44 protein-coding genes and 1 pseudogene are annotated in these 54,091 nt (G+C 56.1%); 25 read left to right on the forward strand and 20 right to left on the reverse strand.

The window, feature by feature from the left end:
* Position 1 precedes the first annotated feature (1 nt).
* From AC5S16_RS22165 to menC, 4 genes are all read left to right on the forward strand, one after another.
* Positions 2–1,651 (forward strand): AsmA family protein, encoded by a 1,650-nt coding sequence (locus AC5S16_RS22165; RefSeq protein ID WP_493932304.1) that lies wholly within the window; start codon positions 2–4, stop codon positions 1,649–1,651.
* An 85-nt stretch (positions 1,652–1,736) separates the two neighbouring features.
* On the forward strand, positions 1,737–2,582 hold the full coding sequence (mazG, locus tag AC5S16_RS22170) for a nucleoside triphosphate pyrophosphohydrolase (RefSeq protein WP_493932305.1): 846 nt from the start codon (positions 1,737–1,739) through the stop codon (positions 2,580–2,582).
* A 61-nt stretch (positions 2,583–2,643) separates the two neighbouring features.
* Positions 2,644–3,519 carry a GNAT family N-acetyltransferase gene (locus AC5S16_RS22175; protein WP_493932306.1) on the forward strand — a complete coding sequence of 292 codons (876 nt, stop codon included), beginning with the start codon at positions 2,644–2,646 and terminating at the stop codon, positions 3,517–3,519.
* The gene (gene menC / locus AC5S16_RS22180) at positions 3,516–4,637 is read left to right on the forward strand and encodes an o-succinylbenzoate synthase (RefSeq protein WP_493932307.1); all 1,122 of its coding nucleotides are present in this window, start codon (positions 3,516–3,518) and stop codon (positions 4,635–4,637) included. Before AC5S16_RS22175 ends, menC begins: the two co-directional genes overlap by 4 nt.
* Positions 4,638–4,644: 7 nt before the next feature.
* On the opposite strand, the gene AC5S16_RS22185 is transcribed toward menC, so the two are convergent.
* Entirely contained in the window at positions 4,645–5,097 is a 453-nt protein-coding gene (locus tag AC5S16_RS22185) for a DUF1810 domain-containing protein (RefSeq protein ID WP_493932308.1), read from the reverse strand.
* A gap of 41 nt (positions 5,098–5,138) precedes the next feature.
* On the opposite strand from AC5S16_RS22185, the gene AC5S16_RS22190 reads away from it, so the two are divergent.
* Both AC5S16_RS22190 and AC5S16_RS22195 read left to right on the forward strand, forming a co-directional pair.
* Complete coding sequence (locus AC5S16_RS22190; protein ID WP_493932309.1) at positions 5,139–5,852, forward strand: hypothetical protein; 714 nt, start codon at positions 5,139–5,141, stop codon at positions 5,850–5,852.
* A gap of 102 nt (positions 5,853–5,954) precedes the next feature.
* A complete protein-coding gene (locus tag AC5S16_RS22195) occupies positions 5,955–6,719 on the forward strand; it encodes a DUF2076 domain-containing protein (protein ID WP_493932310.1) in 765 nt (254 codons plus the stop codon).
* 8 nt (positions 6,720–6,727) lie between these two features.
* Here AC5S16_RS22195 and AC5S16_RS22200 read toward each other — a convergent pair whose 3' ends face one another.
* Positions 6,728–7,639 carry a hypothetical protein gene (locus AC5S16_RS22200; RefSeq protein ID WP_493932311.1) on the reverse strand — a complete coding sequence of 304 codons (912 nt, stop codon included), beginning with the start codon at positions 7,637–7,639 and terminating at the stop codon, positions 6,728–6,730.
* Between the two features lie 174 nt (positions 7,640–7,813).
* Between AC5S16_RS22200 and AC5S16_RS22205 the strand changes: the two genes are divergently transcribed.
* Together AC5S16_RS22205 and AC5S16_RS22210 are read left to right on the forward strand one after the other, a co-directional pair.
* Entirely contained in the window at positions 7,814–8,218 is a 405-nt protein-coding gene (locus AC5S16_RS22205) for a bactofilin family protein (RefSeq protein ID WP_493932312.1), read from the forward strand.
* Positions 8,219–8,357: 139 nt separating this feature from the next.
* On the forward strand, positions 8,358–9,017 hold the full coding sequence (locus tag AC5S16_RS22210; protein ID WP_493932313.1) for a methyltransferase domain-containing protein: 660 nt from the start codon (positions 8,358–8,360) through the stop codon (positions 9,015–9,017).
* Between the two features lie 153 nt (positions 9,018–9,170).
* Here AC5S16_RS22210 and AC5S16_RS22215 read toward each other — a convergent pair whose 3' ends face one another.
* Positions 9,171–10,226, reverse strand: coding sequence for an SPL family radical SAM protein (locus AC5S16_RS22215; protein WP_493932314.1), 1,056 nt, complete (start codon positions 10,224–10,226; stop codon positions 9,171–9,173).
* 160 nt (positions 10,227–10,386) lie between these two features.
* Between AC5S16_RS22215 and AC5S16_RS22220 the strand changes: the two genes are divergently transcribed.
* Positions 10,387–11,097 carry a metal-dependent hydrolase gene (locus AC5S16_RS22220; protein WP_493932315.1) on the forward strand — a complete coding sequence of 237 codons (711 nt, stop codon included), beginning with the start codon at positions 10,387–10,389 and terminating at the stop codon, positions 11,095–11,097.
* A 73-nt stretch (positions 11,098–11,170) separates the two neighbouring features.
* Here AC5S16_RS22220 and AC5S16_RS22225 read toward each other — a convergent pair whose 3' ends face one another.
* Both AC5S16_RS22225 and AC5S16_RS22230 read right to left on the reverse strand, forming a co-directional pair.
* Positions 11,171–11,374, reverse strand: coding sequence for a hypothetical protein (locus AC5S16_RS22225; protein WP_493932316.1), 204 nt, complete (start codon positions 11,372–11,374; stop codon positions 11,171–11,173).
* A 259-nt stretch (positions 11,375–11,633) separates the two neighbouring features.
* Positions 11,634–13,943 (reverse strand): APC family permease, encoded by a 2,310-nt coding sequence (locus AC5S16_RS22230; protein ID WP_493932317.1) that lies wholly within the window; start codon positions 13,941–13,943, stop codon positions 11,634–11,636.
* 383 nt (positions 13,944–14,326) lie between these two features.
* Between AC5S16_RS22230 and lnt the strand changes: the two genes are divergently transcribed.
* Positions 14,327–15,967, forward strand: coding sequence for an apolipoprotein N-acyltransferase (gene lnt, locus AC5S16_RS22235; RefSeq protein WP_493932318.1), 1,641 nt, complete (start codon positions 14,327–14,329; stop codon positions 15,965–15,967).
* A 127-nt stretch (positions 15,968–16,094) separates the two neighbouring features.
* Positions 16,095–17,229, forward strand: a protein-coding gene (gene prfB / locus AC5S16_RS22240; protein ID WP_493932319.1) for a peptide chain release factor 2 whose coding sequence is annotated in 2 segments (ribosomal slippage) — positions 16,095–16,163 and positions 16,165–17,229 — 1,134 coding nt in all. Because the reading frame shifts where the segments join, the coding sequence is not laid out codon by codon here.
* A gap of 72 nt (positions 17,230–17,301) precedes the next feature.
* Here prfB and AC5S16_RS22245 read toward each other — a convergent pair.
* Positions 17,302–17,865, reverse strand: coding sequence for a transposase (locus AC5S16_RS22245; RefSeq protein ID WP_493932320.1), 564 nt, complete (start codon positions 17,863–17,865; stop codon positions 17,302–17,304).
* A 2-nt stretch (positions 17,866–17,867) separates the two neighbouring features.
* Between AC5S16_RS22245 and AC5S16_RS22250 the strand changes: the two genes are divergently transcribed.
* The 3 genes from AC5S16_RS22250 to polA all read left to right on the forward strand — a co-directional run bounded on the left by AC5S16_RS22250 (position 17,868) and on the right by polA (position 24,097).
* On the forward strand, positions 17,868–18,449 hold the full coding sequence (locus AC5S16_RS22250) for a CoA-binding protein (RefSeq protein WP_493932321.1): 582 nt from the start codon (positions 17,868–17,870) through the stop codon (positions 18,447–18,449).
* Between the two features lie 637 nt (positions 18,450–19,086).
* A complete protein-coding gene (locus AC5S16_RS22255; RefSeq protein WP_493932322.1) occupies positions 19,087–21,201 on the forward strand; it encodes a protein-disulfide reductase DsbD family protein in 2,115 nt (704 codons plus the stop codon).
* Between the two features lie 139 nt (positions 21,202–21,340).
* Positions 21,341–24,097, forward strand: coding sequence for a DNA polymerase I (polA, locus tag AC5S16_RS22260; protein WP_493932323.1), 2,757 nt, complete (start codon positions 21,341–21,343; stop codon positions 24,095–24,097).
* 4 nt (positions 24,098–24,101) lie between these two features.
* Here polA and glmM read toward each other — a convergent pair whose 3' ends face one another.
* The 4 genes from glmM to AC5S16_RS22280 form a co-directional block, all read right to left on the reverse strand.
* Positions 24,102–25,451 (reverse strand): phosphoglucosamine mutase, encoded by a 1,350-nt coding sequence (gene glmM, locus AC5S16_RS22265; protein ID WP_493932324.1) that lies wholly within the window; start codon positions 25,449–25,451, stop codon positions 24,102–24,104.
* Positions 25,452–25,453: 2 nt separating this feature from the next.
* Positions 25,454–26,860, reverse strand: coding sequence for an exodeoxyribonuclease VII large subunit (gene xseA / locus AC5S16_RS22270; RefSeq protein WP_493932325.1), 1,407 nt, complete (start codon positions 26,858–26,860; stop codon positions 25,454–25,456).
* A gap of 11 nt (positions 26,861–26,871) precedes the next feature.
* Positions 26,872–27,096 (reverse strand): DUF2905 family protein, encoded by a 225-nt coding sequence (locus AC5S16_RS22275; RefSeq protein WP_493932326.1) that lies wholly within the window; start codon positions 27,094–27,096, stop codon positions 26,872–26,874.
* A gap of 501 nt (positions 27,097–27,597) precedes the next feature.
* Positions 27,598–28,659, reverse strand: coding sequence for a 1,9-bis(guanidino)-5-aza-nonane synthase (locus AC5S16_RS22280; protein ID WP_493932327.1), 1,062 nt, complete (start codon positions 28,657–28,659; stop codon positions 27,598–27,600).
* A 255-nt stretch (positions 28,660–28,914) separates the two neighbouring features.
* On the opposite strand from AC5S16_RS22280, the gene AC5S16_RS22285 reads away from it, so the two are divergent.
* The 3 genes from AC5S16_RS22285 (at position 28,915) to AC5S16_RS22295 (ending at position 33,099) form a co-directional block, all read left to right on the forward strand.
* Complete coding sequence (locus tag AC5S16_RS22285) at positions 28,915–29,256, forward strand: PadR family transcriptional regulator (RefSeq protein ID WP_493932328.1); 342 nt, start codon at positions 28,915–28,917, stop codon at positions 29,254–29,256.
* A gap of 14 nt (positions 29,257–29,270) precedes the next feature.
* The gene (locus AC5S16_RS22290; protein WP_493932329.1) at positions 29,271–31,961 is read left to right on the forward strand and encodes an ABC transporter permease; all 2,691 of its coding nucleotides are present in this window, start codon (positions 29,271–29,273) and stop codon (positions 31,959–31,961) included.
* Between the two features lie 196 nt (positions 31,962–32,157).
* Positions 32,158–33,099: a S1/P1 nuclease gene (locus AC5S16_RS22295; protein WP_493932330.1), complete on the forward strand. Its 942-nt coding sequence runs from the start codon at positions 32,158–32,160 to the stop codon at positions 33,097–33,099.
* A gap of 8 nt (positions 33,100–33,107) precedes the next feature.
* On the opposite strand, the gene udk is transcribed toward AC5S16_RS22295, so the two are convergent.
* Positions 33,108–33,761, reverse strand: coding sequence for a uridine kinase (gene udk, locus AC5S16_RS22300; RefSeq protein ID WP_493932331.1), 654 nt, complete (start codon positions 33,759–33,761; stop codon positions 33,108–33,110).
* A complete protein-coding gene (locus AC5S16_RS22305) occupies positions 33,758–34,606 on the reverse strand; it encodes a purine-nucleoside phosphorylase (protein WP_493932332.1) in 849 nt (282 codons plus the stop codon). Before AC5S16_RS22305 ends, udk begins: the two co-directional genes overlap by 4 nt.
* Positions 34,607–34,750: 144 nt before the next feature.
* Between AC5S16_RS22305 and AC5S16_RS22310 the strand changes: the two genes are divergently transcribed.
* A complete protein-coding gene (locus AC5S16_RS22310; protein WP_493932333.1) occupies positions 34,751–35,650 on the forward strand; it encodes a LysR substrate-binding domain-containing protein in 900 nt (299 codons plus the stop codon).
* Positions 35,651–35,694: 44 nt separating this feature from the next.
* Entirely contained in the window at positions 35,695–36,201 is a 507-nt protein-coding gene (locus tag AC5S16_RS22315) for a lipocalin-like domain-containing protein (protein WP_493932334.1), read from the forward strand.
* 12 nt (positions 36,202–36,213) lie between these two features.
* On the opposite strand, the gene AC5S16_RS22320 is transcribed toward AC5S16_RS22315, so the two are convergent.
* From AC5S16_RS22320 to AC5S16_RS22330, 3 genes are read right to left on the reverse strand one after another with little or no spacing between them, the layout of a single operon-like run.
* Positions 36,214–37,452, reverse strand: coding sequence for a NupC/NupG family nucleoside CNT transporter (locus AC5S16_RS22320; RefSeq protein WP_493932335.1), 1,239 nt, complete (start codon positions 37,450–37,452; stop codon positions 36,214–36,216).
* Positions 37,453–37,476: 24 nt separating this feature from the next.
* On the reverse strand, positions 37,477–38,832 hold the full coding sequence (locus AC5S16_RS22325; RefSeq protein WP_493932336.1) for a thymidine phosphorylase: 1,356 nt from the start codon (positions 38,830–38,832) through the stop codon (positions 37,477–37,479).
* On the reverse strand, positions 38,819–39,247 hold the full coding sequence (locus tag AC5S16_RS22330; protein ID WP_493932337.1) for a cytidine deaminase: 429 nt from the start codon (positions 39,245–39,247) through the stop codon (positions 38,819–38,821). The genes AC5S16_RS22325 and AC5S16_RS22330 overlap by 14 nt, the downstream gene beginning before the upstream one ends.
* A 96-nt stretch (positions 39,248–39,343) precedes the next feature.
* Between AC5S16_RS22330 and AC5S16_RS22335 the strand changes: the two genes are divergently transcribed.
* From AC5S16_RS22335 to AC5S16_RS22360, 6 genes are read left to right on the forward strand one after another with little or no spacing between them, the layout of a single operon-like run.
* The gene (locus tag AC5S16_RS22335; protein ID WP_493932338.1) at positions 39,344–41,533 is read left to right on the forward strand and encodes a chemotaxis protein CheW; all 2,190 of its coding nucleotides are present in this window, start codon (positions 39,344–39,346) and stop codon (positions 41,531–41,533) included.
* Entirely contained in the window at positions 41,530–41,985 is a 456-nt protein-coding gene (locus tag AC5S16_RS22340; RefSeq protein ID WP_493932339.1) for a chemotaxis protein CheW, read from the forward strand. Before AC5S16_RS22335 ends, AC5S16_RS22340 begins: the two co-directional genes overlap by 4 nt.
* A 7-nt stretch (positions 41,986–41,992) precedes the next feature.
* Positions 41,993–42,361, forward strand: coding sequence for a response regulator (locus tag AC5S16_RS22345; protein ID WP_493932340.1), 369 nt, complete (start codon positions 41,993–41,995; stop codon positions 42,359–42,361).
* Positions 42,362–42,368: 7 nt separating this feature from the next.
* A complete protein-coding gene (locus AC5S16_RS22350) occupies positions 42,369–43,466 on the forward strand; it encodes a protein-glutamate methylesterase/protein-glutamine glutaminase (protein ID WP_493932341.1) in 1,098 nt (365 codons plus the stop codon).
* Positions 43,453–44,268 (forward strand): CheR family methyltransferase, encoded by an 816-nt coding sequence (locus AC5S16_RS22355; RefSeq protein WP_493932342.1) that lies wholly within the window; start codon positions 43,453–43,455, stop codon positions 44,266–44,268. The genes AC5S16_RS22350 and AC5S16_RS22355 overlap by 14 nt, the downstream gene beginning before the upstream one ends.
* A gap of 32 nt (positions 44,269–44,300) precedes the next feature.
* Positions 44,301–48,884: a DNA glycosylase AlkZ-like family protein gene (locus AC5S16_RS22360; RefSeq protein ID WP_493932343.1), complete on the forward strand. Its 4,584-nt coding sequence runs from the start codon at positions 44,301–44,303 to the stop codon at positions 48,882–48,884.
* A gap of 807 nt (positions 48,885–49,691) precedes the next feature.
* Here AC5S16_RS22360 and AC5S16_RS22365 read toward each other — a convergent pair.
* From AC5S16_RS22365 to AC5S16_RS22385, 5 genes and pseudogenes are all read right to left on the reverse strand, one after another.
* Entirely contained in the window at positions 49,692–50,036 is a 345-nt protein-coding gene (locus AC5S16_RS22365; protein WP_493932344.1) for a hypothetical protein, read from the reverse strand.
* Positions 50,037–50,109: 73 nt separating this feature from the next.
* Complete coding sequence (locus AC5S16_RS22370) at positions 50,110–51,033, reverse strand: ankyrin repeat domain-containing protein (protein WP_493932345.1); 924 nt, start codon at positions 51,031–51,033, stop codon at positions 50,110–50,112.
* 39 nt (positions 51,034–51,072) lie between these two features.
* A complete protein-coding gene (locus AC5S16_RS22375; protein WP_493932346.1) occupies positions 51,073–52,035 on the reverse strand; it encodes a type VI immunity family protein in 963 nt (320 codons plus the stop codon).
* 47 nt (positions 52,036–52,082) lie between these two features.
* Positions 52,083–53,036, reverse strand: coding sequence for a type VI immunity family protein (locus AC5S16_RS22380; RefSeq protein ID WP_493932347.1), 954 nt, complete (start codon positions 53,034–53,036; stop codon positions 52,083–52,085).
* Positions 53,037–53,052: 16 nt separating this feature from the next.
* Positions 53,053–54,091: pseudogene (locus AC5S16_RS22385) on the reverse strand (hypothetical protein); the annotation flags it as partial.

Genomic DNA, 54,091 nt, shown 5'->3' on the forward strand with positions numbered 1-54,091 from the left:
AATGGCAAAAATCAAACGTAGCTGGACCATTCTGGCGGTAGTTGTGGCCGTCCTGCTGATCGGGTTCTTCGTCGTGCAGCATCTGCTGGATGCAGATACTTACCGTAGCCGTATTGAAACCTCCATTTCAGATTCTTTGGGCAGGCAGGTGACGTTGGGGCATCTGGACTTCTCACTTTTTTCAGGAAGCCTGGTAGCCGAAGCTCTATCGATTGCCGACGATCCTGCATTCAGCAATCAGCCATTTCTCACCGCAAAAGATGTGCATATCGGTGTTGAGATGGGGCCGCTGCTCTTTCACCGCGAGTTGCACGTTACAGGCTTTACCATTGACCAGCCAAAGATCACATTGCTGCGGGCTGAAAATGGCACCTGGAACTACTCGAGCATTGGCGGAGAAGGGAAGCGCAAGGCTCCGACCTCTGAAACCAACGACCTGATCCCCAATTTGACAGTCAAGCGGATTGATATCAAGGGTGGTGCCGTTACCGTTGGCACGTTACCTCAGAAGGGCAGTCCGCATGTCTATAGTGATTTGAATGTAAGCGTGCAGAATTTTTCTTTCGCCAACGCATTCCCATTTACCGTGGATGGCAAGCTGCCACAAGGCGGAAGCCTGAGTGTCAGCGGCACTGCCGGCCCCATCAACCAGCATGATGCCTCGCTCACGCCAGTGACCGCGCAGGTATCGTTGAAACACGCTGACCTGGTGGCGGCGGGATTCGCCGATCCGAGCCAGGGCGTCTCTGGCATTACCGACCTCGATACGAAGGTCGTGTCCAACGGACAGGCAGCGCAGGCTGATGGCAAATTGCATATCACCCAGCTGAAATTAGCGAAAAACGGCTCTCCTGCTTCGCAGCCTGTAGACATGCAGTTCTCCATCAACCAGGATCTGCAGTCACTTTCAGGAAAAATACAGAGCGCAAACCTGCAGATCGGGAAAGCGGCGTTGGCGATCACCGGAACGTATCAGACGCGCGGAAACGCAACAACAACGCAGATTGCTGTAAATGGCCAGAGCGTGCCCATCGATGACCTTGTTGCCTTCCTGCCTTCGTTAGGCGTGCAGCTGCCCTCCGGCTCCCGTCTGCATGGCGGCACACTCACAACTACTCTCAACATAAGCGGCCCGACGACAGCCCCGGTCATCAGCGGGCCGGTCCACGTAGCAAATACCCAGCTCGCAGGGTTTGATCTCGGGCAGAAGCTTGCCAGTATTCAGTCCCTGACCGGTGCAAAGACAGGCTCAAACACAACGATCCAGTCTTTAAGCACAAATCTGCGCTATGGGCCGGATGGCACGCATACCGACAATCTGGCTGTCGTGGTCGCAGGCATGGGTTCCGCCTCCGGAAGTGGATCCATCAGCCCAGGCGGGGCCTTGAACTATCAGTTGCTGGTGAAGCCTGATGCGAACGGCATTGGCGGACTCGCAACCCAGGCGATGAGCCTGCTTCCCGGGGTCTTCGGATCTGCCGTAAGCCAGACCACGAAAAACGGCATTCCGGTTACGATTAGCGGCACCACATCGAATCCAACCTTCACGCCTGACATGAGCAAGCTGGCAGGCGGAGCGATACAGCAGCAAAAGAAAGGAACACAAAACAATCCTCTTGGCAAAGCGCTTGGTGGATTGTTCAAGCACTGACGACAAAAGGCGTGCGAAGCGCGCGGCTGCCTGGACGGCCAGTCCCGATTGCCTGGACGGCTAGTTCCTCATTTAAAGTAGAGATATGCCACCAGAGCAGGATGCAGGCGGTCTGTTTACTGAAGCGACCGCGATCATGGCCCGGCTGCGCGCACCGGACGGATGTCCGTGGGACCGCGAGCAGACCTTTGATTCCATCCGCAAGTACACGCTGGAGGAAACCTATGAGGTTCTGGACGCGATCGAGCGGCGCGACTGGGGCCATCTGAAGGAAGAGCTGGGCGACCTGCTGCTGCAGGTGCTTTTCTATTCTGAAATGGCCTCCGAAGCCGGATACTTCAGCATCTCTGACGTCATCGTCGAACTGAACCGCAAGCTGATCCGGCGGCATCCACATGTCTTTGGTGACGAAGCGTCGGCCGCAGCAGGCAATACTGCGCAGGGGCTCGAAACGGAGGGCATCGATGCAAAGCAGGTCCTGCGCAATTGGGAAGAAATCAAACAGCTCGAAAAATCCTCAAAGCAGAAAGATGAAAAGTCACAGGGACGTCTGGATGGCATTCCGCGTGCCCTTCCAGCGTTGCTTGAGGCGGGTAAGCTCGGATCGAAAGCGGCAAAATCGGGCTTTGACTGGCCGGATGTACGCGGACTTTTCGATAAATTAGAGGAAGAGATTCAGGAACTTGAGGCAGAACTGAAGCGTACAGATCAGCAGCAGAAAGCGATTGCCTCTGAGCTTGGTGATCTATTGTTTACAGCGGTAAACCTGGCGCGCCACTTGAAGGTTGATCCGGAGATGGCACTGCGCGAGACTAACATGAAATTCCGCCGCCGCTTTGCCATGATGGAAGCGGCAAGTGCGATACCGCTGGAGGAGCTTCCTCCCGAGTCTCTCGAAAATCTCTGGAATCAGGCCAAAGAGCGGGAGTGAAACCGCCAAAGCGCCGCAAACAGCTCTTTTTCCACAGCAGAGGTCAGTGAGAACGCAAGGGATGATAGCAACAGAGGACAACAAAACCTATACGACGCCTCAGGGCCGGACTGTCCTGATACGCCACTGCCGAGGTTTTGAGGAGCTCGATGCCTGCGTGCAGCTGCAGATCGATGTATGGGGTTACTCGGATGGCGACGTGATCCCGCGCCGGGTCTTTACCGTGACCCGGAAGATTGGCGGCCAGGTGATCGGAGCCTTCGATATAACTGACGGAAAACCAGATACTTACGAAAGTTTGATTGGTTTTGCCATGGCCCTTCCGGCAGCACTCGAAACGGGCAAGCAACCCCCTCTGGAGCCATATCTGCATTCGCACATGCTGGCGGTGAACCCTGAATATCGCAATTCTGGGATCGGGCGCAGGCTGAAGCTGGCTCAGAGGGAAGACGCCATTGTCAGGGGATTCCGGCTAATGGAATGGACCTTCGACCCGCTGGAGATCAAGAACTCTTTCCTCAATATCCACAGGCTGGGGGCCATCGTTCGGAGGTATACACCGGACTTTTATGGTGTATCCTCTTCTCGTCTGCAAGGAGGATTGCCTACAGACCGTTTGCACGCCGAGTGGTGGATGCAGTCGGAGCGCGTTGAGGCAATCGTTTCCGGCGCCGCCGCATCCAAGGTTCAGCACACCCCTGAGGCAATCAAAGAAACGATCATGGTCCCGCAGGCGATCAGCAAATGGAAGTCTTCCGCTGCGGACCAGGTGAGGGCTCTGGAAGTACAGACAAGGAACCGCCAGCATTTCCTCGATGCATTTGCGCGTGGATTGGCGGTCATAGGTTTTCGCACCGATAAGGACGGCAACGGAATATTTGAACTAGGAGAGTGGCGGGAACCTGCTGCTCCCGAAACAAGTGAGACGGACGCATGAAAATTGACTCCATCATTCTTCGCGAAATACGCATGCCCCTGGTGCAGCCCTTCCAGACCAGTTTTGGCACCACAACCGACCGGCGCATCATGCTGGTTGAGATCAGGTCCGAAGGCTTGACCGGGTGGGGGGAGTGCGTTGCAGGGGAGCATCCTTATTTCAGCGATGAGACGATTGACACAGCATGGCTGGTAGCGATACAGGAGCTGGCTCCGGCACTCGCGAGCGCCGATCCTGAACATGGCGGCAAGTGCCCCGGAATCTTCCGGCAGGTGCGCGGCCATCGCATGGCCAAGGCCGCGCTTGAGAATGCCGTGTGGGACCTGGAAGCCCAGATGCGCGGCATCCCGCTGGCGGAGCTGCTGGGCGGCACACGCGAAGTGATTGTGTGCGGCGTTTCCATTGGTATTCAGCCAACCCTCGAAAAACAGCTCGCCGAGATTGAGAAGGAGCTCGCCGCCGGCTACCAGCGCATCAAGCTGAAATGCAAGCCTGGCTGGGACGTGAAGATGTTCGAGGCAGTGCGCACGCGCTGGCCCGATATTCTGTTGAGCTGCGATGCCAACTCCGCCTACCGGATGAACGATATTGAGCACCTGGTGAGCTTCGATGACTTCGATCTGCTAATGATCGAGCAGCCGCTCTGGGCTGACGATTTCTACTTCCACTCCATGCTGCAGAAGCGGATCAACACGGCGATCTGTCTCGACGAGTCAATTCGCAATCGCCGCGACGCGCTGGCCGCGATTGAGATGGAATCCTGCCGCATCATCAATATCAAGAATGGGCGTGTCGGTGGCTTCTCCGAAGCCATCGCCGTGCATAACGCCGCGCAGGAGCGCGGCATTCCCGTATGGTGTGGAGGCATGCTTGAGAGCGGCATCGGGCGTTCACACAACATCGCGCTCTCGTCGCTGGAGAATTTCTCGCTGCCGGGCGATGTTTCCGCCTCGAAGCGCTACTGGAAGGAAGAAATCATCGAGCCCGCGGTCGAAGTTTCCTCCAAAGGTGAGATTCGTGTGCCAACCACACCCGGCCGCGGCTTCGAGGTGCGCGCCGATTTCATCGAAAAGCTTACCGTCAGGAAAGAAGAAGTGCGCGCTCTGGCTTTTGCCTGAGCGCTGCTTAACTCGATGAGCTGGTTTCCCGCAGTAGTTCGAGAGTCCGGTCATCAGGCTTGCCGTCAAAGTACTTCTGCAGAAGATCCTTAAATATCCGGTTATCCAAAGTTCTTGTATTGGCAAACAATGTCATGGATGACCGGAACTTGAGATCATCCGGACTGCCGAAAATCTGGCTTACCGAACGCCCTTCCATCCCATACACCAGTTCAGAGCATTGCCTGAGCCGAGGCTCCAAAACCGGATGCTGCAAATACGCTTCGGCCTCGTTCAAAGACGAAATCGCAAACCATACAGCCATATCGCTGCGCCCCAGGCCTTTGATCTGCGGGAAAACGAACCACATCCAGTGGCTTCGTTTCTGCCCGGCGCGCAGCTCGGCGCAAACCTGATCGAAGACCGGATTCTGGGCTTCCACAAAACGCTGCAGGTTGTAAGGATCGTTCTTCTGTGTCATTTCATTTAGGATGATGCTTTCTCCGAGGGTGCAGCTTGTTCATGACCGACGATAGACGGCGATGCCATGTCGCTGGACTTTGCATTCTTGCTTTCATACTGGCGCAGACCTTTCAGGAACTGGCCTCCCGCTTCTGGATTCCCGAGTCACACAGCCCGAAAGATGACCTGCTTACCTATCTGCTTCCTGTTGATCATGTCAGGGCACTGCTCATCATGGGCACGATTCTTCTGCTGATGGTGCCCTTTGTAGTGATCACCCTCCGCTATATCCGGATTGCGCCCGTCACTTCCGTGCTGGGCCTGCTCTTTGGCGCGGCATTTGTAGGCTTTGAGCTGACACATCGCAGCATGGACTTCTTCATCATCGGGATGAAATGGGCGCATCAGTTCGCCAGCGGCTCGCCGGACAAGCAAGCCATAATCCTGAACCGGTTTTCGTTATGGAATGAAATGGTCGAGGGCTGGTATTTCCCGTTGATGCTGAGCTATCTGCTGGCATCGTGCTGCTTTGCAGCCATTACATGGAAGGAGCAGAACGGATGGCGCTGGCTGGCCCCAATTGCCTATGGATTGAACGCTCTGCGTCTTCTTGGACGCATCCTGAGCACCTTCGCAGGGCAGCAATGGCTTTCCGGCCTGAATGACAAGCTTTATTTCCCAGTGGTTTTCGTGATCAATGTTCTCCTGATGCTGTGGTTCTTCTCGCTGGCCAGAAGCCCTGAAACAGCATCCTTAAGGAACTCTGGCGAATAGGAATACGTATAGAAAAATGGCGGATAAGTCCGCCACTTTTGTGTCCGGACGTGTCTAAATGACTGGGACGCTCATCCAAGTAAGTAGTCGAGGTGTATCGAAATGACTCCGCAGGAAAGCACGATGCTTGAGGACCTTGTTCGCAAGGTCCAGGAAACAAAGTTAACCGAGAAAGACCCGGAAGCCGAGCAGCTGCTGCTCGAAGGGCTGGGACGCGATCCTGATGCGATCTACAAGTTAGCGCAGACGGTCTTGGTGCAGAATTTCGCCATCGAACAGGCGCGCGCGCAGATTCAGCAGTTGCAGCAGCAACAGCAGCAGGCTCCGCCGCAGCCGGCGCGGGCGACAAGCTTTCTTGGTGGACTGCTGGGGCGTCGCGATCCCGTTCCTTCCGCTCCTCCGCCTCAACCCCAGTATCAGCAGGTTCCTTACCAGCAGCAGGTGCCTGTGTATGAAGCTCCGCCGCAGTATGTGCCTTATGGTTCTCCCGCGTCAGGCCCAAGCCCTGCAGGCAGCTTCCTGCGCAGCGCCGCCACAACTGCAGCCGGCGTAGCAGCCGGCGCACTGGCCTTCGAAGGAATCGAATCCATGATGCATGGTTTCGGCCATGGCGGCGGCTATGGAATGGGGGGCTTCGGAGGCGGCGCTCCAGTGGAAGAGACGGTCATCAACAACTACTATGACGAGCCGCGCGATGAAGGCCGCTTCGAAGAGCACCGCGAACACGAGGCGTCATTTGACGACCGTCCCGAACATCACTCAGGCTTGGAGGACGCGAGCTACGAGTCCGACACGAATTATTCGTCGAATGATGACTTCGGGAGCGGCGACGATTACGACAGCAGCGACGACACCAATTTCTCGTAAGAGAAAACCTATCGCTGAGCGCGCATGGAGCCTTGAGCCACTTGCGCGCTGGCGTTATCGCTCAGCAGCATCTTGATGGCGTTCTGGTAGCCCGTCTCTGGCGGCACAGCCTCGAAGTGGCTTGCATCTTCCGTAGTCTGGAAGCTGAGCGGTTTGATCATCAGCGCTTTACCGGTAAGGCCCAGTTTCAGGTGTGTTGTCTCCCAGTGATGGTCGCCAACATCGGCCTGTTCCACAAGAATGCTGCCGCCCTTATATAGCCTGCCCAGGATGCCCCATCCGAAATTCACATCGGCAATCAGGTGAGCATCGAGGCGCACCATGCGCTCCTGTGCCTTATCCACCCACAGTTCGCCTGCCATTCCTGCAAAGACTTGTGATTCGTGGTCGGGCGGATTGAAATTCGGATTTGGCTGAAAGCTGAAGCGGTAGCATGGGCCGTTCGGGCCGTCTTTCATACCTTCATATTTGTAAAGAAATGCATCCGGCAACAGGCGGACCATCTTGTTCGCGCGATCGCTGTCTTCCTGCTCTCTCTTGCGGCGGTGTTCCTGCATCTCCGGGTGTGCCGCCAGGTTGTTCAGCCGGTCAACTTCGGCCTTCTGCGCATCAGCCTCAAGCGGCTTGTCGTTGATGGCAATCAGCCGGGCGACATCGCCATCCTTGGTTTCGATGATTTCTTTTGTCGTGATCTTTCCGTCGTCGATCTTGTGCAGCTGATAGCGGAAGGGATGATTTCCATTCGACGCGCTCAGCTCATTGTGCGAAGCTCTGCGGACGATGGCTGCTGGATCGACGGAGGCATCGGTTTGCGCTGACGCGTGGAGAAGAGGAGCGAGGAAGAACGCACAGCACGAGATCCTGAGAAGCAGGAGAAAAATTTTGCCCCATCTTCGAGCCGGTATGTTCTGATCTTTCATACTCCCGCTGTGCTTCTTAGACGCCTCCATGATGGAGGAAGTTTTCCCGAATCAGGTTGTTGAGGCTCATTTTAGTCCAAACCAGGCGCGAGCACGATCTCTTGGGTTGCAGCGTTCCCCGTCGTTGCGTATATTCGTGGCAACGCTCAAGAAAGGCAATTTCAGGAGACATACATGGCGGGTGCAGGCGAGGGCACAACAGCGGCAATCGGCAAGTCAGTTCAGATTCGTGGTGAAGTGAAGGGAAGCGAAGATCTTTTGGTGGACGGGCTTGTGGAAGGTACGATTACGCTGAGCGACAGCCGCTTGACAATCGGTGCAAATGCGCGCGTACAGGCCAATGTTGCCGCGCGTGACGTGATCGTGCTGGGCACGCTGGACGGCAACATCAGTGCCACCGGTCGCGTCGAGCTGCGTGCCGGATGCCGCGCGATAGGAGACCTGCAGGCGAGCCGCCTTTCCATTGAGGAAAATGCCATCTTCAAGGGCAAAGTAGATCTCGTACAACCGTCAGCGGGTGAGCGTGCAACTGCATCTACTCCGGAAAAGGCCGGCGCGCTTTTCGGCGCGACGAAATAAGAGCCCTCTAAGAAGCTGGATTTGCATAATGGCGGTAAAATTGCCGTATGGGGATGTGTTTCCCCGCGGCTTGCGCCGCATTTCATGAGGCTACGCCTTCAAAGAACAAACTTGAGCTGAGGTTCCTTAAGTATCTGGAATGAGCGTGCTGCGTACTTTATTTAACCGTGGTCAAGGCGAGACCCGGCAGGACAAGCCGACAATCCTTACGGGACCGCGTGTGCCGCGGCACTCGAGCGGCTGGTCTGCGCTGCAGAAATATCTCAAGACTGAGCAGTCGCTGCGGATTCTCGATATCGGCCCCACCTCTCCTTCGAACATCAACTATCTCACCAGTCTTGGCCACAGCGTGTGGATGGCCGATCTTGTCCACGAATCGCTCAAGGGCGGTTGGGAGATTCCAGCCGAAGACGGCGGTAAGCCCGGCTTTGACGTCGAGGGGTTCTTCGAGCAGAACCTGAAGTTCGGCGGCCGCGAATTTGATGTTGTGCTGCTGTGGACAACGCTCGATTACGTTCCCGAAGGTCTGGTGGCCCCGCTTGTGGAGAAGCTCTACCATGCTCTGCACCCCGGCGGGCGCATTCTCGCCCTCTTTCATTCGAAGAAAGAAGGGCCGGAAACCACCTTCTGCCGCTACCATCTGTCGGAAGGCGAGACCATCGATATGCAGGAGAGCGAAGCCTTCCCGGTGCAGCGTGTCTACACCAACCGCAATATCGAAAAGCTGTTTTCGGCTTACGGCAATTACCGCTTCTTCCTCGCGAAAGACAATCTCTACGAAGTGATGATCACGCGCTGAACTTTAATGAATTGTCATCCCGACCGAAGCGTAGCGTAGTGGAGGACCTGCAGTTCATATCGGTAGCCACTCCATGGGTGCCCCAGGTTCGCGGAGCGAAGCGCAGCTAACCTGGGAGTTTTGCAAACCGAATGTTCGCAGAGTCAAATGCCACTAGCCTGGGTCTAAGTCAGGCCATAACGATCTCTGTGCCGTCTCATACTTGACTGTCTCCCGCTCACGAATCGGCACCGCACCATCACGCCTTCTGCCCAGGTCATACTTCTTCACGACAGCGGCGAGTAAATCCTCGATGCGTTTTCGATAGGCCTTGGAGACGAATGCATCTTCTCCATAACGCTTCTCATAGCTGGCTTCAAGAGCAGGGAAGTGCTCGCGCACGAATTCAAGAAATGTTCCTTTGGAGCAGGGCTTGAGATAGAGCGGATTGGCTGCGAGAAAGCTCGCGTCCACATCTCTCGCGCGCTTTGCCATGGCCTCGAACGCTGCCGGAGTATCGTTGATCCCGGGCATGATGGGGCAGCATAGAATGCCGGTGCGAATCCCTGCCTGGCGCAGTCTCGCCACGGTTTGAAAGCGCAGATCGGGCCGCGGCGCGCGTGGCTCCAGGATGCGCGCCAGTTTCGCATCTGGCGTCGTAATGCTGACGTGCACCGTGAGCCGGTTGCGTTCCGCGAACTTCCGCAGCAGATCGATGTCGCGAACCACAATTGTTGATTTCGTCACGATCCCAAGACGCAGACCTTTGCATTCCGCCATCACTTCCAGCAGACTGCGCGTGATGCGCATGCGCCGCTCGATTGGCTGATATGGATCCGTCGCCGTGCCCATCGCAATCTCCTCATGCGGACGAAGCTTGCGCAGTTCCTGCTTGAGGAGCCACGCTGCATTCTGCTTGATGAAGATTTGCCGCTCGAACAGTGCAGGGTCGCGCAGTTCCATGAACTCGTGCGTGTAACGGGCAAAGCAGTAGCGGCAGCCGAATTCGCACCCTCGGTAAGGATTGATGCTTCGACCGAAAGGCACTCCGCGCTTTGAAATTACCGCATTCAGCACGGAGCGCACATTGAGTGCTCGATATTCGGTCAGATGACCGGTATCGGTTACTTGTGAGTGACTGGCAATGCGTGCGATGCCTACAAGAGGGATAGAATCCGCGTCGTCGGGGAAGAGCGACAAGGCGGCGATTTTCGCTTTTTCTTCGCTCATGAAGAACTACATTACTCCCGCTCGAAAGCTGCGTCAATTGCCGGTTTTGTTATCTCGCAAATGCCGGATTTTCATAAACATAAAAAGCGTCGCATCATAAGATACGAATGCGCGCGAACCACATCAGATAGGAAGAACTGAAAACCAAGGAGTTATGAAGATGTCTGACTTGAAGGGAACGGTTGTGACCTGGCTGGGCCATGCGACCGTGCATGTTGCTACCGCGAAAGGGACGTCGATTCTGATCGATCCGTTTATCGAGCACAATCCGAAATATCCGAAGGGCCACAAGCTTCCGGAAAAGATCGATCTGGTGCTGGCCTCGCATGGGCATGGCGATCATATTGCCGATCTGGTGCCGGTAGCGAAGAAGCACAACTCGACCGTAGTTGGCATGCCTGAACTGGTCGGTTGGGCAAGCTCAAAGGGAGCGAAGAATGGTGTCGGGATGAACCTCGGCGGCTCCTTTCGCTACGAGGACGTGACCATCAGCATGGTGGAGGCAAAGCACAGTTCAGGAATTGACGATGGTGAGCGGTTGATATACGGCGGTGTGCCCGCAGGCTATGTGCTCACCATTGAGAATGGCCCCGTGCTTTATCACTCAGGAGATACAGCGCTGTTTTCGGATATGCAGCTGATTCGCGACTTATACCAGCCGCAGCTGGCCATGCTTCCCATCGGCGACCATTACACGATGGGACCGAAGGCAGCTGCTCTGGCAGCGAAGTATCTTGGAGTGAAGGCCGTGCTTCCTATTCACTACGGAACCTTTCCCGTGTTGACGGGAACACCGCAGGAACTGGAGAAGTTTCTGGAAGGCGCAGGCGTCAAAGTACATGCGATTGCGCCGGGTGAAAGCATTCAGTAATAGCTTATTGCTGTAAGATCAAAAGACCTCAGAAACAATGTATGCTGAGGTCTTTTGATCTGTAACTGGCAATTTACTTGCTTTTCGCAGCCCTTCTGCGCTCCGCCCAGCGCTTTTTCATAGCTTCCGAGATACGCCGGCGACCGGCGGCGCTCATTTTGCGTCCGGCAGCAGCTTTAATAGGACTGCGGCCTGCGGTCCCGGCTAACAGCGCACGGGCCTCCTTCAGGCGCGCAATTTCCTTATCCAGTTCAGCAACAATATTTCTCACTTCCACTCTTTCCTCCAATCCGAGATCAGCGCTTTCTGAAGGTAGCTGGATACTGCTTGCCGCCAGCAGAGATGAGTTCATCTAGTTAGACCAGGGCCATATTGCGATACATCTAAGGAGCTTCTTAGTTCTGGATAGAAATTTTCTGAACTAAAATGACTCTAACGGAACAGAGAACCTCTCATAAATCCGGGATATGAGGATTCCCGAAAAACTAACAACCGGCTTTGCTGTAAGTACAACTTATTTGCCGATAATTAGAAGTTTACTTCTCGGTTTCTGGTTGCCTGGAAGATGGTCCGGGTACTGGAACAGGATAGTCGAAGTCTTTACTGGATGCTCCCTGAAGTGAAGAGCTCAGAGTAGTCTTCCTTGTTCCATCGCTGGTATATCTGCGTAGATCGCGCAGTGTTTCCTGCTTGTCGCGCGCATACTCTATGGCAAGCCGGGTAAGAGCATAGGTCACTATGTCGCTGTGATGCAGGTCCTGCATGTTGGGATCGCGGCGGAAGTTGAGCCATAGCCTGTGAACCAGCTGCACATCATCGGCCTGCAGAGTAGGAGCATGCGGCCCGATATGGAAGCCCTGTGCTTCACCATTCGGCATCACGACATAGAAAGTAAATTGCCGCTTCGGCTCAGGTAAGTTCTCCCACGCTTGTCCCACATGGTAGGCCTGCTCTTGGGCGGTCATCTTGGTCGATAACCCGGAAACCAGAGAAGATACTTCAAGCGAATTAGCCGTCTGCACGAGAGCCGCGAAGATATCACCCGCCGGAGCCACTAACAGCGAGATATGCTTACCGAAGCTTTCCGCAATAGAAACAGCCTTGGTGAAGAGCATCTGTTCATGCTCGCTGAATAACTGGTCTGAGGCCTCAATATACTCAGGCCCGCCAACACCCATCATGCGCGCAGTAAGAACAACGATATCCTGATCGTCAGTACTCGTGCGCGAGAGTGCCCACTTCAGCGCGAATGGATTCGCCGCATCGCGCATGGTAACCAGCACTCCACCAGGGCGAATCTCGAGAGCCGCGCGGCCAATCGTATCCTGGTGCTCAAGCTGGAAGTGCTCCTTCATCTGCTTGACTGTAGCCGCGTGTTTTTTCTTATTCCGGCTTTCTGAGATGGTGAAGATGATATAGAACACCGCAGCGAAAGCTATACCCGTTTCAGTAGCGATGCTCTTGGTGAACAGGTTCACTACGGCAGTGGAAAGCAGCACCAGAAAGACAGAGAACAATCCGACAGGCAGCTCAAACTTGCCGATGCGGATATTCATCGGAACTTTCCATCCGCGCTCGCCCTTGTATTTCCAGCGCAGCACCAGCATCGCCAGCGAGTTAAAAGTGAAGCTCCAGATCACGCCAAAGGCATAAGCCTCGCCCAGGGTAATAACATTGCCCCGGCTCACGATAATGGTGAACAGTTGCAGCGCAGTGACCAGGTTGACGATGCGATAGCTGGTGCCGTATTTCTTCTGCGGCTTGCGGAACCAGTCCGTCAGCACGCCATCTTCCGAGATGCGCATCAGCACGCCGGTCGAACCGATGATCGAAGTATTGATGGCTCCGGAAAGAATCAGGAAGCCGACAATCACGACAAAAACACGGAAGACGATGCGCAGCGCCAGCGGCCCCGTCATGAACATCGCCAGGCCCGCAATCAGGTTGTCACGATATACAGGGACGCGCACCGCATCCGGAATAAGCATCACCGCCAGCAGCGATACGAGCCCGGTAAAGATAAGGCTATAAATGGCGATGACCAGCGCCGCGCGCTTCAGGTTCTTGAGCTTGGGGTGTTCAATTTCACGATTGACCTGGGCCAGCGTTTCTTCGCCGCTCATGGCAAGAATCGAATGGCCAAACGCCATCAGAATGCCGAAGAGTCCCAGGCTGGCGGCAAACTTTGTTCCTGCAAGAAACCCAAGCGCATCGTGAGAGAAATGAAGATTTGCCGGGACCGGCAGCGGCGGAAAATTTGCGCCTGTATGAAATACGGTGAAGATTCCCCAGCCCAGCAGCAGGACGACCATGATACTCGTAATCTTCATGACCTCAAGGGCTTTGTCTGTCGATTCTTCAATGCCCTTGATGTTCTGCCACCAGTAGTAAAGCGTAACTCCAATACAGAAGAGCGCCGAGGTGCCGTTCGTCGGCAATTGGCGTGCCGTGTGCGCGGACGTCATCAGTACCGGAGGAAGCCAGCCATGAGTTGCGCCCACCGTCATCAACTCATTCAACAGTCCTGTAATATATTGTCCCGCGGACACGCCCGAAATCGGCCCGGTGAGAATGTAGTCAAACATGAGCATCGAGACGCTCAGTTTGGCAAAAGTACCGCCCAGCGCTTCCTTCACCACGCGATAAACGCCGCCGCGCGTGAACATCGAACAGCTTTCGATATACACAGAGCGCACAGCGAAAGCAAAAATCATCACGCCCAGAATGAACCAGGGAGCCGACTTGCCTATCGCTTCTTCCGCGATGCCTCCGGCATAGAAGGCAGAGGAGCCTAAATCATTAAGGACGACGGCTGCTGCACGCCAGAAGGAAATGAAAGTGAGCATAACCGAGGAGGCAACTACAAGCCGTACTCGGTTCGATTGTGGAGCGGTAAAGGTTTGACCAACAGGCATGGTTTATGGGCGAATCGCTTGCTACCCACCAATAGGCGAACATTCGCCCCGGCAAGGACGCTCAGCGCTGAGTGTATGTTGATATGCAGTCATCGTCAATGCCTCTTCAAAAAAGAGGCGCTCGATTCCAGGTGTTTCTGTTACAGATTTCTGCATATTCTCCACCAGCTGATGAGGACGACGATGGCCGAACCAGCCAGTCCAATGAAGAACATATACATCAGCAAGCGCATTCCAAAGTAAATGAAAGCGTCCACATCCTTTATTGTACGCCTGAAGGAAATTGCAAGGCAGAATGTTAGACTCACCTTCGGATGCGCGCTCTCACTCGACGCCCCATCCTTCTGGGGCTGATTTCCGGATTCCTGCTCGATCTGCCATTTCCCATTGCCGGACCAATGCCGCCATGGCGGGCTATGTTTGCATGGATCGCGCTCGTCCCACTGCTTTGCGGACTGTTGATGCAGTGCAGCGTCGAAGCTCCGCGCTATCTGCGCCGCAGCGCGCTTGCCGGATACGCATGCGGCGTCCTCTGGTACGTCCTCAATTGCTACTGGATTTACGACACCATGCACATCTACGGAAATGTGCCGGGGCCGGGAGCAGCGGGTATTGTTCTGCTCTACAGCATGGTGCTGGGGTTGTACTTCGCGCTTTTCGGGTGGTTGGTCGCCTTATGCCGCAAGGCTTTTCGCACCAACACGATTCCACTCGTGCTCGCGCCCTTCTTCTGGGCCGCGATCGAATTCGCCGCATCACGCATCACCAGCGTTCCCTGGGACCAGCTCGGCTATTCGCAGGTAGATAATTTTCTGCTCACGCGCCTCGCTCCGTTCACTGGCGTTTTCGGAATCTCCTTCGTGCTGGTAGCAGTCAGCGCCTTACTCGTTGCTGCGTTCCTTGCGCAATCGACCCACATGAGGATTCGCATCGGTACAGGAGCAGTGCTGCTGATCTTCCTGCTGCAGTCAGGCTCTTTCGTTCATCCGCAACCGGAAAAGACTTCAGATTATGCGATACTGCTGCAGCCCAACCTTGACGTAGGTGTAGACAACTCCTGGGTCGGCCCGGAGTGGGATGAGAATGCGGCGCGCATTCTTGAGATGAGCCAGCAATACTGCACGCCGCAAATTGCGGGCATGCCCACAAAGACTGCGGAGGCCGTAACTCCGCAATGCGCACAGAACCCACCTGCTCCGGGGCTGATCGCGTGGCCGGAAGCGCCATCATCATTGACCAGCAATGATCCCCGCACCGCAGCGCTGCTTCGTTCCATTACAACCACAACTCACGCACCCATGATTGCCGGAATGGTGGGCCGCGATCAGACCGGCACATACAATTCAGCCGTCTTCACCGCGCCCGGCGGCAGCATCATCGGGCGTTACGACAAGATTCACCTCGTCCCGTTTGGCGAATACGTGCCATACCGTAATTTGTTTTTTTTCGCGAAGCACCTGACGCAGCAGGTAGGCGACTTCGACCGCGGCAAAGCGCGCAACGCCTTTCGCACCAATGGACACAGCTTTGGCGTCTTCATCTGTTACGAGTCGATCTTTGCCGATGAAGTGCGCCAGTTCGCGGCGAACGGCGCCGAAGTCTTCGTCAATATTTCTGACGATGGCTGGTATGGCGACACCAGCGCTCCCTGGCAGCACCTGAACATGGCCCGCATGCGCGCCATTGAAAACCACCGCTGGATCCTGCGCGACACAAACAACGGTGTCACCACTTCGATCGATCCCGAGGGCCGCGTAACCTTCAGCGCGCAGCGCCATGTTGCCACATCGCTCGCCGTGCGCTACGGATACGAAGATGACGTGACCTTCTACTCGCGCCATGGCGACGTCTTCGCCATCCTCTGTGGGATAATTTCTATAGCAGCGATTGCGCGAGCGCTGTCAGGAGCGCGCCTGAAATCTATCGAAACTAAAGTTCATGATTCAGGCATTTGACTTCACAGTCTTTGAAGGGGCACGGCTTTAGCCGTGCCATTACAGCAAAGATGAAAAGGGGCTTTAGCCCCTGAGGCAATGCTCTTAAAATAGGCGCAAACTCAATTCAAAGACAGGTCTCACTAAGGTGCTGAACGATCTCGAATTCGCTTACGCTCCCATTCGCGACAAGGTACGCGACCTGCGGGAGTATCTTTGACTCCGGCCGCCTCCGCAAACAACTAACGGAAATCGAAGGCAAGCTCTCCGACCCCGGCCTGTGGGCCAACGCCGCCGTGTCGCAGCCATTGATGCGCGATCGCAAGCGCTTCGAGGAGCAGCTTGCCGCCGATGACGAACTCGTGCGCCGCACAGGAGACGTTGAGGCGTACTTCGATCTCGCGCGCGAAGGCGAGCCGGTCGAAGCGGATCTCCAGCGCGAGATGCAGTCCCTCAGCGACTATGTAGACAAGCTCGAAGAGCGTACCATGCTCTCCGGTGAGACCGATCCGCTGAATGCCATCGTCACCGTGCACCCCGGTGCGGGTGGCACCGAGAGCCAGGACTGGGCCGAGATGCTCATGCGCATGTACCTGCGCTGGGCCGAGCAGCAGGGCTTCAAGACGGAGATGAACGACTACCAGGACGGCGAAGAAGCGGGCATCAAGTCGGCGACCTTCACCATCACCGGCGAATACGCCTTCGGCCTGCTCTCAGGCGAAACCGGAGTACACCGCCTCGTGCGCATTTCGCCCTTCGACGCAGCCAAGCGTCGTCATACTTCGTTTGCATCGGTCTTCGTGTCGCCGGAAATCGACGACTCCATCCAGATCGACATCAAGCCCGACGAGATTCGCACCGACACCTACCGCTCTGGCGGCAAGGGCGGACAGCACGTCAACACCACCGACTCTGCCGTCCGCATCACGCACATCCCCACCGGGATTGTTGTCCAGTGCCAGAACGAGCGCTCGCAGCACAAGAACCGTGAGAAGGCGATGAAGATGCTGCGTTCGCGCCTCTACGAATACGAGCTCGAAAAGAAGAAGGCCGAAAGCAAGAAGCTCGAAGACTCGAAGCTCGACATCAATTTCGGCTCGCAGATTCGCTCCTACGTGCTGCAACCCTACCGCATGGCCAAAGACCATCGCACAAAAGTAGAAGTAGGCGACGTAGACCGCGTCCTCGACGGCTATTTAGATCCATTCATTCGCGGCTACCTGCTGATGCGCAGAAGCGGCGGAGTGCCAGTAGCCGCCGATACCGGGGACGATTTGGAATAGCAGAAAACGCGGGTGCCCCATACTTTGCGTAGCAAAGTGTGGGCCTAAAGCGTCCGAAGGACGCCCGCTTTTTCAAACCTTAGGAACAAACTTATAGTCATCAACTCTCTCTGAAAGAAACACGATATGCTGCTCCCCAAGCAGGTAATAACGAAAACTACTCCACAACCAGTCTTCCGGTTTCATGACTAACCCTCGAACAACCGGATTCCGGTGCATGTATTTCAACTTCTCAATCCGCTTCTTATCCGTAAATACATTGAAGTCGTAATATCTCCGCTCCCAGGCAGGCACATCAGCCGGAACCATGCCAAATGTATGAGCCGCCCGCCCAAAGCGCTGTTTTACACTCTTCAAAAAGGTTGTAACGTCACCACTCGGTGGCTCGCCGACCAGCAGGTGAACGTGTTCCGGCATGACAACATATCCAGCTATATATAGAAATCGAGAAGAGCGCTCTTCTTCCAAAATTTGAAGAAACAGATCGCGAGCTCTCGATGTTCTTAGGAAAGGCTGAAAGTCACGAAATGCAGATCGCCCGCGCCTGAATAGCGTTTTAAATTTGAGGGCATTGCGGACAGCATACGTCCAGCTCCACACTTTACGCGGAAATGCGCCGCGTAAAGTATGGGGCACCCATGTCTTTGGTTACATGCTCGACATTGATCGAGCACGGATGCGGGTGCCCCACACTTCGCGTATCGGGGCCCCCGGCGCACGCGGTGTTCGTGCGCTGGGGTGAAAAGCGAAGTGTGGGGCCGAAGCGTCCGCAGGGCGCTCCGCTTTTCAGTAAACTCGGTTACAGGATGAACGAACCCTCCACCATCCGCGAAATCCTCGACAACTCCAGGACCATCGCTGTCGTAGGTCTTTCCGATAAAGAAGGCCGCGCCAGCTACGGAGTTTCGCGCTTCATGCAGAGCCGCGGATACCGCATCATCCCCATCAATCCGCAGATTGAAAGCTCTCTGGGCGAGAAGGCCTACCCCACGCTCGACGACGCTGTGAAAGCAGCAGGGAAGATTGACCTCGTGAACGTCTTTCGCGCTCCGGAATTCGTCCCCGAAATCGTAAAAGATACCATCCGCCTAAGAATCCCGTACCTATGGCTACAGGAAGGAGTGATCCACGATGAGGCTGCGCACCAGGCCGAAGGCGCAGGCATCAAGGTTGTGATGGACCACTGCATCCTGAAAGAGCGCATGAACCTGGGCTGGTGAGGACTGGCCGTCCAGGCGAACGCGCCTTCGGCGCAAAAACCTGATCGGCAGCCATACATAACTCTGTTATTTGTCATCCTGAGCGAAGCGTAGCGAAGTCGAAGGACGCGCAGCCGTGAGGCTGCGCCTTTTGCCTTGCAAAGCAAGGCCGCTTTTCTCGAACGAGCCAAGAATTTTGATGTCAAGCCCCTCAACCAGCCCGGAGTTCTCCCAACCATCACAAAACAAGTCAGTTATGCGTCAAAGAAATTTGGCATAGTATTATGCCCAAAATTGATAAACTAAAAATAGAGAGAAGAAGCCGGCCTTAAATAGGCGGGCTTTCGTATTTCTGTACCCTGAGCGCTGTACACTGCACCCTGCAAAGGTAATACCCAAAACAGACCCCCCTCTAAATGCTTGAAAACACTGGAGTAGTGCACAAGCAATAGAAGAATCAATCACTTAGCAGGGGGTGATCCCCTCGTAAGTCATTGAAAACAAATAAAACCACTGCTACATAGGGGGAGGGGGGGTACCCCCTCAGGAAACTTGAGCTGTACGCGGATGTGATCCCATCCATCGTCCGTGCATTGAGGGTGTAACCCTCCTCCCAACTTCCCGTCCTACAATAGACAAAGAGAAAGTGATCTTGTCTATGCGTCCCCGTTATCTGGTGATATTTATTTGCCTGCTGGCGCTTGGCCTCACTGCCAGGGCTGCCCCCACAGCGACAGCGCAGCACCTCAGTGTGCAGCTGGTTGCGCCTCCGGCAGAGCTGTATCCCGGACAGAACTTTACCGCAGGGCTCTACTTCAAGCTGGAGAAGGGATGGCACGTCTACTGGGTAAACGCGGGCGATTCCGGCGAGCCTCCACGCATTAAGTGGACGCTCCCTGACGGAGTAAGCGCAGGCGCAATACAGTACCCCACCCCCAGGCGGCTTCCTCTCGGACCGCTGATGGACTTCGGCTACGAAGACGAAGTGCTGTTTCCTGTCCCCATGCAGGTGAGCCCGGCCTTCAAAGCTCCTGCGACCGGAAAAGCAATTCTCAGCGCAAATGTGAACTGGCTTGTCTGCCGCGAAGTCTGCATCCCCGGCAAGGCGCAGCTTGATGTGGAGCGCAATGCAATGTCTGCAGCTCCGGCAGCGCCAACTTTTGTAGATGCTGACAAGCAGCTGATCGCGCGCATGGAGAGCACCCTCCCGCAGCCGCTGCCTTCCGGCACGCAGGCGAAGTTTGCGCCCACGGCAACAGGGTTTTCGCTCACCCTTCTGACAGGCAAACGCGAGACTGCAGCGCAGTTCTTTCCCTTCGAACAGAACCAGATCGCTAACGCCGCGCAGCAGACTGTAACCCCGTTGAAGAACGGAGTGAAGATTGACCTCAGGAAGGATGAGAACCTGCAGGCCAATCCGAACACGCTGCACGGCCTCGTTGTTCTCGCCGATGGCCGCGGATACGAGCTTCAGGCGGCACAGGGAGTGCTGGCGGCAGAAGCGTCATCAGGAGGAGATTTCAGCGGTGTAGCACGCGCTCTCGCGCTGGCCCTTGTCGGCGGTTTGATTCTCAACCTGATGCCGTGCGTTTTCCCGGTTCTCTTTATCAAGGGATTGTCACTGCTCAACTCATCGCAGCAGGAACGGCACAAACTGCGCGCGCATGGATTGGTCTATACGCTTGGCATTCTGGTTTCCTTCTGGATTGTCGTAGCGGTCCTGCTTCTGCTTCGCGCAGGTGGAAAACAGCTGGGATGGGGATTCCAGTTCCAGTCGCCGGGCTTTGTCGCGGTCATCGCGCTGCTGCTCTTCTTCCTCGGTCTTTCGCTTGCCGGAATGTTTGAGATTGGTCTCACGCTGACCAGCGCTGGTTCGAGCCTCGCAGCGAAGCATGGCTATGCGGGCAGCTTCTTTACCGGAGTGCTCGCCGTCATCGTAGCCACGCCATGCACTGCGCCGTTTATGGGCGCAGCCATTGGCTTTGCGCTGGCACACTCGACCTTGGTCAGCTTCCTGGTATTCACAGCGCTGGCGCTTGGCCTTGCGGCTCCGTATCTGCTGCTGACTTTCCAGCCCGCGTGGACCAATGCGCTGCCGCGACCCGGAGCGTGGATGGAAATCCTCAAGCAGGCGACATCCATTCCCGTTTTCGGCACGGTGATCTGGCTGGTATGGCTCTTTGCTCAGACAGCAGGAGCTAATGCTCTTGTAGGATTGCTGTCAGCTTTTGTCTTGCTGGCAATCGCTGGCTGGATTCTTGGCCGCTGGCCCGCGAAAGCACCGGCAACGCTGGCGGCGGCTGCTGTTCTTGTGGGCGCTGTTGCCTTGTCGTTGTTCTCCGTGCAGAACCTGGGCGCTGCGCCTGTCTCTGCAAACACTGCCCACAACTCGGAGTGGGAGCCATTCACGCCAGCGGTGATCGACAAGTACCGTGGGCAGGGGAGGCCCGTGTTTATCGACTTCACCGCTAAGTGGTGCCTGAGCTGCCAGGTGAATGAGCGCGTCATTCTCAATCGCGCCGATGTACAGCAGAAGCTTCATGACGGCGGCTTTGCCCTGGTCCGCGCTGATTGGACGAACTCGGACGATTCGATTACGCAAGCTTTGAATACCCTGGGACGCAGCGGCGTGCCTACCTACGCCGTGTATTCCGGCTCTTCGCAGGAGCCGCCGCAGGTTCTGCCGGAGGTGCTGACCCCGGGCATCGTTCTCGATGCAATCTCGAAGGTGCAGCAGCAGAAACAGGCCTCAGTTGCCGGAGCTCAGAAGTAAGAAGCGTTACAGCAAAACCAGGGTTGATGCATCTCGAAACCACGGTCCCTCAAGTTGACGCGACCAGCAGGGAACGGCAACCTTGCACTTCTCTCAATAGGACAACGGTAACTCTGGTTTTGCTCTAGACTCAAGCCTGATGCCTACAACATCCGCAACCAAGCCGCCTGTCTTCCTGCTCGACGCCATGTCCTTTATCTTCCGCGCCTATCATGCCATGCAGCGGCAGCGGCCCATGTCTACGCGCAACGGCGTGCCTACGGCGGCGACATATGTCTTCGTAAACATGATCAACAAGCTGCGCCGTGATTTTAATCCGGAATATCTGGCGGCAGTTTTCGATCCGAGTACGCCCGTCTTTCGTGATGAGCGCGCGCGCACCATGACCACGATCCGCAAGTTCAACATAAAGACGCAGACATTCGATGAAGTGGATTACGGCGGTTACAAGGCAAACCGTACCGAGACTCCGCCGGATCTTCTGCAGCAGCTGCCGTACATTCGCCGCGCCCTGGAAGCGTTTCACATTCCAATCCTGCTGGCCGAAGGATTCGAAGCAGACGACGTGATCGGCACGCTTGCTCGTGAAGCTGCCGAGGAAGGCCATCCGGTCTACGTCGTTTCGAACGACAAGGACATGCTGCAGCTTGTCACGGATCAGGTAAAGGTACTCAATCCTGTGAAGGACAATCTCGTCCTGGACCGAGCCAAGGTAGAAGAGACACTGGGTGTTCCACCGGAAAAAGTCATCGACGTGATGGCCCTGCGCGGCGACTCCATCGACAACATTCCGGGCGCTCCCGGCATTGGCGATAAAGGATCGGTGGAATTGATCCAGCAGTTTGGCAGCCTCGATGCCGCGCTCGATCGTGCATCAGAGGTAAAGCGCAAGACCTATCGCGAATCGCTTGAGAACAACCGCGACACCATCATGCTGAGCAAAGAGCTGGTGACAATTCATTGCGAAGTCCCGCTGGAACTGAATCTCGATGCGATGCGCACGCAGCCGCCTGACGTAAACGCATGCCGCCAGCTCTTTACCGAACTGGAATTTACGACCCTGTTGAAGGAGCTCGCTCCTGCCGTTCCGGATAAGCTACCAGAGTACGTGCTCAATCCGGCCTCAGATGAGATTGAGCAATTCGTAGCGCAGGCACGACAGCATGGTTTTGCCCTGGCACTGCCCAGCTCCGAGTTGGAAGCCGTTGCCGAGCAGGTGAGCGAGCAGGAGACGGAATCAGCAGAAGAGAAAGAACCCGAGCTGAAAACGATGTCGCTGCTTGATCTGGCTGAGGCTGCAGAAAAGCCCTCTACTGAAAAGCAGGAGCTTCGAGTTGCCGTTGCAGTGGAAGAAGGCCGTGCGTTGCTGCTTCCGCTGAATTCTGTAAAGGTATTGCTGGAAAATGAAGCAATCCCAAAGAGTCTGCACGATCTGAAGGGCGCACTGCGTGTGCTCGAACATCATGGCGTCCAGTTGAGAAACGCGCAAGATGACTTGATGCTCTATTCCTATCTGGTGAATCCGACGCACGCATCGCACCGCCTCAGCGATGTAGCGGCGCGGTTCAGCAGCCATCCGTTGCAGGAGACAGGCGAGAAACAGCAGACAGAAGCTGCGCATGTCATCCATGCTTTAACTCCCGTGCTGCGTGAAGAAGTCGATGCGCTGAAGGCGCGCGAAGTCTACGAGACCATCGATCTTCCCCTCGTGCCGATATTGCTGGGTATGGAGAAGGCAGGAGTTCGCATCGATTCAGGGGTGCTGCAGCACATGGGCGAGCGGCTGTCGGTAGAGATTCACCGCGTGGGCGAAGAAATCTACAATCGTTCCGGCCATCGCTTCAATATCAATTCGCCAAAGCAGCTAGGAGACGTTCTCTTTAACAAGATGAACCTCCCCAAGCCACTCAAATATGGCAAGGGCAAGGTCGTTTCAACAGCGCAGGATGTACTCGAAGAGCTTGCCGAGCACAATGAGGTACCGCGCCTTGTTCTCGAGTATCGCCAGCTTGCCAAGCTGAAGTCGAACTATGTTGATTCGTTGCCACTGCTGGCTGACAGCGAAGGCCGCGTACACACCACGTTCAATCAGGTAGGCACTGCAACCGGAAGGCTGTCATCAACGAATCCGAACCTGCAGAACATACCAATCAAGACTGAGCTGGGACGGGAGATACGCGCCGCATTCATCGCCGCGTCTGGACGCGTATTGCTTTCAGCCGACTACTCACAGATCGAGCTGCGGCTGATGGCGCATTTCTCGGATGATCCGCTGCTGGTCAAGGCGTATCAGACAGGCGAAGACATTCATACGTTGACTGCGTCAGAGGTCTTCGGTGTTCCTGCCGACAAGATGAGTAAGGAAACCCGCAATCGCGCCAAGGCCGTTAATTTTGGCATCGTGTATGGCATCTCGCCGTTTGGGTTGGCGCAGCAGCTCGGCATAGATCAGCATGAGGCGCGGCTTTATATCGAAACCTATTTTGCGCGCTATCAGGGCGTGCGCGCTTATATCGACTACCTTCTCGAAGAAGTGCGGCGCGAACAGCGAGTGCGCACACTGTTCGGACGCGTGCGGCCAATTCCTGACATTCAGAGCCGCAATGCCAACCTGCGCGGATTTGCTGAACGTACTGCAGTGAATACTCCGCTGCAGGGAACAGCGGCCGATTTGATCAAGCTGGCAATGATCCGCATTGACTGCAAACTGGCAGAGAAGAAGTTGAAGACTGTCATGACACTGCAGGTGCATGACGAACTGCTCTTCGATGTTCCTGAAGAGGAAGCCGATGAAGTGCTCGCACTCGTAAAGCATGAGATGGAGCACGTGATCGAGTTGAAGGTGCCTATCGTTGCTGACTGCGGCATCGGCCCGAATTGGCGGGATCTGAAGTAGAAATCTACACGCCCAGCGCTTCGCGGATCGCGCCTGCAATCCGGTCAGCATGGCGGCGCATTTCGCCCTCTGATTCAGCCTCCACCATCACACGTGCCAGTGCTTCTGTGCCGGAATAGCGCACAACGACACGGCCATTTTCCGCAAGATCTGTCTCTGCTTCGCGAATTGTATCCGCCACAGTTGCAATTTGTTCTAGCGGCTTCTTTTCCTTTACCCGGACGTTCACGATCACCTGCGGAAAGACTTTCAGGTCGGCCACGAGCTCGTGAAGGGGCCTGCCTGAACGGCGAACAATATCCAGTACTACGAGAGATGTAAGCAGCCCATCGCCTGTGGTGGCAAGATGTGGGAAGAGAATATGACCGGACTGTTCGCCGCCCAGAGAAGCATCCTCCTGCTGCATACGCTCAAGCACATACTTGTCGCCGACCGGAGCGCGCAGCATGCGAACTCCATTACGGCGAAGAGCAGCTTCAAGCCCCATATTGGACATAGTCGTGGCAACTACGACGTTGCCTTTGAGCAGTCCGCGTGCTTGCAGGTCGCGTGCGGCAAGCAGAAGCACTGCATCTCCATTCACCACTTTGCCATTGGCGTCGGCAAAGAGCGATCGGTCCGCATCACCGTCGAAAGTCACTCCTATGTCGGCTGAGAGAGATTTTGTTTCTGCTGCAACAACCTCCGGATGCAAGGCGCCACAATTTGCATTGATGTTGCGTCCATCCGGTGAAATGTGCGTGAGATGAATTTGTCCGCCGAGCTGCGCGAAGAGTTCCGGCGCAATCGCGGAGGCTGCGCCATTGGCGCAGTCGAAGACTAATTGCATGCCATCGAGATTCAATCCTGGAACAATGGAGAACAGAAACGTTTCGTAGTCAGCGCGGAATGAGGTATCGACGGACGGCGGCGTCAGCACAGAAACATCCGGTGTGGAAACGTTCTCCAGTTGCCGGAAAATTTCATCCTCAATGCGCAATTCAGTTTCATCAGGAAGCTTGTAGCCATCTGCGCCGAAGACCTTGATGCCATTGTCCTGCCATGGATTATGCGAAGCTGAGATGACAATGCCTGCATCGAAACCATATTTACGCGCGAGATAAGCTATGGCGGGAGTTGTAATCACTCCGGCATTCTCGATTTTTGCCCCACTCTGCGCAAGGCCAGCGGTAAGCACAGCTGCGATCCAGATGCTTGATTCGCGCGTATCCATTCCGATGAGAACACGAGGATGGCTGTTGCGGGCCTTTACCTGGTGCGCTAACGCCAGTCCAACAGCGTAAACAGTTTTCGGATCAAGCGGCGGTTCTCCTGCTACGCTGCGTATTCCATCGGTGCCAAAAAGCTTTCTCATGATTATGTCGTTCTTTCTGGAAAAATATCAGTGACTCTGCTTTCAACGCTCCCATCAGCAAGATGGGCTGTGATTCGCTCGCCTTCCGTCAGCTGTGATGTCTGCCGGATGAGCGTGCCGTTTTCATCGAAAATGAGTGCATAGCCACGGTTCAAAACTGCGAGCGGAGAGAGAGCATTCAAATGTCGGGTCAATGCATCCAGTGTTCCTGAGCTGGTGTTTAGCTGGGTTTCGAGCGAGCGCAACAATCGGCTAGAAAACGATGATAGGCGCTCACTCAGCAAGTGCAGTTTTTGCGTTGCATCCTGTCGCTGCAGCCGTGCGGCAATCTGATGCAGATGTCCCGATGCTTCGCGGCACGCTGCGCCCATTGCTCCTTCCATGCGGAAGCGCAGTTCATCCACGTGCTGCTGGCGGCGGCCAAAGCCTTCACGCAGGCGCACGAGAGCGGCATCCGCGTTGAGGCGCGCGAGACGGTCGCGTGCGTGCAGCAGGCGGTAGCGGCAACCGCGCTCCAGGCGGAGTGCAAGCGATCCCAGGTGCTCCTCGACCTTATGCAACGCACTGGTAATCAGTTCCGCTGCGGCGGAAGGAGTTGGGGCGCGCAGGTCAGCAACAAAGTCGGCAATGGTGAAGTCGGTCTCATGTCCTACCGCAGAGACAACAGGGAGTTCTGATGCTGCTATGGTGCGCGCCAGTGATTCGGAGTTGAACGGAGCCAGGTCTTCGAGCGATCCGCCGCCGCGTGCAATTACGATAGCGTCTACGGCCCGCGCTTTATTGAAGAATGCAATCCCGGAAGCGATCTCAACTGCAGCGGATTCACCTTGAACCAGCGCAGGATAAAGCAGCACATCAAGTGCTTCGTGACGGCGGTTTACGATGTTAAGAAAATCACGGATCACAGCACCGGTCGGCGATGTGATGATTCCCACACAACGGGGAAATGCAGGAAGTGACTTCTTACGGTCCTGGTCAAAGAGGCCTTCCTGCTGCAGTTTTGATTTGAGCTGCTCGAATGCAATTTGCAGAGAGCCTGCACCAACCGGCTCCATGAACTCGGCGACAATCTGCATCTGCCCGCGTTGCTCGTAGACTGACACCCGCCCGCGTACCAGTACCTGCAGGCCGTCTTCCGGACGAAATCGCAGCAGGGAGGCCTGCCTCCGAAAGAGCACTGCAGGCAACTGAGCGTCGCCATCCTTGAGAGTGAAATAGATATGCCCGGAGGATGCTGGCCGAAGATTGGAAATTTCTCCCTCTACCCAGACATCGGCATATTCGCGCTCAATGTGTGCGCGTACTTCACCGACCAACTCCGCTACCTTCCAGGTGCGCCGCGTTTCCACACGTACGGCTTCGAAGGTGAAGCCTAACTGCGGCCCGGATTCGAATGCTGCCTGACTCACAAAGTCTTAGTTTATCGCCGAAAGCGGGAGATCAGATAAAAGAGTGCAGACAGAATGATGCTGATGAGAATCGAACTGCCCAAAGGAAAATAGAACGAGACATTCTTGCCGCGATAGGAGAGATCGCCTGGCAAGCGGCCGAAAGGTATTCCTATCTTCCCAAACAACAAAATCAACCCGCCGAGGATGATCAGCAGCAATCCAAGACCTACAAGCAGGCGGCCAATCTCATTCATATCGCCAGTGTAGAAACCGCATACCGAGGACTCAAGGCTACGCACACGCTACAGTACGCAGTCATATCTTGCAACGACCGGAGCAGGTCTTTGGTTCTTGATGAAAACGTCAGGTGACCGGATGACCGAGACAACTACGCTTCGCGGTTGCGCCTTTCTATTCCGCGTTCGAAGGGGATAAGATTCGACCCTTGTTCCTGGTAGACAGGGAAGTGGTGAAAGCGCATTGCAGACCTACACAACGAACGAAACCAAAAAAAGCAGGCCGCATACAAAGCTGCGACCAGTACACCTATTAGCAGCATCGAACACTCCACTGGGGAAGTCAGAAAAACCTAGTTTTTCTTATTTACGAATGCACATATTACGCTCATGCTGAAACGATTGACCAGAGCGAAATGAAGAAAATTTTTTGTCGGCGAAAATAAAGAGAATTTTCTGTTAAAAGCGAAGAGCGGAGACAGGAAAACGCCTCCGCTCTTTGTCGACGATGACTAAGCGTTAAGCTGTAACCGGCTCCAGCAGGCGCGCCCAGCGTCTCTCGCTGCGCGCTTCCTGCGCTTTTTTATGGAAGGCGTAGCCAGTAATGAGCGGCAGAGCAAGCGTCGCTTCGCTGTAGACCATCTGTTCGAAGGTAGTGTCTACCTTGCCCCATGAGCTGGCTTCCTTCAGCGTGCTTGAGGAAAGAGCGCCGTCGCGAACGTCGGCTACGGTGATTTGAATCGCGTATTTGTGCATCGGCGCTTCGTTGCCGAGAATGTCTGCAGCGACAACGATGTCCTGCGCAAAGTTCTTCGGTACGCCGCCGCCGATCATCAGCAGACCCGTGGTCGGGTTCGCTATTTTCAGCTGGGTAATTTCGTAGAAGTCCTTGGCAGAGTCGATGGAGACCTTCGGCTTGTCCTGGCGTGCATGCTGGTGAGCGACGAGGCCAAACCCTGCGGAGCAGTCGCTGAAAGCGGGACAGAAGATAGGCACGTCCTTCTGATAGGCCGCATAGACGATAGAATCCACGCCGCCCTTTTCCGGAGTCTTGCCTTCCTGCACAAGATAAGCGCCCATGGCGCGGATGAATTCACGCGAGCTGTAGGGGCGCGGGTCAAGCGAGTTGGCGATCTTCTCGGTGGTTTCGTCGCAGAAGCGCAGCTCTTCCTCATCGATCAGCGTGTCATAGATGCGGTCGATCATCAGCTCGCGCAGCGTCGCGTCTTCGGTGCCCTGCTTGAGCAGGTCGTCGGCGATCCAGTGCTTGAAGCCGAGAGCTTCGAAGAAGTCCTGATCGACGATGTTCGCGCCGGTCGAGACAACCGCGTCCACCATGTTGTTGCGGATCAGGTCGACGAAGATCTGTTTCAGGCCGGCGGAGATCAGCGAGCCGGCAAGGCAGAGAATGACGCCGCATTCCTTGTCACGGAGCATGCGCTCGTAAATCGATGCTGCCCGGTAGAGGTCACGGGAGCTGTAGGCCATGTGCTGCATGGCATCCACCAGGTCAACGACATTGTGCTTCTTGATGTCGATGTGCTGAATGGGGTCTTTGAGGAGTTCCTTTTTCGTAGGCATAGCCACTTCAGAATATCAAGAATAGCCGCATGAATACAGGCGATTTATGTTAATTTCCAGCAGCCATAAAAGCGAATTTCCGGCGAACACCCAGGCTTTTTCGGAATCCTGCCATGTCCTACAATTGCCATCCCGACCGGACCCTGAGCAACGCGAAGGGGTAGCGGAGGGACCTGCAGTTTTGCTTGCTCAACCTCAAAATATTTCCAGTTGACAATTTCGCTGGAAAATTCATAACCTTTCCCTAAATTATTTATGGAAAAGCTCAACGATTTATCCGGCGAACTGATCCAGGGAACCCTGGAAATGCTGATCCTCAAGGCGCTGCTGCGCGGGCCCATGCATGGCTATGGTGTGGCGGAATGGATTCATCAAACCTCGCAGCAGGTGCTGCGTGTCGAGGAAGGTGCGCTTTACCCGGCGCTCCATCGACTGGAGCTGCGCGGCCTGCTTTCGGCCAAATGGGGGCTTTCTGAGAATAATCGGCGCGCAAAATTCTACCAGTTAACAGCTGAGGGGAAGAAGAAACTTACTGCTGAATCTCAGCGCTGGGCGCGGCTCTCCGCCGCAGTGGCATTTGTAATGCAGCAGGCTTAAAGGAGAAAAGTCACATGGCGGAATGGCTACATGAAATCAGGCTGCGGGCCAAAGCTCTCTTCCGCAGGCGCCGGCTTGAACGCGACCTGGCTGATGAGTTGGAATTCCACCAGGCCATGCTGCGCGAGAAGCTGGAGCGCGAGGGAACCGTAACTTCAAGCGGTCCTGAGAGTGTGCGACAGAGATTCGGTGATTCCCGCCGCTGGCATGAGCGCACGGCTGAGCTTTGGCAGTTTCGCTGGCTGGAAAACCTGCTGCGCGACCTGAGCTTTGCAGTGCGCATACTACGAAAATCTCCTGGTTTTACGGCTGTGGCGCTGCTGACTCTCATATTGGGCATCGGAGCTAACGCAGCGGTCTTCAGCTTGGTGAATGGACTGCTCTTGCGTCCACTGCCTGTTCCTCATGCAGAAGAATTAGCGGTGCTGCGGCTGGCGCCATCCCGATTTGGCTATTCCTTTTGTGTCTCTGTTTTTCGCGCTTTGGAAAAGCAATCGGACATTTTCCAAAGTGTCTTCGGTTTTTCCAGCCATGAATTTCAGGCCCATAACGGAAACCGCAATGAGACCATTGTTGGCGCACTGGTCAGCGGCCAGTTTTTTGAAGGGCTTGGCGTTCAACCGGAATTGGGTCGTTATCTCATGCCCGCCGACGATCAGCCCGGCGGCGCTTCATCCGGCCTTGCAGTCGTCATCAGCGATTCGTTCTGGAAGACATGGTTCAACCGTGCTCCCGATGTGGTTGGGCGCAAACTCATTCTCGACAATGTGTCTTTTACGGTAGTTGGAGTGATGCCGAGGTCTTTCATTGGCACTGAGATCACGATTCGCCCGCAAATCTATGCTGCGCTGGCGACAGAGCCGCTGGTCGATGCCCCTATCGACATGACGAAGAGCGGATATACCAACTGGTGGTTCCGCGTGATAGCGCGCAGGAAGCCGAATATGTCTCTGGCAGAACTGAACTCGGCGCTGCGGACAATCTCCGAACCCCTGATGAAGGAAGCCATTCCCGACCCCAAATTTCGTATTGACAGCAATACGCGTGAGCATCTCCACCTGGCCGCCGAGCAGGGATCGAAAGGCTTTTCCTATCTGCGCATGAGCTTCCGTTATCCGCTCATGGTTGTACTTGTTTTGTGCGGTACTGTTCTGCTGCTGGCCTGTTTAAACCTGGCCAGCCTGTTGATGGCACGGGCTGCGTCCCGTGAGCGCGAGATTGCCACGCGGCTGGCCATTGGAGCAACGCGGCGCAGAGTGATTCAGCAGTTGCTGGTGGAATCGATGCTGCTGGCTTTGACGGGCACAGTTGCCGGGTTTGCGGTGGCTCCGCTGACGGCTCACTTGCTGGCGTCGTTTATTACACACGGTGATGACCACATGATCATCGATACGAGTGTCGATAGTCGTGTGCTCCTCTTTGCAGCAGGCATCGGGATCCTGTGCACGTTCGTCATTGGTCTTGTTCCTGCATTGCAGGCTTCGTTTGGCAGCCTGCAGAACCAGATGCGTCATGGGAACCACAACCTACGCGCGGCTCGCAGCCAACGCGTGCTTGGCAGCGTGATGCTGGCCAGTGAGGTGGCGCTTGCCTTGATCGTGGTGATCGGTGCGGGGTTGCTGGGTACAAGCCTGTTGCGCATGTACCGTACGGGGCTTGGGTTCGATGGACACGGTGTGCTGTTTGCCGACCTCGATGTTATGAAACAGGGCATGAAGCCGCAGGCGCTGATTGCGTTCTATCGTGATCTTGCAGAACAGACAGCACGTATTCCCGGCGTGAGCCAGGTGAGTTATACCAGTCGGCATCCTTTGTCCGGCAATACCAGTTGGAACGATTGGGATGCAGGCGGTAGAAAAACAACTGTCTATATGAGCTGGGTTGCCCCTGACTACTTCAACGTCATGCGCATTCCTTTCCGTGTAGGCCGGGACTTTGCCTGGTCAGATACTACGGACGCTTCCTTGAAGGTGATTTTGAATGAAGCAGCGGCAAAATCTTTTTTCCCGAATGTTGATCCGGTTGGCCGGCAGGTCCGTGACCTGGAAAAGAACCCTGTAACTTATCAGGTTATTGGAGTCGTCGGAAACACGAAGTACGACGATTTAAAAGAATCCGATCTCCCGATGGTCTATAGAGCGATGTCCCAGGATGACTTCAAATTTCCGATGTATTCGGCGGTCCTTCGCGTGAACGGGAAGATTGGTCCGATTGCTGATGCCGTTCGAAATATTACTACACGGCTTGCTCCGGGAATTCCTCCGCCTGACTTTCTTACGATGGATGAGCAGATCAATGAGGCCATCAGCTCCGAGCGCATGATTGCCATGCTTGCGGTCTTCTTCGCCATCTGCGCATTGCTTGTGACCGGGATCGGCCTCTATGGAACGCTGGCCTATTCTACGGCGCGGCGCACCAGCGAAATCGGCATCCGCATGGCGCTGGGAGCGCAGCGCGGGCAGGTGGCTCTGCTGGTCTTTCGCGAGAATGCGCTGGTTGCCATCATCGGCTCGCTGATCGGGCTGGGTGTGGCGCTGCTGTCGTCGCGCGCTCTGGCTGCGCTGCTCTATAACACCTCCGCACATGATGTCTGGGTGATGCTGCTTTCCGTCGGCATGCTCGGGTTGATTGCCTGCGTTGCGTCGCTTCTGCCCGCTCTCCATGCGGCCCGGATTGAGCCTATGGAAGCGATTCGGTGTGAGTGATTGTCAGGGCACAGGGCTCAGATCCACGCGCCGAACGATTTCCTCTGAGAAACCTCTGTTTTCTCTGCGGTAAAAACCTCGACCGCGGAAGCGAATCAGACGCTGGCAGTTGTCGAACCCCGTGAATGGTTGAATATCTGATAATTGCGCCGAAGGCGCGTATGCCCCAGACGGGCGAGTCTGTATACTCAGCGTGATGAAATACCGTACATTTGCTTCTCTGCGTCGTGTTGCTGTTGCTGCCCTTCTGCCTTTGCTCACCGTTCCACCATCGTTTGGATGGGGGAATGAAGGCCATCGCATGATTAACCGCCTTGCGGCGGAAAGTCTGCCTGCCGATGTACCGGCGTTTTTGCGCGCGACTGCTGCAGTGAACGAAATTGAATATCTCGGTCCCGAGCCCGACCGATGGCGCTCTCCTGCCGAGCCGGAACTGAATGCGGCTCAGGCGCCGGATCACTACATGGATCTGGAACTGGCAGACGTCATCAGTCCGCTGCCGCGCCGCCGTTACGACTTCATCGCCGCTGCTTACGCTGCGAGCCTTACGCATCCGGCACAGGCGCGCGATCTGCGTCCGGAGCGCATCGGTTTCCAGCCGTACATCACAAACGAGGTCTGGGAGCGGCTGAAGGCTTCCATGCGCGAGTATCGTGACCTGAGCGCGAAGCATGAAGACACAAAGTCGGTGGAAGCTGCGATTGTCTTCTACGCCGGATGGCTCGGCCACTATGTGGGCGACGGATCGCAGCCGCTGCACACCACTGTGAACTACAACGGATGGGTCGGCAAAGAGAACCCGAATGGCTATACCACCGACCATACAATCCACTGGCAATTCGAAGGTGTCTACGTTGCTGCGAATATCAAGGAAGCAGACGTGAAGCCATTGGTAGCGCCTGTGCATCCGGTGGGCGATGAGTTCGACGACTACATGGCATACCTGCGTCACTCATCCACGCTGGTCGAGCGCGTGTATCAGCTCGAAAAAGCGCATGGATTCGAGGGAGCCGGGACTCCGGAGGCGAAGCAGTTCACTTCGGAACGGCTGGCCGCCGGGGCGAGCATGCTGCGCGACCTGATCTACGCAGCCTGGGTTGCAAGCGCACAGCCGGTTCCTGAGCGGCATGAAGGCTAATCTTCTGTCTAAGAATGGCCGGCGAAGCCGGTGAGCTCCAGAGCATCGATGAGCTTCATTTTACGGAGATGGCCGAGCACCTGCTCAATCGACCAGTCAAGAGAAGACGTGCCATCGACGATCAGCTCGGCGTATTGCGCTGAGGGCCGCACGAATTCCTCGGCCATGGGACGGACTGTCTCTGCATAATGCTCAGCCACGCATTCAGGAGTGCGGCCACGCTGCTCTACATCGCGCAGAAAGCGGCGCTGGTAGCAGGTTTCGTCGGGAGTATCGACGTAGACACTCAGATTGTAGAGGCGGCGCAGAGCGGGATAATGCAGTGCGAAAATGCCGTCGACCAGAAGAAAATGCGGCTCGTAGATCAAAGCGGTTTTGCCGGGAATGCGAGTGTGGGTAGTGAAGTCGTACTGCGGTTGCTGGATGCTGTGACCTGAGGCAAGTTCGCGGATGTGGTTGACTAGGAGGCTGGATTCAAGAGAGTCGGGGTGGTCGAAGTTCTCGCGGCATCGTTCGTCGTAAGCGAGATGGCCAAGGTCGCGGTAGTAATGGTCGAGGTGGAAATGCGTTCCTTCGAGCTCGCGTGCCAGCTCCTGTGCCAGGGTCGTTTTGCCTGAGCCTGAACAGCCGGCGATGCCGATGATGACAGGTGAGCCGTTCATGCGTTGGATGTCTCCTGATGGATGACGGGGATGAGCGCGGTCAACAGCTGCGTGAATTTGTGCGCGACGCGCTGGCCGGTATCGAGGACTTCTTCGTGTGAGAGCGGCTCGGGTTGAATGCCTGCCGCCAGGTTCGTGACACAGGAGATGCCGAGGACCTCGATCCCCATCTGCCGTGCCGCGATGACTTCCTGCACGGTCGACATGCCGACGAGATCGGCGCCCAAGGTGCGGAAGGCGCGGATTTCAGCGGGAGTCTCGAAATTTGGGCCAAGCACGCAAAGGTAGACGCCTTCGGCCAGTTGGAGATTCTGTTTCTTCGCGACTTCTGTAGCGAGCTGGCGCAGGCGTTTGGAGTATGCCTCGGTCATGTCGAAGAAGCGTGGGCCGAATCGCTCATCATTTTCGCCGGCGATAGGATTGCGCTGCGTGAAATTGATGTGGTCGGAGATGAGCACGAGGTCGCCCTGCTTCATATCGAGACGGATGCCGCCGGCGGCGTTGGTGACGACCAGCGTTTTGATGCCGAGTTGGTCCAGGACGCGGACAGGAAAGGTCACTTCTTCTGAAGAGTAGCCTTCGTAAGCATGCACGCGGCCTTGCATGACAGCGACTGGTACGCCGTCGAATGTGCCGAGGATAAGGCGTCCACGGTGTCCGGGGACGGTGGATTTTGGGAAATGCGGGATTTCGTTGAAGTGGATAACGGCGGAATCGGAGACTTTTTCGGCGAAAGGGCCTAGTCCGGAGCCCAGGATAATCCCGATGGAAGGAGCTATGCCGGCATGCGCACGAATGTGTGCAGCCGCCGCAGTGGCCTTTTCGAATAAAGAAATTTGCGTCACGTCTCTTATCTTTATTACATCATTTCAGATTGCTGAAAAGTCTGGAATGTACCGCACTCGCATTCTCTCGCCACTAAAGCCGTGGAGCTCGTAAGGATAACTCCCGGTCAGCCCTGGTTCTGTTCGTCTACACTACGTACACTCATGCCGGTGCGAATCAATCTCGATCTGGATACGCTGCGTACGCTTTCCGTCGCTCATGACCTAGGCGGCCTGACGCAGGCGGCAGAACATCTTGGCCGCACGCCTTCTGCCATCAGCCTGCAGATGAAGCGTCTGCAGGACGATCTAGGGATGCCGCTCTTCCGCAGGCGCGGCCGTGGCCTCGCTCTTACTGAGGCCGGAGAAGTTGCTCTCGCCTATGCCCGCCGCATTCTCGCACTCAATGACGAGCTGCTGGACACCATGCAGGGTGCGAACCTGGCAGGCTGCATTCGCATCGGCTGCCCACAGGATTTCGCCTCGATTCTGCCTTTGGTTCTATCGCGTTTCGCATCGCTCTACCCGCGTATGCAAGTGGAGCTCCGCATCGAAGGCAATGCTGCTCTTGCCGATGCCATTGATAAATCGCAGATCGACCTTGCTGTTGTCATTGGCCATGAAGATCGCGCCGCGGCGCAAACGGTAGGGCAACTCGATCTTGTCTGGATCGCCTCGTCTACCTTTATGCCGCCGCAAGGGCAGCCTTTGCCGCTCGCTGCGCTTGGCCCGCAATGTGCCTTCCGTAAGTCGGCCATACAGCATCTGGAAGCTGCGAATATACCGTACCGTATCGCCGCCAACAGCCCCAGCCTGGATGGACTATGGGCCGCGCTGCTCGGCGGTCTCGGTATTACAGCGCGCACCGCGTTCAACCTTCCTGAGGGCCTTGTGTCCGCTCGATCGCTGCATCATCTGCCCCAGCTCGGCAGCCTGCCCGTTACGCTGCATCGAAATGCCCACTCCAGCGGCGTTGCCACGGATCGCATGGCATCGCTTCTTACTGAAGCTCTTGGATCGATACTGTTATCGCGGCCGAAAGTAAAGATTCTTCGCAAAGCATAAGCAGCGTTCACCGATGTGTTGAGAAGAATCAAATTGTGCGGTGGATGATGCGTTGCTACATTGGCCGCATGATCAAGTCTCTCTTGTTATTCGCGAGCCTGTTTGCGGGCTCACTCTCAGCTTTCGCACAAACGTCCGCCATTACTGGCACATGGATTCTTGCCGGAGCTGACAAGGTGCTTCCCGACGGCACGCGCGTTTCCGACTACGGCGACAATCCGCATGGGCTCGTGATATTCACCGCTGATGGCTATTACTCTGTCCAGATCTATCGCGCCGACCGTCAGAAGTTTTCATCCGGAGACAAGCTCAAGGGAACTCCGGAGGAATACAAGGAAGCTGTTCTCAGTACGAGTGTTCACTTCGGCCGTTACAGCATGGATCCCGTCAAACACACAATCACTTTTCATATCGACCGTTCCTCCTTCCCCAACCAGGATGACACCACACAGGTGCGTCCTTATGAGATGAAGGGCGATGAGCTTTCCTGGAAGGTTGCTCCACGCCCGGACGGCTCCATTCCAATCACCGTGTTGCGGCGGGTCCGATAGCTGGTTCAGTTTTTAGCGCATCAGGATGCCGACGATCGAGGCAGACATGAGGTTAGCCATGGTTCCGGCAAGCATGGCACGCAGGCCGAGTCTCGCCAGGTCGTTGCGGCGGTTGGGAGCGAGCGCGCCGATGCCACCGATCTGGATGCCGATGGAGCTGAGATTGGCGAATCCGCAGAGCGCGAAGGTGGCGATAGTGAAGGAGCGGAAGTCGAGCATGGCCTTCTGCGTGCCAAGCATGGAGTAGGCTACGACCTCATTGATGACCATGCGCGTGCCCAATAGATTGCCGACGATTCTTGCATCATGCCAAGGGATTCCGATAACCCAGGCAATAGGAGAAAAGATGACGCCGAGGATCGAATCGAGCCTGGATGGAAAGGGAATATGATGTCCGCCGAGCCAGTTATGCAGGCCTCCGAGGATTCCGTTGACCAGAGCGATCAGCGCCATGAAGGAGATGAGCATGATGGCTACGTTGAAGGCGAGCTGGCCGCCGTCGATGGTGCCGCGGGCGATGGCTCCAAGAAGGTTTTCTTCCTTGTGCCCGGCGTCTTCAGGCATGCGGACCACGCCTTCGGTTGCGGGCGTTCCGGTTTCCGGAACGAGCATCTTCGAGATGAGGATCGTGCCAGGAGCGGTCATGATAACGGCTGCAAGCAGATGCTGCGCTTCGATGCCGTACAAAATATAAGCCGCCATGATGCCGCCAGAGACATGCGCCATGCCGCTGGTCATGATGGTCATAAGCTCGGAACGCGTGGCGTCAGGCAGAAACGGGCGGATGGTCAACGGAGCCTCAGTCTGGCCCATGAAGATGCTGGCGGCGACATTGAGACTTTCTGCGCCGCTGACGCGCAGCGTGAGCTGCATGAGACGCGCAAAAAGACGGATGAGCAGTTGCATAATGCCGACGTGATAGAGCACCGCAAAAAATGCCGAGATGAAGATGATGGTGGGAAGGACTTGAAAGGCGAAGATGCTTCCGAAGGAGGAGTGCTGCCTGCCGAGTTCGCCGAAGACGAAAGACGAGCCTTCATAAGCATAGGAGAGCAGCTTGGTGACGGCGGCGCCTGCGGTGGCCAGAGCGCGCTGGCCCCAGGAGAAATCGAGCACGATAAAGGCGAAGAGAATCTGCAGGCCCAGGCCCCAGACAACAGTGCGCCAACGGATAGCGCGGCGGTTGGTGGAAAAAATCCATGCCAAGGCGAGCATGGTGAGCAGCCCTAAAACACCGGTAAATCGTCCCAAATGGTTCTCCCGTTCACATCTATCCTATGGGCGATGCGCAGATTCGAGGAACTCTTTTCTGTTCTCAGCGGTGATGATTTTCTGGATAAGAGGTTGGATAGGCTCCGGTTCGTCTTGAATGATCAGCGCCTTGCGTAGCAGCGCTTCTGGCTCGGCGAAGCGGGATGCGCTGCTCGAAAACATGGTGCAGAGCGGCTGGCCTGCTTCGACTTTCGCGCTGAGTTTCGCATGCATTTCCAGACCGGCATGCGGATCGACTGGTTCACCGGCATGCTCACGCCCTGCGCCCAGACGCTGCACGGCCCATCCAACGGCGGTGCAGTCGATCTGTGCGAGATAGCCTGAGCGATCGGCCAGGAATTCGCGGCGCGCTGCGGAGTGATGGAACTTTTCCGGATCAGCGAAGATGGTGGTGTCGCCGCCTTGTGCTGCAACCATCTTTGTAAAGATTTCGAGCGCTTTTCCGGAGGCAAGAATTTCTTCAGCGCGGCTATATCCGTCCTGTGCAGTTGCAGCAATTCCGCCAAGATGAAGCATCCATCCGGCAAGTGTGAGTGAAAGCTCGCGCAGGTCTTCATTGAGCGGATGGCGCTTGCCTTGAAGCAGATCAAGTGATTCCCAGACCTCGGTCCAGTTGCCGGCGAAGCGCCCGAGAGGCTGGTCCATGTTGGTGAGCAGCGCTGCAGGGCGCGTATGCGCGCGTTCTCCAGTTTCGACCATCAGCGCGGCGAGGAAATATGCGTCCTCCTTGCGGCGCAGGAATGCTCCGGAACCGGTTTTTACATCGAGGACAAGGCCATTGAGTCCGGCAGCGAGCTTCTTGCTCATGATAGAGGCGCAGATGAGGAAGGGACTTTCGACGGTCGAAGTGCGGTCGCGCAGCGCGTAGAGGACGCGGTCCGCGGGGACGAGGTTCTTTGTCTGACCGACGATGCTTGCGCCAACCTCGGTCAGTACATGCTCCATTTCCTTGAGCGATAATTGTGTGCGGTAGCCGGGGATGCTCTCTAATTTGTCCAGTGTGCCGCCGGTGTGCCCGAGAGCTCGGCCGCTGATCATGGGCACGGCGAGTCCGGCCGCAGCGGCGATGGGCGCGACCAGGAATGAGGTTTTATCGCCGACGCCTCCGGTGGAGTGCTTGTCGACGGCGAAGCGCCCGAGCGGCGAGGGATCGAATGTCTCGCCAGAGAAACGCATGGCAGTGGTGAGAGCGTCGACTTCAGCCAGAGACAGGCCGCGCAGGAATGCAGCCATCAGCCACGCGGCAAGCTGCTCTTCGGGGATGGTTTCGTATGCTGCGCCCTGGACGAGGAACTGGATTTCATCCGGAGACAGCTCTTCGCCGTCGCGCTTTTTACGGATGAGATCAACGGCGTGCATCGGCTTTCCAGTCGGCGAAGCTAAAAGGCAGCAGCTCGGTGAGGAGTTTTGATGTGAGGCTGCCATCGGCATTGGCGAAGTATACAACCGTGTCTTCGGTTGCAAACTCGCTGAGGAACTGGCGGCAGGCTCCGCAGGGAGGGCTGGCAGCCTGGTTGAGATTTGTAACTAACACGGCTACGATTTTGCGCTTCGCCCCTGACTCGGCGATGGCGCGAACCATGGCAGCACGCTCAGCGCAGATGCTGAGCCCATAGGAGATGTTCTCGATGTTGCAGCCGGCGACGATGGCGCCGTCGTCAAAGAGCAGCGCTGCCCCTACGCGGAACCCAGAGTAGGGTGCATAGGCGTGTTCTGCCGCGGCATCTGCGGCTTTGCGCAACTCTTCGATTTGTGCTGGCGATAGCTCCGACATTGCATGTCTGAGGCTATCGGGAAGAGGTTTCTTGTGCAACTGCCCGGAATATCGCGTTCATTCAAGTTTTCTCCCTCGCCGCCCGATAACTTATTCGTGGATGAATTGACACGGGAGTTTCTGATTGAGAGCCAGGAGGGTCTGGACCGCATGGAGCGGTGCCTGACCGATCTCGAAGAGCAGCCGGAGAACCGGGAGCTGCTCGCGGAGATCTTTCGTTCCGTCCACACTATCAAGGGCACGACCGGATTTCTTGGTTTTTCACGGCTGGAGTCGCTCGCGCATGCGGGCGAAAACCTGCTCGGTCTTCTGCGCGACGGCAGGCTGGCGGCGAATGCCGAAATCATCAGCGCGTTGCTGTCGCTGCTCGATGCTCTGCGCGAGATTCTGGGAAGCATTGAGGCGTCAGGAAGTGAAGGGCAGGGCGATGATGCGGCAATAATCGAACGGCTTCGTGTTCTGCAGGCGCTCCCCACCGAGACAAAGCCTGAAGTGCCTCCCGTCGGGTCGGAGATTCCTAGGAAGATTCGCAAAGCAAAAACAAAGAAAAAGGCTGAAGAGCCGTCGGTTGCGATGGTTGCAGCGGCGCCGCATCAGGGGGCGCCGACGACGATCGAGGTATATCAGGCCGAGCCTCAGGTAGTTCAGGCGCGCGCCGCTTCCAATGCCACCGAATCCACGCTGCGCGTGGATGTTGACCTCTTGAACCGCATGATGAATCTGGTGGGAGAGTTGGTGCTGACGCGCAACCAGATTCTGCAGCGCGTGGGAGCTGACTCCGATCTTACGTTACTCTCGCGGCGGCTCGACATGGTGACGGCTGATCTGCGTGAAGCGGTAATGAAGGCGCGCATGCAGCCGGTGAGCCATGTCTTCGCGAAGTTTCCGCGCATGGTACGCGATCTGGCACAACAGCTGAACAAGCGCGTGCGCCTGGTAATGGAGGGGCAGGAAACGGAGCTCGACAAGAGCCTGCTTGAAGCGATCAAGGACCCGCTGACCCATTCTGTTCGCAACGCGATTGATCACGGCATCGAAGCTCCGCATGTGCGCGAGTCGGCAGGGAAAGACCCGGAAGGCACAGTGCAGCTGCGCGCCTATCAGGAAGGCAGCTACGTCATCATCGAGGTTTCTGATGACGGTGGCGGGTTGAAGGTGGAACGCATTCGCGACAAGGCGTTGGAGCGCAGGCTCATCACGCGCGAGCGCGCCGCCCAGCTCTCTGACCGCGAATTGATGCAGCTGATTTTTCTTCCCGGATTCTCGACTGCGGAAGCTATCACCAATGTTTCCGGGCGCGGCGTAGGCATGGATGTGGTCCGCACGAATGTCGAGAAGATTGGCGGCAAAGTAGAGATCGACAGCCGCGTAGGAAAGGGAACGACGCTTCGCCTGCGCATTCCGCTGACGCTGGCGATTGTGCCGGCGCTGATTGTCTCCAGTCGCGGGCAGAGCTTTGCGCTGCCGCAAGGGGCGCTTTCGGAGCTGGTGCATCTTTCCGCAGACGAGGCCCGGACCGAAGTAGAGCGGATGGAAGGAGCGGCACTTTATCGCTTACGCGGCAAGCTTCTGCCGCTGGTGTTTCTTGATTCGCTTCTTGCCCAGCGTGGAGAAGGAGAGCGTGAAGGCGAGGCTTACATTGCTGTACTCAATGCAGAAGGACGCCGTTATGGCCTCGTCGTCGATGGTCTGGCGGACCCGGAGGAGATCGTCGTCAAGCCTCTTTCTTCTGTGCTCCGGGAGATCGGGCTGTTTTCCGGTGCGACCGTTCTCGGTAATGGCGAGATGGCGCTGATTCTGGATCCTGGAGCGATTGCGACGCGATCGAATATCGGCATGGCGCTTGAAGAAGACGCTCCCGTGATTGAGGCTGAGACAACGGGTGGAATGGAATACCTGCTGATGCAGAGCGGGGAGGAGCATACAGCGGTGCCGCTGGAAAGTGTGTTGCGCATCGAACGTATTCCCCGAGCCCGTGTGGAGAAGCTGGGCGGCTTACCGGTTCTGCGCTTCGATGATTCGCTGCTTCCGCTGCGCGACATCAGCGGAAATGACAGCGCTTATGAAGACGAGGAAATAACCGTGGTTGTATGCCGCGACGGAGCGAGGCATGTGGGCGTGGCTGTTTCCCATGTGCTGGACGTGGCGGGCGGCAAGCCTCTGGAGGAAGCGGGCACACAGACAGCAGCGCGCAATGTCACACTGCTTAACGAGCGTGTGACCAGCCTTGTTCCGCTGGCAGCAATCCCAGCATTACAGGAAGAGATGGCGGAGGTCGTTCTATGACGACTGCACTAGCTGTAGAAGATGTAGTCGAGATGTGTGCTGTACGCGTAGGACAAACACTGTTTGGTGTGCCTGTAATGCGCATTCTCGAAATTCTGGGCAAGCCTGCGACGCATCCTGTTCCGCTGGCTCCTGGATTCATCGGTGGACTGGCGCATTATCGGGGCGAAGTTTTAACTACGGTGTCATTGCGGAAGCTGCTGGGAATGCCGGCACATGATGCCAGCGAAGACATTCTTGTCTTTGAAAACGAAGACGGGTATTTTGGCCTGCTTGTCGATGAGGTCAGGGAAGTGCTGACAGTTTCTCTTGCAGATTTTGAAGGTAACCCTTCGACGCTGGATGACCGGCGCAAGGCTCTCTTTGCCGGGGCATACAAGCTGAGTGGCGGACTGCTGGTGATGCTCGATCCGGAGAGGCTCGATCCAGCGCGTCTCGCAGAAACCAATTGAGGTCGGAATGCGCGCGCTGATTGTCGACGATTCAGGCTTTATCCGGAATTATCTTCACTCCCTGCTCGAAAGCCATGGACTGGAATGCGTGGAAGCAGGCGATGGGCAGACTGCATTAGATGCTGTTGCCAACTGCAGCGCGTTTGATCTCGCGCTGGTGGATGTGAACATGCCGGTGATGAATGGCCTGGATTTTGTCAAGGCGCTTCGCGACGATCTGCAGCAAAAAGAGATGAAAGTGGTGATGGTGACGACGGAGGCGGATCACGCATTCATCGAAGCTGCGCTTGAAGCAGGGGCAGATGAGTATCTGATGAAGCCATTCGATGAGGGCTCGCTGATGGAGAAACTTCAGATGATCGGCCTCATGGCGTAGGAGAGTGATGCAGCCTCGTTCCATCCGCGTGCTCGTAGTCGACGATTCACTAGTGATGCGCAGCCTGCTACGCATGGTGCTGGCCTCTGATCCTGTAATCGAACTGGCAGGCATGGCAGCCGATGGCCTGAGCGGTCTTGACCTGGCCGACCGGCTGAAGCCGGACCTGATTCTTCTCGATATCGAAATGCCGCGCATGAACGGGATAGAAATGTTGACTGAGCTGCGCACGCGCAAACATCCTGCAAAAATCATCATGTGCAGCACGCTTACTCGTCGCGGTGCGGCCATTACGCTTGAAGCGCTGGCACGTGGGGCAACGGATTATGTCACCAAGCCGACGGCGCAGCATGGCGCGGCTGATGCCGTAGCTACGTTGTCGCGTGACCTGCTTCCGAAGATCAAGGCGCTTTGCTTGACTCGGGAAACCGGGACAGCTCATGAGCCGGCTCTTGAGCTGTGCGCGCCGATGCTTGTGCCGCGCGCGAAAATTGTGGTCATAGGCGTATCAACTGGCGGGCCAATGGCGCTTGAGACTCTGCTGGCGCAGATTCCCCGTGACTTTTCTGTTCCCATTCTGATTGCACAGCACATGCCCCGATTGTTTACGTCACTGTTGTCAGATCGGCTCGACCGCGCATGTGAACTGGCGGTTCGTGAGGCTGTCGCAGGAGAGCGGGTATTGCCGGGCTATGTTTATCTGGCGCGTGGTGACTGGCATCTGCAACTGATGCGCGCGGCTTTCGGACGCGGATATGTTATGCGCTTGTCCGAGCCTTTGGCGGGAGATTTCTGCCGGCCTTCTGTCGATGTGTTGTTTCGCTCGGCGGCGGAAACGTGCGGCGACGGTGTGATTGGCGTGATTCTTACGGGCATGGGGTCTGACGGGCTTGAGGGATGTAAGGCCATTCGCAAGGCAGGCGGGCATGTTCTGGTGCAGGATTGTGCTTCAAGTGCGGTGTGGGGCATGCCGGGAATCGTGGCTGATGCAGGGTTGGCACACCGCGTTCTTCCCTTACAGGTCATTGCTGCCGAACTCGTTCGCCTTTGCTCTCCACGGCGATCATCTGTGCTTGGGAGGTTGAGTGCTCATGCCATGCACTGAGACCGACTTTGCCTTTCTCCGCCAGTTCCTGCAAAGCCGCTCAGAAAATGTGCTCCATCCTTCGCGTGACGATCTGTTTGAAGCGAGGCTGTACCGGTTGTGGCAGAGCCTGGGTATGAGCGGATTGGATGAGCTTGTCCATAAACTGAGATTTGCTCCCGATCCTGCTCTGGATCAGGCCGTAGTCGAGGCCATGACCATCAATGAGACGAGTTTCTTCCGCGATCATGCGCCTTTTGATCTCATGCGACAGCAATTGATTCCGCAGCTGATCGAAAAGCGGCAGAATGGTCGAAGCCTTCGTTTCTGGAGCGCTGCCTGTTCCAGCGGCCAGGAGGCTTACTCGCTGGCGATGCTGCTTCGCCATGAATTTCCGCAGCTCTATGGCTGGAATATCGAGATCATAGGCAGCGATATTCACGGAGAGATGGTCCGCCGCGCCCGCGCAGGGCGCTACCGGCGCATGGAGATTAATCGCGGCCTGCCGGCGCGCTATCTGCTGAAGTTCTTCCGCCGCGATGGCGATGAGTGGGAGGTGGTGCCGGAAGTGCGCGCAGTTTGCCGCTTCGAACAACGCAATCTTGCTCACGCTTTGCCTCCACTTGAGAAATTCGCGGGCATCCTGCTGCGCAATGTCCTGTTTTATTTTTCTGAAACAACGCAGAAATTGATTCTCGATCGCCTGCATAGCGCGCTTCATCCTGATGGTTTTCTTCTTCTTGGCGCGAGCGAACGTGTACTTCGGCCTGACTTGTGGCGGCCCATGGTTGTGAACAACACCTGCTATTACAAGCCCTGCTGATTGCTCCCGGCGGTATTCTGCTGTGAGGCGATATGGCGAAGGGCAATACAGGAGATGTGCTCGGTCTCTTTCATCCGGTGACTGCGGAGTGGTTTCGTGCTGTCTTCGGCAAACCCACGTCTCCGCAGCGCCTGGGATGGCCGGCGATTGCGCGCGGCGAGAGCACACTGATCCTTGCGCCTACGGGAACTGGCAAGACGCTGACGGCATTTCTCTGGTGCCTCGACCGTCTGATGATGCACCGCAGGGAAGATGAGCCTGAAGGCTGCCGCATCCTCTATATCAGCCCGCTGAAGGCTCTTGCTGTCGATGTGGTGCGCAACCTGCGCACTCCGCTTGCTGGTATTGCGAGTATGGCGCGGGAAAAGGACATTGCTTTCTACGAGCCGGAGGTGAGTGTACGCACCGGCGACACTCCGCAGAAGGAGCGCAGCCGTTTCCGGCGGCATCCTGCCGAGATTCTGATCACGACTCCGGAGTCTCTCTATCTGCTGCTGACATCAGAATCAGCTGCGGCTCTGCGTTCGGTCGATACAGTCATTATTGATGAGATTCATGCACTGGTTCCCACTAAGCGCGGAGCGCATCTTGCGTTGAGCCTGGAGCGGCTGGAAGCAATTACTGAGAAACCTATTCAGCGTATTGGGCTTTCGGCCACGCAGAGGCCGCTCGAAGAAGTGGCGCGCTTTCTCGGCGGGTGCGATGTGAAGAAAAGCACGCAGCAGGATGCCGGGAACATCACTGAGCTTGAAGAGGAGTGGACTACGGTTGAGCCGGCCGCGCACGAGCGCCTTCCTGCATTCCGGCCTGTCACCATCATCAATGCCAGCGAGCCGAAGAAGCTGGAACTGCGTATCGAGGTTCCTGTCGAAGACATGGCCAGGCTTGGAGGCGAGAAGCGCGCTTCTATCTGGAGCGCGATCCATCCGCGGCTGCTCGAAATTGTGCGCGAGCGGAATTCGACGATCATCTTCGTCAATAACCGCCGCATTGCCGAGCGTCTTGCCGGAGCGATCAACGAGCTTGCCGGCGAGCAGATTGCTCGGGCGCATCATGGCTCTCTGGCTGCAGCACAGCGGCTCGAGATTGAAGACCAGCTCAAGGCCGGGAATATCAAGGCGCTGGTGGCCACGTCGACACTCGAGCTTGGCATCGATATGGGCGCGGTGGATCTTGTTGTTCAGGTGGAAGCACCATCTTCTGTCGCGAGCGGGATGCAGCGCATCGGGCGCGCCGGTCACCACGTTGGTGCGGCGAGCGAGGGCATCATCTTTCCCAAATACCGCGCTGACCTTGTAGCCTGCGCAGCGGTGACGCGGGCGATGCATGAGGGGTTGGTGGAGGCGACGCGGTATCTGCGCAATCCGCTGGATGTGCTGGCGCAGCAGATTGTTGCGATTGTGGCACAGCCTCCGCGTCTTGCTGTTCCCCGGCTGAAGGGGCGGCCTCCGGCAGAAGCGGAAATCTCAGTCGATGATCTTTTAGGCATCGTGCGCGGAGCTGCTCCGTTTGCCACTCTAAGCCATGCTGCATTCGAAGGCGTGCTCGATCTGCTGGCCGGGCGTTATCCATCGGATGAATTTGCCGAGCTGCGGCCGCGGATTACATGGGACCGGGTGCATCAGGTGCTCACACCCCGCGAGAGCGCGAAGAGCCTTGCAATTCTGAATGCAGGCACGATTCCTGACCGCGGGCTGTACGGCGTTTTTCTCTCGAACAAAGAAGGCAAGCCGGTGCGCGTTGGTGAGCTCGATGAAGAGATGGTCTTCGAGAGCCGCACGGGAGAGACATTCGTGCTGGGGGCTTCGACGTGGCGCATCGATGAGATCATGCAGGACCGCGTGCTGGTTTCTCCTGCGCCGGGAGAGCCAGGCAAGATGCCGTTCTGGCATGGAGACACGGCGGGGCGTCCGCTGGAGTTCGGCCGGCGCATCGGCAAGCTGGTACGCGAGCTGCGCGAGATGCCATCGAATGCAGCGCTCAGCCGGCTTGTGCGTGAGCACGATCTTGATCCCAATGCCGCGGAGAACCTTCTCCGGTTTCTGGTCGATCAGCAGGAGGCGACAGAGGCGGTTCCGGATGACCGCACGATTGTGATCGAGCGCGTACGTGATGAAGTCGGGGATTGGCGCGTGTGCGTGCTGACGCCCTTTGGGAGTCGTGTGCATGCTCCGTGGGCGATGGCGATTACTGAAAAGCTGAGCGCAACCGTTGCTCTTGAGACCATGTGGGCTGATGACGGGTTTGTGCTGCGTTTCCCCGACACGGAAGATGCTCCGGATGCTGCGGGGCTGATGCTTGCTCCGTCGCAGGCGTCGGAGCTGGTTCTGCGACAACTCGGCGCGACCGCGATGTTTGCGGCGAAGTTTCGAGAGAATGCGGCGAGGGCGCTCCTGCTTCCGAAGCGGCGGGCATGGGGACGCGCTCCATTGTGGCAGCAGCGCAAGCGGGCCTATGACCTGCTTTCAGTTGCCGCACGGTATCCCTCGTTTCCGGTCATTCTCGAAACCTATCGTGAATGCGTGCGTGATGTGTTTGATATGCCGGCATTTCTTGAGGTGCTCGGTGGTATCGAGAAGAAGGAGATTTGTGTTCATGTTGCCGACTCGGCCAAGCCGTCGCCCTTTGCGTCGTCGCTGCTCTTCAGTTATGTGGCGAACTACATCTATGACGGCGATGCTCCACTGGCCGAGCGGCGTACGCAGGCGCTCTCGATCGATCAGGAACAGCTGCGGGATCTGCTGGGCGATGCCGATCTGCGTGAGCTGCTCGATCCGGATGCGATTGCAGAGGTGGAAGAACAGCTTCAACTGCGAGGAGAAAGCTATCTGGTTCGCTCGGCTGACGGCATTCATGATCTGCTGCTGCGGCTTGGCGACCTGACGCGGGATGAGATTGCTCTGCGGCTGGCTTCGTCCGATTTGCTTTCCTCCATTGACAAGCTGCTGCACTCAAAGCGCTTGGTTGAAATTCAAATTGCCGGCGAACAGCGATTCGTTGCGGTTGAGGATGCGGCTCGTTACCGCGATGCTCTGGGTGTTGCGCTGCCCAAGGGGTTGCCGAAGCAGCTGCTTGAGCCGGCGGCTGTTCCAGTGCTTGAGCTGGTGCGGCGGTATGCGCGCACGCATGGGCCGTTCACTCTGGATGAGCCTGTGCGGCGTTTTGGGCTGAAATCGCAGCAGGTGGAAGCAGCGCTGCACACGCTTGTTCTCGATGGGCGCGTGATGGAGGGTGGGTTCCGGCCCAGCGGCGTACACCGCGAGTGGTGCGATGCTGAAGCGCTGCGCATGATCCGCAGGAAGTCGTTAGCCAGGCTGCGCAGGGAAGTGGAACCTGTGGAGCAGCCGATACTGGCGCGATTTGAGACGCACTGGCAGGGCGTGCTGCAGCCGAGGCGCGGACTGGATGCGCTGCTCGATACGGTCGAGAGCCTGCAGGGCGCTCCTCTGCCGGCGTCGCTGCTCGAGTCGGCGATTCTTCCTGCCCGTATTGCGAAGTATTCTCCTTCCGATCTCGATACGCTGATTGCGGCGGGCGAGATTATGTGGCGCGGCCTCGATCCGCTGGGAGAGCGCGATGGCCGCATTGCGCTTTATCTTGCCGATAAGCTGGCAGCTTTGCTGCCGCTTGCTTCGGCACAGAGTGCAGAACTCTTCAGTCCGCGAGAAGAGGCGATTGTCTCTGCACTTGATCGCGGCGGCGCGCTTTTCTTTGCCCAGCTGCATGATGCGGTGGGCGGAGGCTATCCGGGAGAGACGCTCGATGCACTGTGGAGCCTGGTGTGGCGCGGGTTGGTAACCAACGACACATTTCATGCTCTGCGCGCTTATACGGCTCGGCCTTCGACGGCGCGTTCGTCGAAGCGCGTTCACAATGAGCAGGCCTTTGACCGGGCTTTCCGGTCGCGGCGGACGACTCCGCCGAGCGCACAGGGGCGCTGGGCGCTGCTGGAGGCTTCGGCCTCCTCGCCCACAGAGTGGAGTCATGCAATGGCGCAGCAACTGCTTGCCCGCTACGGCGTTCTCTCAAGAGAGACGGCGCAGCAGGAGAACCTCCCCGGCGGTTTCAGCGCGGTGTACGACGTACTCAAGGCATTGGAAGAGAGCGGTCGCATCCGCCGCGGCTATTTCGTTGCCGGACTTGGCGCGGCGCAGTTTGCTTTGCCATCAGCGGTTGACCTGCTGCGATCGCTGCGCAATCGAGCTCTGCCGGAGCAGGCGGAGATGATGGCGCTGGCAGCTACCGACCCAGCGAATATTTATGGCTCGGTCCTGCTGTGGCCGTCTTCTGATGGTTTGCTGAGTCGCAGCGTCGGGGCCACGGTGGTTCTGCGCAACGGGGAGCTGGTCGCGTACCTGCGACGCAACAATCCTAATGTGTTGGTCTTCCTTCCTCCGGATGAGCCGGAGCGCGGTCATGCGGGACGCGATTTGGCGGCTTTTCTTGCGGGAATGGCCTTGTCAGGGATGGAGGAGGATCCCCGGGGTGGGCTGCTGATCTCGACGGTCAACGGGCAGCCTGCGCACCTTGATCCGTTTGCTCGTTTTCTGGAAGAGGCGGGTTTCCGGGCTGCTCCGGCGGGGTTTCATGTGCCCCGGGCTGCTCTTGCCCGATGACTCAACCAGGGGGGCCCCCCTCCCCCTATGTAGTGGGAGGATTTGTTTGTTTTCAGTGAGATAGCGGAGGGTGATCCCCCGCTATGTTATTGATTCTTCTATTGCTTGTGCACTACTCCAGCGTTTTCTTATAGTTAGCGGGTAATCTGATTTTTGGTTACCGCTGTTGCAGGGTTTAGAGTGCAGGATTTCGTAGCTGATGCAAAACTGCAGGTCCCTCCGCTGCGGTCGGGATGACAATTCCTGGGGTTTGGTTTTTCGTGGTGTGCATTGGCGCGATGTGCATCCCGTCGGCCTTTGGCCGACCTCCCACGAGCTTTGCTCGCGGGGATCCTTCGACTGCGCGTTGCTTCGCTCAGGATGACGCTTTTGTGATGATGCGGACCATACCATAGAGTGCGGGTCGTAGGGCGTGTTGCTGGGCGAGGGGCGCTGGCGCGTGTTGACGTGGTAGTAGCAGAAGGGCTGGTCTTTCAGCGCTGCCTGCTCGCACTTGCGGCCGCTGGTGTAAAGGTGACGGCATTCGTTGTACATGGTTTTCTCTCCAGGTCGCAGGTTCGTGGTCTTTGATTTTTGCTGTGGCTGCTTCGCTGCGCTCAGGATGACAAACTCAATCAATCCTGAAAACACGAAAGCCCGCCTTGTTTGGCGGGCTTTTTTCTCTCTATTTTTAGTTTATCAATTTTGCGCGTAATTCTGTGCCAACTATTTGTCTTCTATTTTTGCTTTGGTTTGTTGGAGTTATGCAGTTTCTACTTGCTTTGGGGGCTTGACATAGGTGCGGGATGAGTTGCGTAGAAACACAAATTACTGAGGAACTGGAGGAGGGTGTCCTACAGTGTGACGTAATTCCTTATGATTGGGGCCGTATTCCGTCACATTGATTGTGGCCGCTTTTTTCGGATCAACCAGCTTGCCGTCTTTGTCTACGCTGACCATGTCCACTTCGAGAATTGGTACGCGTTTTGCGGCGTGCGCCGTGTCGCTGGTTTCTGCTCCGTTAGCGTCATAGTAAACAAACTTGTTTGTATCGGGCACATCACTGGCCGGGACTGTCTTCTCGTTGTGATCCCATGCGCTACGGAAGACAATTTTTCCTGGATGAGGTGGGAATGAAGGTGTTGCGATATCGGTTATGGACGAAACTCCCATGATTAGTTTTGCTACATCCTGAGAGAAGGGCAGCGAATGTACAGACCATGATTGCCAATGTCAACGCCATAGGTTAGCGTGGCGCGAGCACGAATTTATGTTGGGTTGTGTCCCATTTGTATATGGGCGGCGGCGGCACTGGGAAGTGTACGCCTTTGGCTTCCAGAGCCTGAATGACTTGCTGCCGCTTTTTCTCCGCATCAGGAACGAGCCGGCCAGCTTGTTCTTGAACCACCCAAGCTACAGGTACATGATTCCCCTCAGTAGTGATGGAAGGGTCGGCGCCACGTTGAAGTAATTCCAGCATATGGTCATAGTCATTTACGTTAGCCATAAACATTAACAATGTTTCGCCACCCTTATCCTGAGCATTTATATCGACGCCGCGGTTTAATAGGAGGTCCAAGTTTTTCCACCGCTCATTGGAATATGCAATGAAAGTCATGGGTCGGTCTTTTTGAGCCTGGAGTTTGGGATCGCCTCCAGAGTCAAGCAGGAGAGGTAGCAGTGACTCATCTGGACTACGCGATGCTTCTGCAATCGCGGACCAGCCATCCGGGGTGAGGAAATTTGGATCAGCGCCGTTAGCTATTAATGCACGAATTGAATCCTTATTCTTGACCATCACGGCGTAGACCAAAAAACTGATAGGCTGCTCTTTATCAGCAGTTCCATAATCATTCGCTGAAACTATATCTTTCTGTATCATTTCGCGAATTGTGGTGGTATCACCGTCTTCAATTGCGTGCGCCATCCTTAATTGTTGAGGGTCAGAGAGAAATCTATGAGCCTGTGAATTCATCGAAGTTCCTTTACATCCCGTAAATAAAATTACTAATGAAAGTACAAGCCACAAACGCAGATGATAGGCGCTATTGGGCCGCTGTACTGATCGAAGCAGTCCGATGCCGAGAACTTTGCTGCCATCCTTCTCGACGAAGCGATCGCCGCGCAGGATTGCGTTCAGATCAGGCACCAAGATCAGTTGCTGTTGCATTGCTCAGGTGGGGGTTTATATCTTGAGATGGAAAGTTCATCAGTCGAAACGTGCTAACCAGCGTTTTGTTGCATTTCTATCGAAATATGGGCTACCGTTTGTTCCTTGCTGGAATTGGTACTCGAAGTCTTCTACACGCATTCCTTTTAAGGCACGCGCAACCTCGCGGTAGTATGCAGGCACTTCTCCTTTTTCGCCGTTTCCCAGTTCAGGCTTTGGGCCAGCCTGAAACATAATGCCGCCTTCATAGCGGTAGACGATGATTTGCGGGCTCAAGCCACGCGTAATTTTGTCAGGCCCACCTAACTGCTCGACGAATTCACTTCCTGCAGCTGTCAACCAGTTCACTGAACGCATGCCCTTGAATAGGCTTAAAGATTCTGTAGAAACGCCTGGTGAGAAAACTTCCGCTCCTGGAAGCCTTTGTGCTACTTCATAGACCAAAGATTCATAGCTGCCGATAGCAGCGAGACCTTGTATTACTCCTATACCGGCATATGCTTGAGAGGTTCGAAGAAGAGACGCGAAGCGATGAAAGCGCCCGATATAGTCAGGATTGAGGCAGAGAAGAGGAAGTGTGAGGATAAGTGAGCTGAGGTTAAATTCGGCCTCCCAATTGGGTATCAGTACAAAGGATAGTCCGTATGCAGATGCCGCTCCTGGAGTGTTGCTAGAGCCATAGGAGAAAGAGCATGGATGCTCTGCTGTGAGGCCAGCGAATGTTTGGCGAGCGCTCAGTGGCTGATCCTTATCAAGTATTTTTCGAAATCGACGCTCTGCGATTTCACCAAGCTGCCAGTGAAGGTGCGGTTGAGCCAGAGTGAGAAACTCATCGACGCAATCGGCAATGGCGGACCGGCGCTCTGCTGTATAGCCGTCGGTGAAAAGAAATAATGCTTGGAGGCCAATACCGAGAATAGGCTGACCATCTTTCTCGATGAAGCGCTCACCGCGCAGGATTGTGTCAAGGTCGGGCTGCGTCAAGGTGAGTTGTTGTTGCATCGATTGTGCCTAAATGGTTTGCCAAACAGTCATAATTCAGAGTTCAATCAGTCGAAACGCGCCAGCCATTTCATGGTCTCATCTAAGTCGAAAGTGGGCGTTCCGCGCGTACCTTGCTGGAAACGAGTTTTCATTTGCCGGAGCCGGACTGGTTTGAGTGGACGCGCAACTTCGCGGTAGTAAGGTGGGATGACACCTTTTTCGCCGCCACCCAGATCGGGCTTAGACCCGGCCTGAAAAATTACTCCGCCTTCATAGCGATAAACGAGTATCTGCTGACTCATGCCGTGGCAGATATCTTCCACTTTCCCCAGCTGTTGAAGGAATTCGTCTCCTACGGCAGTCAGCCAGTTTACGCATCGCATTGCATCTCGTAAATTGATACTTTCAAACGAATAGGATGGCGAAAACACTTCCAATCCTGGATAGGTCTGCGCCAACTGGTAAACCAGGGTCTCATAAGGAACAGCATTTCCTAAGCTGGGTCTTTGCAAGACACCAACCCCTGCATATGCCTGGCTCACGCGCAAAATCGAAGAAAAACGGTGAAACCTACCGATAAAGTCGGCATTCAAGTATGAGAGTGGCAGTTGTATCCCCAGGCAACTGATACCTATGGGTTCCCACGAAGCTTTGCATATGAAGATCAATTGAAACGCAGAAGCATCCAAAGGATCCTGCCCAGATGAATAAACTACACTCCACTGATCTCGTTCAGAACGCTTTTGTTCGAGAGGTTCGAGCGTCAGCGGTTCTTGTTTGCTAAGATCAATTTCCCTCTTCTCCGCTGTTTGCCAACGTAAGTTGGGCCTAACAAGAGTGAGAAATTCTTCGACGCATTTACATAAAGAGAGTCGTTTTTCATGTGTATATCCGTCATGAAATAGGAAAAGGGTGGTCAAGCCAATGCCGAGAACCTTTTGGTCATCCTCCTCAACGAAGCGCTCACCGCGCAGGATTGCGTCCAGATCTGGCTGCGTCAAGGTCAGTTGTTGTTGCATTCATTCTCCTTGTACATCAATATGCTGCAGCTCCGCGTAACAGAAAGCCTCCCAAGCGAAGAAGGCCATACCCTGCTGCCGCAACAGCTTCTTCCGGTGCCAATACTATTGCACCCACTACAACTGCTGCTCCAACCCCTACTCCTATGGCTACATTTCGTAGAGTATGGTCTTCCTGACCTTCAGGTTGCCGTGCTGGAACAGTCTCTGGTTGTGGCACTTTTTGTTTCTCAGGGCAGCCGCATGCTTGAGGGCTTAGATGTTCCAGCTCGGCATTTGTACCTGCGATCACTAGATATGCACCATCTTGCAAAGGGTCGTTCTGCTGCGGGGGGAACTTGATCTCTACAACAGAGCGTAGGTTGTCCTGGGTCGGTGGTAGGTTAGGATTATTCACGATTACAGCGTCTGGCCGTCGCATCATGCCTTCACCAGATGTGAAGTCTGGAATCTTTTGTCCCGGATAGTTATACCAAGGGTGCGGACGGGTCGGGTTGTCATTCACCATGATCGGTGTAGGCGGCTCGGTCGTCATATTGTAGCTGACTTCAGGTTTGATGGTGCTCCGGTAGCCTGAAGCGGCATCCATTGCTGCAAGTTTCGAGGAAACGCACTGCTGCTTTAACTGCGCACCGCTGGCCGAGAGTGGAGCGCTTTGGTTGCACTCGCAGATTGTTTCGCAAATCACTGCCCGCTCGGCGGGAGTCATTCCGGGGCCGCCTGCACCGGCTCCTACCGGCACTACTTGTGCGCCCGCGCTTGATGGGTGATATACGGCGGGAACAATCGCGGGTGTTGATGGTGGTGGAGGGGCTGCGGGTGCGGCTGCACCTGATCCACCTCCTGCGCCACCCCCGCCACTCCCGACTTCTTTGGAATGGAGTTGGGACAGGAAGTGGATACGGCCGTTGGGGGCGCTGAGGATGATGTCGCCTGTGGTTTCGAGGGCGATGGCGGGACGGCCGGTTTCGTTGGTCTTTTCGGTCATGACCAGGCGGTTGCTCGAGGGGGTGGCCATGGCGATGGTTTCCTGACCGGCGGTGTCGACCATGGTG

The organism is Acidobacterium sp. FHG110202_01 (assembly GCF_059115305.1).

Coding starts and splice junctions, on each gene's coding strand:
- AC5S16_RS22250 (WP_493932321.1), top strand. CDS start 17,868: ATGTCTTTGGTTACATGCTCGACATTGATCGAGCACGGATGCGGGTGC.
- lnt (WP_493932318.1), top strand. CDS start 14,327: ATGCGCGCTCTCACTCGACGCCCCATCCTTCTGGGGCTGATTTCCGGA.
- AC5S16_RS22345 (WP_493932340.1), top strand. CDS start 41,993: ATGCGCGCGCTGATTGTCGACGATTCAGGCTTTATCCGGAATTATCTT.
- AC5S16_RS22185 (WP_493932308.1), bottom strand. CDS start 5,097: ATGACACAGAAGAACGATCCTTACAACCTGCAGCGTTTTGTGGAAGCC.
- AC5S16_RS22205 (WP_493932312.1), top strand. CDS start 7,814: ATGGCGGGTGCAGGCGAGGGCACAACAGCGGCAATCGGCAAGTCAGTT.
- AC5S16_RS22220 (WP_493932315.1), top strand. CDS start 10,387: ATGTCTGACTTGAAGGGAACGGTTGTGACCTGGCTGGGCCATGCGACC.
- AC5S16_RS22295 (WP_493932330.1), top strand. CDS start 32,158: ATGAAATACCGTACATTTGCTTCTCTGCGTCGTGTTGCTGTTGCTGCC.
- AC5S16_RS22290 (WP_493932329.1), top strand. CDS start 29,271: ATGGCGGAATGGCTACATGAAATCAGGCTGCGGGCCAAAGCTCTCTTC.
- AC5S16_RS22325 (WP_493932336.1), bottom strand. CDS start 38,832: ATGCACGCCGTTGATCTCATCCGTAAAAAGCGCGACGGCGAAGAGCTG.
- AC5S16_RS22200 (WP_493932311.1), bottom strand. CDS start 7,639: ATGAAAGATCAGAACATACCGGCTCGAAGATGGGGCAAAATTTTTCTC.
- AC5S16_RS22365 (WP_493932344.1), bottom strand. CDS start 50,036: ATGGGAGTTTCGTCCATAACCGATATCGCAACACCTTCATTCCCACCT.
- AC5S16_RS22330 (WP_493932337.1), bottom strand. CDS start 39,247: ATGTCGGAGCTATCGCCAGCACAAATCGAAGAGTTGCGCAAAGCCGCA.
- AC5S16_RS22230 (WP_493932317.1), bottom strand. CDS start 13,943: ATGCTCACTTTCATTTCCTTCTGGCGTGCAGCAGCCGTCGTCCTTAAT.
- AC5S16_RS22190 (WP_493932309.1), top strand. CDS start 5,139: ATGACCGACGATAGACGGCGATGCCATGTCGCTGGACTTTGCATTCTT.
- AC5S16_RS22340 (WP_493932339.1), top strand. CDS start 41,530: ATGACGACTGCACTAGCTGTAGAAGATGTAGTCGAGATGTGTGCTGTA.
- AC5S16_RS22215 (WP_493932314.1), bottom strand. CDS start 10,226: ATGAGCGAAGAAAAAGCGAAAATCGCCGCCTTGTCGCTCTTCCCCGAC.
- AC5S16_RS22255 (WP_493932322.1), top strand. CDS start 19,087: ATGCGTCCCCGTTATCTGGTGATATTTATTTGCCTGCTGGCGCTTGGC.
- polA (WP_493932323.1), top strand. CDS start 21,341: ATGCCTACAACATCCGCAACCAAGCCGCCTGTCTTCCTGCTCGACGCC.
- AC5S16_RS22210 (WP_493932313.1), top strand. CDS start 8,358: ATGAGCGTGCTGCGTACTTTATTTAACCGTGGTCAAGGCGAGACCCGG.
- mazG (WP_493932305.1), top strand. CDS start 1,737: ATGCCACCAGAGCAGGATGCAGGCGGTCTGTTTACTGAAGCGACCGCG.
- AC5S16_RS22360 (WP_493932343.1), top strand. CDS start 44,301: ATGGCGAAGGGCAATACAGGAGATGTGCTCGGTCTCTTTCATCCGGTG.
- AC5S16_RS22195 (WP_493932310.1), top strand. CDS start 5,955: ATGACTCCGCAGGAAAGCACGATGCTTGAGGACCTTGTTCGCAAGGTC.
- AC5S16_RS22375 (WP_493932346.1), bottom strand. CDS start 52,035: ATGCAACAACAACTCACCTTGACGCAGCCCGACCTTGACACAATCCTG.
- AC5S16_RS22380 (WP_493932347.1), bottom strand. CDS start 53,036: ATGCAACAACAACTGACCTTGACGCAGCCAGATCTGGACGCAATCCTG.
- AC5S16_RS22280 (WP_493932327.1), bottom strand. CDS start 28,659: ATGCCTACGAAAAAGGAACTCCTCAAAGACCCCATTCAGCACATCGAC.
- AC5S16_RS22370 (WP_493932345.1), bottom strand. CDS start 51,033: ATGCAACAGCAACTGATCTTGGTGCCTGATCTGAACGCAATCCTGCGC.
- AC5S16_RS22285 (WP_493932328.1), top strand. CDS start 28,915: ATGGAAAAGCTCAACGATTTATCCGGCGAACTGATCCAGGGAACCCTG.
- AC5S16_RS22275 (WP_493932326.1), bottom strand. CDS start 27,096: ATGAATGAGATTGGCCGCCTGCTTGTAGGTCTTGGATTGCTGCTGATC.
- AC5S16_RS22310 (WP_493932333.1), top strand. CDS start 34,751: ATGCCGGTGCGAATCAATCTCGATCTGGATACGCTGCGTACGCTTTCC.
- menC (WP_493932307.1), top strand. CDS start 3,516: ATGAAAATTGACTCCATCATTCTTCGCGAAATACGCATGCCCCTGGTG.
- AC5S16_RS22355 (WP_493932342.1), top strand. CDS start 43,453: ATGCCATGCACTGAGACCGACTTTGCCTTTCTCCGCCAGTTCCTGCAA.
- udk (WP_493932331.1), bottom strand. CDS start 33,761: ATGAACGGCTCACCTGTCATCATCGGCATCGCCGGCTGTTCAGGCTCA.
- AC5S16_RS22175 (WP_493932306.1), top strand. CDS start 2,644: ATGATAGCAACAGAGGACAACAAAACCTATACGACGCCTCAGGGCCGG.
- AC5S16_RS22315 (WP_493932334.1), top strand. CDS start 35,695: ATGATGCGTTGCTACATTGGCCGCATGATCAAGTCTCTCTTGTTATTC.
- AC5S16_RS22350 (WP_493932341.1), top strand. CDS start 42,369: ATGCAGCCTCGTTCCATCCGCGTGCTCGTAGTCGACGATTCACTAGTG.
- glmM (WP_493932324.1), bottom strand. CDS start 25,451: ATGAGAAAGCTTTTTGGCACCGATGGAATACGCAGCGTAGCAGGAGAA.
- AC5S16_RS22165 (WP_493932304.1), top strand. CDS start 2: ATGGCAAAAATCAAACGTAGCTGGACCATTCTGGCGGTAGTTGTGGCC.